Origin of the sequence: Streptomyces mangrovisoli (assembly GCF_000974985.2) — a bacterium.
Taxonomy (GTDB): Bacteria; Actinomycetota; Actinomycetes; order Streptomycetales; family Streptomycetaceae; genus Streptomyces; species Streptomyces mangrovisoli.
Genome location: NZ_LAVA02000116.1, coordinates 1 through 43,868, shown reverse-complemented (window position 1 = coordinate 43,868; position 43,868 = coordinate 1). Strand labels below are relative to the sequence as shown.

General features: G+C 72.6%; 37 protein-coding genes and 1 pseudogene. 16 read left to right on the top strand and 22 right to left on the bottom strand.

The features are described 5' to 3' along the window. Positions 1 to 223 precede the first annotated feature (223 nt). From WN71_RS36050 to WN71_RS36040, 3 genes are all read left to right on the top strand, one after another. Positions 224 to 3,196 carry a lysylphosphatidylglycerol synthase transmembrane domain-containing protein gene (locus WN71_RS36050; RefSeq protein ID WP_046591210.1) on the top strand — a complete coding sequence of 991 codons (2,973 nt, stop codon included), beginning with the start codon at positions 224 to 226 and terminating at the stop codon, positions 3,194 to 3,196. Between the two features lie 212 nt (positions 3,197 to 3,408). Continuing rightward, complete coding sequence (locus WN71_RS36045; RefSeq protein WP_046591211.1) at positions 3,409 to 4,956, top strand: alpha/beta hydrolase; 1,548 nt, start codon at positions 3,409 to 3,411, stop codon at positions 4,954 to 4,956. A 123-nt stretch (positions 4,957 to 5,079) separates the two neighbouring features. Next, a complete protein-coding gene (locus WN71_RS36040) occupies positions 5,080 to 6,639 on the top strand; it encodes an alpha/beta hydrolase (protein ID WP_046591212.1) in 1,560 nt (519 codons plus the stop codon). A gap of 65 nt (positions 6,640 to 6,704) precedes the next feature. Here WN71_RS36040 and moeZ read toward each other — a convergent pair whose 3' ends face one another. The 12 genes from moeZ to WN71_RS35985 form a co-directional block, all read right to left on the bottom strand. Then, positions 6,705 to 7,883, bottom strand: coding sequence for an adenylyltransferase/sulfurtransferase MoeZ (gene moeZ, locus WN71_RS36035; RefSeq protein WP_046591213.1), 1,179 nt, complete (start codon positions 7,881 to 7,883; stop codon positions 6,705 to 6,707). A gap of 63 nt (positions 7,884 to 7,946) precedes the next feature. Further along, positions 7,947 to 8,696, bottom strand: a complete 750-nt coding sequence (locus WN71_RS36030; protein ID WP_046591214.1) for a spherulation-specific family 4 protein — start codon at positions 8,694 to 8,696, stop codon at positions 7,947 to 7,949. After that, positions 8,684 to 9,643 (bottom strand): NAD-dependent epimerase/dehydratase family protein, encoded by a 960-nt coding sequence (locus tag WN71_RS36025; protein WP_046591215.1) that lies wholly within the window; start codon positions 9,641 to 9,643, stop codon positions 8,684 to 8,686. Before WN71_RS36025 ends, WN71_RS36030 begins: the two co-directional genes overlap by 13 nt. A 159-nt stretch (positions 9,644 to 9,802) precedes the next feature. After that, the gene (locus WN71_RS36020; RefSeq protein ID WP_046591233.1) at positions 9,803 to 10,900 is read right to left on the bottom strand and encodes a hypothetical protein; all 1,098 of its coding nucleotides are present in this window, start codon (positions 10,898 to 10,900) and stop codon (positions 9,803 to 9,805) included. A 362-nt stretch (positions 10,901 to 11,262) separates the two neighbouring features. After that, complete coding sequence (locus WN71_RS36015; RefSeq protein ID WP_046591216.1) at positions 11,263 to 13,083, bottom strand: DUF3492 domain-containing protein; 1,821 nt, start codon at positions 13,081 to 13,083, stop codon at positions 11,263 to 11,265. Between the two features lie 214 nt (positions 13,084 to 13,297). Continuing rightward, the gene (locus WN71_RS36010; RefSeq protein ID WP_046591217.1) at positions 13,298 to 14,890 is read right to left on the bottom strand and encodes a dipeptide ABC transporter ATP-binding protein; all 1,593 of its coding nucleotides are present in this window, start codon (positions 14,888 to 14,890) and stop codon (positions 13,298 to 13,300) included. Continuing rightward, the gene (locus tag WN71_RS36005; RefSeq protein WP_046591218.1) at positions 14,887 to 15,885 is read right to left on the bottom strand and encodes an ABC transporter permease; all 999 of its coding nucleotides are present in this window, start codon (positions 15,883 to 15,885) and stop codon (positions 14,887 to 14,889) included. The genes WN71_RS36010 and WN71_RS36005 overlap by 4 nt, the downstream gene beginning before the upstream one ends. Next, on the bottom strand, positions 15,882 to 17,027 hold the full coding sequence (locus WN71_RS36000) for an ABC transporter permease (RefSeq protein ID WP_079178384.1): 1,146 nt from the start codon (positions 17,025 to 17,027) through the stop codon (positions 15,882 to 15,884). The genes WN71_RS36005 and WN71_RS36000 overlap by 4 nt, the downstream gene beginning before the upstream one ends. Before the next feature lie 76 nt (positions 17,028 to 17,103). Then, a complete protein-coding gene (locus WN71_RS35995) occupies positions 17,104 to 18,822 on the bottom strand; it encodes an ABC transporter substrate-binding protein (RefSeq protein WP_046591219.1) in 1,719 nt (572 codons plus the stop codon). 210 nt (positions 18,823 to 19,032) lie between these two features. Further along, positions 19,033 to 19,128: an Ms4533A family Cys-rich leader peptide gene (locus WN71_RS43385; RefSeq protein ID WP_338058722.1), complete on the bottom strand. Its 96-nt coding sequence runs from the start codon at positions 19,126 to 19,128 to the stop codon at positions 19,033 to 19,035. A gap of 67 nt (positions 19,129 to 19,195) precedes the next feature. Continuing rightward, positions 19,196 to 20,758 (bottom strand): DUF3152 domain-containing protein, encoded by a 1,563-nt coding sequence (locus WN71_RS35990; protein ID WP_046591220.1) that lies wholly within the window; start codon positions 20,756 to 20,758, stop codon positions 19,196 to 19,198. Between the two features lie 9 nt (positions 20,759 to 20,767). Then, positions 20,768 to 21,808, bottom strand: coding sequence for an alpha/beta fold hydrolase (locus WN71_RS35985; RefSeq protein ID WP_046591221.1), 1,041 nt, complete (start codon positions 21,806 to 21,808; stop codon positions 20,768 to 20,770). Positions 21,809 to 22,013: 205 nt separating this feature from the next. On the opposite strand from WN71_RS35985, the gene WN71_RS35980 reads away from it, so the two are divergent. The 4 genes from WN71_RS35980 (at position 22,014) to WN71_RS35965 (ending at position 24,091) form a co-directional block, all read left to right on the top strand. Beyond that, positions 22,014 to 22,229 (top strand): hypothetical protein, encoded by a 216-nt coding sequence (locus WN71_RS35980; RefSeq protein WP_046591222.1) that lies wholly within the window; start codon positions 22,014 to 22,016, stop codon positions 22,227 to 22,229. A 268-nt stretch (positions 22,230 to 22,497) separates the two neighbouring features. Then, positions 22,498 to 23,139, top strand: a complete 642-nt coding sequence (locus WN71_RS35975; protein WP_046591223.1) for a TetR/AcrR family transcriptional regulator — start codon at positions 22,498 to 22,500, stop codon at positions 23,137 to 23,139. Positions 23,140 to 23,373: 234 nt separating this feature from the next. Beyond that, positions 23,374 to 23,601: a DUF3107 domain-containing protein gene (locus tag WN71_RS35970; protein ID WP_046591224.1), complete on the top strand. Its 228-nt coding sequence runs from the start codon at positions 23,374 to 23,376 to the stop codon at positions 23,599 to 23,601. A 220-nt stretch (positions 23,602 to 23,821) separates the two neighbouring features. Next, a complete protein-coding gene (locus tag WN71_RS35965) occupies positions 23,822 to 24,091 on the top strand; it encodes a hypothetical protein (RefSeq protein WP_046591225.1) in 270 nt (89 codons plus the stop codon). 195 nt (positions 24,092 to 24,286) lie between these two features. Here WN71_RS35965 and WN71_RS35960 read toward each other — a convergent pair whose 3' ends face one another. Next, positions 24,287 to 25,036 carry a ferritin-like fold-containing protein gene (locus WN71_RS35960; RefSeq protein WP_206300234.1) on the bottom strand — a complete coding sequence of 250 codons (750 nt, stop codon included), beginning with the start codon at positions 25,034 to 25,036 and terminating at the stop codon, positions 24,287 to 24,289. A 513-nt stretch (positions 25,037 to 25,549) separates the two neighbouring features. Between WN71_RS35960 and WN71_RS35955 the strand changes: the two genes are divergently transcribed. After that, positions 25,550 to 27,958, top strand: a complete 2,409-nt coding sequence (locus tag WN71_RS35955) for a DEAD/DEAH box helicase (RefSeq protein WP_046591227.1) — start codon at positions 25,550 to 25,552, stop codon at positions 27,956 to 27,958. A 190-nt stretch (positions 27,959 to 28,148) separates the two neighbouring features. Next, complete coding sequence (locus WN71_RS35950; RefSeq protein ID WP_206300233.1) at positions 28,149 to 29,042, top strand: alpha/beta fold hydrolase; 894 nt, start codon at positions 28,149 to 28,151, stop codon at positions 29,040 to 29,042. A 112-nt stretch (positions 29,043 to 29,154) separates the two neighbouring features. On the opposite strand, the gene WN71_RS35945 is transcribed toward WN71_RS35950, so the two are convergent. After that, complete coding sequence (locus WN71_RS35945) at positions 29,155 to 30,054, bottom strand: NYN domain-containing protein (protein WP_046591229.1); 900 nt, start codon at positions 30,052 to 30,054, stop codon at positions 29,155 to 29,157. Between the two features lie 173 nt (positions 30,055 to 30,227). Between WN71_RS35945 and WN71_RS41290 the strand changes: the two genes are divergently transcribed. Next, positions 30,228 to 30,380 carry a hypothetical protein gene (locus tag WN71_RS41290; RefSeq protein ID WP_093906763.1) on the top strand — a complete coding sequence of 51 codons (153 nt, stop codon included), beginning with the start codon at positions 30,228 to 30,230 and terminating at the stop codon, positions 30,378 to 30,380. A 220-nt stretch (positions 30,381 to 30,600) separates the two neighbouring features. Here WN71_RS41290 and WN71_RS35940 read toward each other — a convergent pair whose 3' ends face one another. The 3 genes from WN71_RS35940 to WN71_RS35930 all read right to left on the bottom strand — a co-directional run bounded on the left by WN71_RS35940 (position 30,601) and on the right by WN71_RS35930 (position 33,336). Then, entirely contained in the window at positions 30,601 to 31,206 is a 606-nt protein-coding gene (locus WN71_RS35940; protein WP_046591230.1) for a MarC family protein, read from the bottom strand. Positions 31,207 to 31,711: 505 nt separating this feature from the next. Then, complete coding sequence (locus tag WN71_RS35935) at positions 31,712 to 32,569, bottom strand: PHP domain-containing protein (RefSeq protein WP_046590423.1); 858 nt, start codon at positions 32,567 to 32,569, stop codon at positions 31,712 to 31,714. Between the two features lie 125 nt (positions 32,570 to 32,694). Continuing rightward, a complete protein-coding gene (locus tag WN71_RS35930) occupies positions 32,695 to 33,336 on the bottom strand; it encodes a DUF6758 family protein (protein WP_046590424.1) in 642 nt (213 codons plus the stop codon). A 150-nt stretch (positions 33,337 to 33,486) separates the two neighbouring features. Between WN71_RS35930 and WN71_RS35925 the strand changes: the two genes are divergently transcribed. After that, the gene (locus tag WN71_RS35925) at positions 33,487 to 34,713 is read left to right on the top strand and encodes an MFS transporter (RefSeq protein ID WP_046590425.1); all 1,227 of its coding nucleotides are present in this window, start codon (positions 33,487 to 33,489) and stop codon (positions 34,711 to 34,713) included. A gap of 93 nt (positions 34,714 to 34,806) precedes the next feature. Here WN71_RS35925 and WN71_RS35920 read toward each other — a convergent pair whose 3' ends face one another. Then, the gene (locus WN71_RS35920; RefSeq protein ID WP_046590426.1) at positions 34,807 to 35,391 is read right to left on the bottom strand and encodes a suppressor of fused domain protein; all 585 of its coding nucleotides are present in this window, start codon (positions 35,389 to 35,391) and stop codon (positions 34,807 to 34,809) included. Positions 35,392 to 35,906: 515 nt separating this feature from the next. On the opposite strand from WN71_RS35920, the gene WN71_RS35915 reads away from it, so the two are divergent. Continuing rightward, the gene (locus WN71_RS35915; protein ID WP_046590427.1) at positions 35,907 to 37,037 is read left to right on the top strand and encodes a magnesium and cobalt transport protein CorA; all 1,131 of its coding nucleotides are present in this window, start codon (positions 35,907 to 35,909) and stop codon (positions 37,035 to 37,037) included. Positions 37,038 to 37,080: 43 nt separating this feature from the next. Then, on the top strand, positions 37,081 to 37,593 hold the full coding sequence (locus WN71_RS35910; RefSeq protein ID WP_046590428.1) for a hypothetical protein: 513 nt from the start codon (positions 37,081 to 37,083) through the stop codon (positions 37,591 to 37,593). Positions 37,594 to 37,738: 145 nt separating this feature from the next. On the opposite strand, the gene WN71_RS35905 is transcribed toward WN71_RS35910, so the two are convergent. Continuing rightward, positions 37,739 to 38,485: a hypothetical protein gene (locus tag WN71_RS35905; protein WP_240529884.1), complete on the bottom strand. Its 747-nt coding sequence runs from the start codon at positions 38,483 to 38,485 to the stop codon at positions 37,739 to 37,741. 251 nt (positions 38,486 to 38,736) lie between these two features. Between WN71_RS35905 and WN71_RS35900 the strand changes: the two genes are divergently transcribed. Genes WN71_RS35900 through WN71_RS35890 form a run of 3 tightly spaced genes read left to right on the top strand, consistent with a single transcriptional unit; the run spans position 38,737 to position 41,867 of the window. Continuing rightward, the gene (locus WN71_RS35900) at positions 38,737 to 40,068 is read left to right on the top strand and encodes a magnesium transporter MgtE N-terminal domain-containing protein (protein ID WP_046590430.1); all 1,332 of its coding nucleotides are present in this window, start codon (positions 38,737 to 38,739) and stop codon (positions 40,066 to 40,068) included. After that, positions 40,058 to 40,690: a DUF1003 domain-containing protein gene (locus WN71_RS35895; protein ID WP_046590431.1), complete on the top strand. Its 633-nt coding sequence runs from the start codon at positions 40,058 to 40,060 to the stop codon at positions 40,688 to 40,690. Before WN71_RS35900 ends, WN71_RS35895 begins: the two co-directional genes overlap by 11 nt. Positions 40,691 to 40,733: 43 nt before the next feature. After that, a complete protein-coding gene (locus tag WN71_RS35890; protein ID WP_046590432.1) occupies positions 40,734 to 41,867 on the top strand; it encodes an Mrp/NBP35 family ATP-binding protein in 1,134 nt (377 codons plus the stop codon). 185 nt (positions 41,868 to 42,052) lie between these two features. Here WN71_RS35890 and WN71_RS35885 read toward each other — a convergent pair whose 3' ends face one another. The 3 genes and pseudogenes from WN71_RS35885 to WN71_RS42380 form a co-directional block, all read right to left on the bottom strand. After that, positions 42,053 to 42,724 (bottom strand): hypothetical protein, encoded by a 672-nt coding sequence (locus tag WN71_RS35885; RefSeq protein ID WP_206300232.1) that lies wholly within the window; start codon positions 42,722 to 42,724, stop codon positions 42,053 to 42,055. Between the two features lie 304 nt (positions 42,725 to 43,028). Then, positions 43,029 to 43,481 carry a sec-independent translocase gene (locus WN71_RS35880; RefSeq protein WP_046590434.1) on the bottom strand — a complete coding sequence of 151 codons (453 nt, stop codon included), beginning with the start codon at positions 43,479 to 43,481 and terminating at the stop codon, positions 43,029 to 43,031. Positions 43,482 to 43,639: 158 nt separating this feature from the next. Then, positions 43,640 to 43,868, bottom strand: a pseudogene (locus tag WN71_RS42380) (hypothetical protein); the annotation flags it as partial.

Sequence of the window (43,868 nt, the reverse complement as noted above, 5' to 3'; positions counted from 1 at the left end):
GCCCCCAAGGCCCCCTCCCGGGGGTTCTCCTCGCTCATTCGACCCATCCTGCCCGAGACCACCGACACGGCGACGCGCTCGCCCCCGCGCGCGTGCTTCGCTCCACGGCGGCGCTTCCGGCAGACTGTGCGCCCCGCAATTGCACCCTGATGCCCCCGTCTGTCGGTGGGACATGCCACCATCATGCGGGCGGTGACTGGTGATACGAGATCAAGAAGAGACCATGAAGCAGCAGGGCGTGCACCCCGACGGCGCGGAGGGCACCTCCGCCGGTTCGGCGCGCCCTGACGCCAGCGGCACCGCCGAACGACAGACCGAGCGGACCACCGGGCGCGGGGGCGCGAAGCCCTCGGAGGCACGGGCCGAGCGGGAGCCCGAACGGCCCGCCGGCCGGCGTCCGGACCGGACGCCCGACAGCACCACGGACCGGCGGTCCGAGCAGCGGCAGGGCGACAGACCCACCGGTCGGCAGTCCGAGCGGAAGCAGTCCGGGCAAAAGCCCGGCAGGCCCGCCGACCAGCAGACCGACCAGGCCGACCAGGTCGCCGAGGAGACCGCCGCCCGGCGCGCCGCGCGCCGCGCCGACGACCCCGACGAGGTCCACGCGGACGAGGTCGAGGGCGACGAACCCCTGCTCCCCGCGCGCGTGCACCGCCCGTCCGACCTGATGCGGCTGCTGGTGGGCGTGCTCGCCATCGCCGTCCTGCTGGCCATCGCGGGCTTCGCGCACGGCACCACCTCGGGCCTCGAACAGGACATCAACAAGGGCACCGGGCAGGCCCCCGACCTGCTGATCAAGATCGCCGGGCTGGCCTCCAGCATCGCGATCCTGCTGGTCCCGGTCGCCTTCGCGATCGAGCGGCTGATCAAGCGGGACGGGCTGCGGATCGCCGACGGCGTGCTCGCCGCGGTCCTCGCCCACGGTGTGACACTCGCCACCGACCTGTGGGTGGCGAAGGCCGCCCCCGGCTCGATCCAGGAGGCGCTCACCCAGCCCTCCCCCGGCGACATCCACGCGCTGACCGACCCGGTCCACGGCTATCTCGCGCCCGTCATCGCGTACATGACGGCCGTCGGCATGTCACGCCGCCCGCGCTGGCGCTCCGTGCTGTGGATCGTGCTGCTCCTCGACGCGTTCTCCATGCTGGTCACCGGCTACACGACGCCGTTCTCGATCATCCTGACCGTGCTCATCGGCTGGACGGTGGCCTACGGCACCCTCTACGCCGTCGGCTCGCCCAACGTCCGGCCGACCGGGCGGACACTGATGGCGGGCCTGCGGAGGGTCGGCTTCCACCCCGTGAGCGCCGCGCGCGAGGAGCACCTCGACACCGCCGACAACACCGACCGGGGGCGGCGCTACTTCGTCACCCTGGAGGACGGCCCGCCGCTCGACGTGACCGTGGTCGACCGCGAGCAGCAGGCGCAGGGCTTCTTCTACCGCGCGTGGCGCAACCTCACCCTGCGCGGCTTCGCCAACCGCAGCAGTCTCCAGTCGCTTCGCCAGGCCCTGGAGCAGGAGGCCCTGCTCGCCTACGCCGCCATCGCGGCCGGGGCCAACGCGCCCAAGCTGATCGCCACCTCCGAGCTCGGCCCGGACGCCGTGATGCTGGTCTACGAGCACACCGGCGGCCGCACGCTGGACTCGCTGGCGGACGAGGAGATCACCGACGAACTGCTGCGGCACACCTGGCACCAGGTGCAGGCGCTCCAGTCGCGGCGCATCGCGCACAACCGGCTCGCCGGCGACGCGGTTCTGGTGGATCGTTCCGGCGCCGTGATCCTCACCGAGCTGCGCGGCGGCGAGATCGCCGCCGGAGACCTGCTGCTGCGCATGGACGTCGCGCAGCTGCTGACCACGCTCGGCCTGCGGGTCGGCGCCGAGCGCGCGGTGTCCTCGGCGGTCGAGGTCCTCGGCCCGGACGCCGTCGCGAACTGCCTGCCGATGCTCCAGCCGATCGCGCTCACCCGCTCCACGCGCGCGACGCTGCGCCGCCTCGGCCGCGAGCGCGCGCAGCGCGAGCGCGACGCGGTCCTGGAGGCGTCCCGGCAGGCCAAGCTGGCCCGCATCGAGGCGGCCTCCGACGACACGCGCACCGCGCTGGAGAATCCGGACAAGAAGACCGTGCGGGCGGAGGCGCGGGCCGAGAAGCGCGCCATCGACGAGGCCATCGACGAGGCCCGCGAGGAGGACCTGCTCACCCAGATCCGCCACCAGGTGCTGCGGATCAGGCCGCAGGCCCCCGTGGAGCCGGCCCGGCTCGAGCGGGTGCGGCCGCGGACCCTGATCAGCTTCATCGCGGGCGCCATCGGCGCGTACTACCTGCTCAGCCAGCTCACGCACCTCGAGATCGGCACGCTCTTCGCCGACGCGCAGTGGGGCTGGGTCGCCGCCGCGGTGCTGTTCTCCGCCGTCAGCTATGTGGCGGCGGCGATGTCGCTGCTCGGTTTCGTGCCGGAGCGCGTGCCCTTCCTGCGGACCGTGACCGCGCAGGTCGCCGGATCGTTCGTGAAGATCGTCGCCCCGGCCGCGGTCGGCGGTGTCGCGCTCAACACCCGCTTCCTCCAGCGCTCCGGCGTTCGGCCGGGCGGGGCCGTGGCGAGCGTGGGCGCCTCGCAGCTGTTCAGCCTCGGCTGCCACATCCTGATGCTGCTGTCGTTCGGCTATCTGACCGGCACCGAGAAGACGCCGTCGCTGTCCCCGTCCCGGACGGTCATCGCCGGTCTGCTGACGGTGGCGGTGTTCGTCCTCGTGGTGACCTCGGTGCCACTGCTGCGGAAGTTCGTCGTCACGCGCGTGAGGTCGCTGTTCGCGGGGGTCGTGCCGCGGATGCTGGACGTGCTCCAGCGGCCCCAGAAGCTCGTCACCGGCATCGGCGGGATGCTGCTGCTGACGGCCTGCTTCGTGATGTGCCTGGACGCCTCGATCCGCGCGTTCGGCGACCAGTCGACGTCACTGAGCATCGCCAGCGTCGCGGTCGTCTTCCTCGCGGGCAACGCGCTCGGCTCCGCCGCACCGACCCCGGGCGGCGTCGGCGCCGTGGAGGCCACCCTGACCGTCGGCCTGATCGCGGTGGGCCTGCCCAAGGAGGTCGCCGCACCGGCCGTGCTGCTGTACCGGCTGCTGACCCTGTGGCTGCCGGTGCTGCCCGGCTGGCTCGCCTTCAACCACCTGACCCGCAAGGGCGCGCTCTAGCCCGACCCCTCGGGGAGCGCTCCAGCTCGACCCTCGGGGAGCACTCCGGCCCGACCCCTCGGGGGAGCGCCGGCCGATCCGCAAGGGGGCGCTCCAGGGGCCGCGGGGCGGCCCACCGCCGGGGAGCGCGGCCGTGCGCCTCTCCGGCGCCGCCGTACCTCGGACGGCCCGTGGCCCGAGCGGCCCGCTCCGTGCGACCGCAGGATGGAGTCATGCCCAAGCCGTCCCGCCCGCGCGCCGTCGCCCTGCTCGCCGCCACCGCCCTGCTGTCCGGTCTGCTGGCGGGCTGCGACTCCGGCTCGGACAACGACGTGGACCTGAACGCGCAGAAGCTCGACTGGAAGGACTGTCCGGCCCCCGACGAGGCGGAGGGCGGCGGCTCCGCGCCCTCGCCGCTGCCGAACGGCACCCGCTGGCAGTGCGCCACGATGAAGGCCCCCCTGGACTGGAACAAGCCCAAGGGCGACACCCTCGGCATCGCGCTGATCCGGGCACGGACCAGCGGCCCCGCGAACCGGCGCATCGGCTCGCTGATCTTCAACTTCGGCGGTCCCGGCGGCTCGGGCGTCTCGACCCTGCCCGCCTTCGGCGACGACTACGCCGCCCTGCGCACCCGCTACGACCTGGTGAGCTTCGACCCGCGCGGGGTCGGCCGCAGCAAGCCCGTGGAGTGCCTCGACGACGCCCAGCTGGACGCCTACTTCCAGCAGGACGCGACGCCCGACGACGCCGCCGAGCGCGACCAGCTCGTCAAGGAGACCAAGAAGTTCAACGCGGCCTGCGAGAAGCACTCCGAGTCGGTGCTGCCGCATGTGCGCACCACCGACGCGGCCCGGGACATGGACCTGATGCGCCGGGTCCTCGGCGACAAGCAGATGCACTACTTCGGCATCTCCTACGGCACCGAACTCGGCGGCGTCTACGCCCATCTGTTCCCGAAGAACGTCGGCCGTGCCGTGTTCGACGCGGTCGTCGACCCGACGCAGAACTCCGAGCAGGCCTCCCTCGGACAGGCCCGCGGCTTCCAGCTCGCGCTCGACAACTACGCCGCCAACTGCACGGCCCAGAGCGACGGCTGCCCGGTCGGCGACACCCCCCAGGACGTGAAGGACCGCATCGCGAAACTCCTCGCCGACCTCGAACGCAAGCCGATCCAGGGCATCTTCCCGCGCCGGCTCACCCAGACCGCGGCGACCGGCGGGATCGCGCAGGCCCTGTACTCCAAGGACTTCTGGGACTACCTGACCCAGGGACTGGAGGAGGCGTACAGCGGGGACGGCAAGACGCTGATGCTGCTGTCCGACTCCCTCAACGGCCGCAGCCAGAACGGCGAGTACAGCAACATCACCGCCGCCAACATCGCCATCAACTGCGCCGACGACAAGCCGCGTTACACCCCCGGCTACGTCGAGCAGAAACTGCCGGAGTTCCGGGCCGCCTCCCCGCTGTTCGGGGACTACCTCGCCTGGTCCATGGTGAGCTGCACGGACTGGGCCGTGCCCGGCGCGGCCGACCACCCCGACGTCTCGGCGACCGGATCGGCGCCGATCCTCGTCGTCGGCAACACCGGCGACCCCGCCACGCCGTACGAGGGGGCGGGGAAGATGGCGAAGGCCCTCGGCCCGGGGGTCGGCGTCGAGATGACGTACAAGGGCCAGGGGCACGGCGCGTACGACAGCAAGAACCGGTGCGTGCAGCAGGCGGTGAACGGCTACCTGCTGACCGGAAAGGTGCCGGCAGCCGGGACGGTCTGCTCATAAAACCGCACAAATCCGCAGGTCAGAGAGTTATCCACAGGTCTGCGCGGGCTCGGTCGGGTCGGCCTACGATGGTCGCACCGCTCACCCGCGGCTCGATGCGGGGAGCTCGTGAGGGGGAAGCACATGCAGCGTTTCGTACGGTGGACGGCCGCGGTCGCCGCGGCCGTCCTGCTCGCCGGATGCAGCGGCGGATCGTCCGGCGGGGGCGGTGACGACAAGGCGAAGGGCACATCGACCGGCCCGTCGGCCTCGGCCGCGTCCACCGGCGCGTCCGCCCTGCCCGCCTCGCTGACTTCGCAGAAGCTGGACTGGGGCCGCTGCAGGGCCACCCGCGGCTCGGCCGCGCCCAGCAGCGACTGGCAGTGCGCGACGATGCGGGCCCCGCTGGACTGGTCGAAGCCCGACGGCTCCACCATCGGCATCGCGCTGATCCGCGAGAAGGCTGACGGCTCCCCGGGCAAGCGCATCGGCTCGCTGCTGTTCAACTTCGGTGGCCCCGGCGGCTCGGGCATCTCCACGATGCCGTCGTACGCAGCGATCGTGCCCCAACTCCGCGAGCGCTACGACCTGGTGAGCTGGGACCCGCGCGGGGTCGGGGCGAGCGAGGGCGTGCGCTGCCGCAGCGACAAGGACATCCAGACCGCCGAGTCCATCGACGTCACCCCCGACACCCCGGCCGAGGAGAAGGCGTACTTCGCGGACGCCACCTCCTTCGGCAAGGGCTGCGAACGGGCCGCGGGCTCGCTGATGGCGCATGTCTCCACCACCGACACCGCGCGCGACATGGACCTGATGCGCCAGGTCCTCGGCGACAAGCAGATGCACTACTTCGGCATCTCCTACGGCACCGAACTCGGCGGCGTCTACGCGCACCTCTTCCCGAAGAACGTCGGCCGGCTGATCCTCGACGCGGTCGTCGACCCGAGCGCGGACGCGGTGGGCCACGCGGAGAACCAGGCCCGGGGCTTCCAACGGGCGCTGAACGACTACCTGAAGTCCACCGGACAGGACCCTGAGCAGGGCTCGCAGAAGATCGTGGACCTGCTGAAGCGGATCGACGCGAAGCCGCTGCCGGCCTCGTCCGGGCGGAAGCTCACCCAGACGCTCGCGCTGACCGGGATCGTCCTCCCGCTGTACAGCAGGACCAGCTGGCCCACCCTCACCAGCGCCCTCGACTCGGCCGAGCACGGCGACGGTTCCGAACTGCTGGCGCTGGCCGACGACTACAACGAGCGCGACGCGTCGGGGCACTACGCCACGACGACCCACTCACAGCGCGTCATATCGTGCCTGGACGACAAGCAGCGGCCGACGCCCGAGCAGACGAAGAAGCTGCTGCCCACGTTCGAGAAGATCTCGCCCGTGTTCGGCGACTTCCTCGGCTGGGACACGGCCGGCTGGTGCCACGACTGGCCGGTGGCCGGGGAGTACGACACCCCGGAGGTCAGCGCCCCCGGTGCGGCGCCGATCCTGCTGGTCGGCAACACCGGCGACCCGGCGACGCCGTACGAGGGCGCCCGGAAGATGGCCGACGAGCTGGGCAAGGGCGTCGGTGTGGAACTCACCTGGAAGGGCGAGGGCCACGGGGCGTACGGCAACGGCAGCGACTGCGTCGACTCCACGGTGGACGCCTACCTGCTGAAGGGCACCGTGCCGAAGGACGGCAAGGTCTGCTCCTCATGACGACGGCGGGGGCTTCCCGCACACTCGGTGCGCGAAGCCCCCGCCGGAGCAGGACGGGCCGGAACTCAGTAGACCGGCTTGCTCGGTTCGATCTGGTTGACCCAGCCGATGACGCCGCCGCCCACGTGCACGGCGTCCGAGAAGCCCGCGGACTTCAGCACGGCGAGCACCTCGGCGCTGCGGACCCCGGTCTTGCAGTGCAGGACGATCTTCTTGTCCTGCGGGAGCGCCTCCAGGGCGGTGCCCATGAGGAACTCGTTCTTCGGGATCAGCCGGGCGCCCGGGATGGAGACGATCTCGTACTCGTTCGGCTCGCGGACATCGATGATGTCGATGTTCTCGCCCTCGTCGATCCACTCCTTGAGCTGCTTGGGAGTGATCGTGGAGTCGGCGGCCGCCGCCTGGGCCTCCTCGGACACGACGCCGCAGAAGGCCTCGTAGTCGATGAGCTCGGTGACGGTCGCGTTCTCGCCGCACACCGCGCAGTTCGGGTCCTTGCGGACCTTCACCTGGCGGTACTGCATCTCCAGGGCGTCGTAGATCATCAGGCGGCCGACCAGGGGCTCACCGACGCCGGTGAGGACCTTGATGGCCTCGGTGACCTGGATGGAGCCGATCGACGCGCACAGCACGCCGAGGACGCCGCCCTCGGCGCAGGAGGGGACCATGCCCGGCGGCGGGGGCTCGGGGTAGAGGCAGCGGTAGCAGGGGCCGTACTCGGACCAGAAGACGGAGGCCTGACCGTCGAAGCGGTAGATGGAGCCCCACACGTACGGCTTGTTCAGCAGCACGCAGGCGTCGTTGACCAGGTAGCGGGTCGCAAAGTTGTCGGTGCCGTCGACGATCAGGTCGTACTGGCTGAAGATGTCCATCACGTTGTCGGCCTCGAGCCGCTCCTCGTGAAGGATCACGTTCACGTACGGGTTGATGCCCTTGACGCTGTCGCGGGCGGACTCGGCCTTGGAGCGGCCGATGTCGGCCTGGCTGTGGATGATCTGCCGCTGGAGGTTCGACTCGTCGACCTCGTCGAACTCCACGATGCCGAGCGTGCCGACGCCCGCGGCGGCCAGGTACATCAGCGCCGGCGAGCCCAGGCCGCCGGCGCCCACACAGAGCACCTTGGCGTTCTTCAGCCGCTTCTGCCCGTCCATCCCGACGTCGGGGATGATCAGGTGGCGGGAGTACCTGCGGACCTCGTCTACGGTGAGCTCAGAAGCGGGCTCCACCAGGGGTGGCAACGACACGGGGACTCCGTTGGTCGGTCTATCACTACAGTTGTTCTCCCTGTAACAGTGCCATGGCCATCTTCATTCCGAGACACCTGTTCCGATCCGCGAGACGATGTCGTCCCAGTAGCCGGGCATGGCCTCCCACGGGTCCGCGTAGCCGCCGTGCGCCGCGCGGTCGGTGAACCAGACGGTGGCGGCGCCCTGCCAGCGGGCGATGCGCAGCGCCTCGTCGAGATGGCCCCGGGGCACGCCGTGCACGAAGTGGCAGAACCGGTCGGGCGGATACTCGGCGGTCCACTCGGCCACCTGCGACCAGCGGTACTCGCTCCACGGCCCGTCGAAGGTGACCAGTTGGTCGGCGACCTCGGTGTAGCCGGGATGGGGGTGGGCGCCGTGGCCGAGGACGACATGGGCGCCGCCGAGCAGGGTGCGCAGGGTGCTCACGACGCGCCGGATCTCGGGGAGCGCGGAGCGTTCGGTGGGGCAGTGGTCCACCAGGAAGCCGTCGACCCGGTACCAGTCGGCGTAGCGCTCGGCCTCGGCGAGCAGTTCGGTGAAGCCGCGCCCGGCACGGTCGGCGTCGAGGTGCCCGAGGACGCGGACGCCCGCGTCGGACAGTCGCGCGCCGGCGTCGAGGCAGTAGGGGTCGGGACGGCATCCGGGTCCGGCGGCGACGTTGAGGACGACCCAGTGCAACGGGGGGCCGGGGCGGGTGAGTTCGGCCCATTCGGCAGGCGCGAGGAGGGGGTGTGCGAAGCCGGGGACGCCGAGGCCGGTGCGGACGTCGGTGTGCGCGGTGCCCACGTGGGCGCCGGTCAGATGCGGCATGCCGCCTCCATCCAGATGTCGGCGAGGGACTCTTCGAGGTTGATCCGCGGCCGCCAGCCGAGCCGGTCGCGTGCGGTGCGCACGTCGGCCTGCTGCCAGCTGCCGCAGCCGTCGGGGTACGGATAGGCGACCGGCGGCACATGGTCGGGGTCGGTGCGGGGATGCCCGATGGACGCCCGCAGGGGTCCGGGCGGTCCGTCGAGTTCGTGCAGCGCGCCGCCGTAGCCGGCGACGCGGGCCAGCACGGAGGCCGCGTCGCGCAGGCGGACGGCCCGGCCCGAACCGATGTTGATCACGCCCTGCGCGGCGGACAGGGAGGCGGCGTGCACGGCGCGGGCGACGTCACGGACGTCGATGAAGTCGCGCTGGGCGCCGAGTCCGCCGAGTTTCAGCTCGCCGTCGCCGGACTGCATCGCGCGGCGCATGGCCTCGGCGAGCCGGCCGAGCGGGGAGCCGGCCGGGGTGCCGGGCCCGGCCGGGGAGAAGACGCGCAGCACGACGGCGTCGAGACCGGAGCCGAGGACCAGTTCGGTGGCGGCGAGCTTGCTGACGCCGTAGGGACCGCCGGGGCGCGGGACGGCGTCCTCCGCGGTGGAGGAACCGGGCTGGCTGGGCCCGTACTCGGCGCTGCACCCGATCTGGACCAGGCGGGCGCCGCAGCCGCTGCGCCGCAGGGCCTCGCAGACGGTGGCGACGGCGACGGTGTTGTGCCGGGTGAGGTCGCGGGCGCCGCCGCGGGTGGCGCCCGCGCAGTTGACGACGACCTGGGGGTGGACGGCGTCGAGGAAGCGGGTGAGGGCGCCGGGGCTGCCGGACGCGAGGTCGAAGCGGACGTCGGCGTCGTCGCCGCGGCCCAGCGCGGTGAGCTGGACGGCCGGGTCGGCGAGCAGGCGGTCGGCGACGAACCGGCCGAGGTATCCGTTGGCTCCGATCAGCAGGACCCTCATCGTGCGGCTCCCGGGGTGTGCGCTCCGGCGGTTCCGGATGCTCCGGAGAGTCCGGATCGGGAGGTGGTCATGGTGATGTGCTCCTTCGGAAGAACGGTTTCTCGGGACCGGTGCGACGGCCTGTCACGGCCGCGCGGGGCCGTGGGCCGGCCGGTGGGGTCACGGCGATTTCACGGGGCGGGCGTGCGCCGACGCGGTGGCCAGCGCGCGGGTCGCGTGGATCAGCAGGGAGAGCGCCGCCGCCCCGCAGGCCAGCACCGGGACGATCCCCGGACCACCGCTGTCCACGAGTGACTCGACGGGCGTGGCGAGGAAGGCGCAGCCGGGCAGCCTGCCGCTGAGGGGCAGGGCGAGCGCGGCGGCCTCCGCGAGGACCGCGGCGCCGAGGGCGGCCCCCGCGGCACGGGCGCGGCCGTGGACGACGAGCAGGCGGGCCGGCAGCAGGAGGGCGCCGAGGGCGAGGGTCTGGGCGTAGGGGGCGGGTTCGCCGAGCACGGCGGCGCACCCCGCGAGCAGGGCCGCCAGCGCGCTCAGGAACAGCGCGAACGTGCCGAGCAGCAGCGGCCGTACGCCCGCCGTGAACTCCGCGAGGCCCCGGCTTGCCTCGAGTCTGCGGGCGGCGCGGCCGGTGAAGAGGTGGGCGCACCAGGTCGCCGGGGCGAGGGCCAGGGTCAGGGCGAGGACGGGGGCCGTGGCCAGGGACCAGACGCCCTGCACGGCACCGGCGTCCGGTGTGCCGGGGCTGTGCCGCAGTACGGCGGCGAGCAGGGCGTCGCCGAGCAGGGCGTAGCCGAGGAGCCAGTACGTCCAGACGGGGGTGGCGAGGCGCGAGGGGTGGGCGGCGGCGCCGGGCGGTGTGCCCAGGGGGCCGCTGCCCAGGGCCGCGTGGGCGGCGGCGGTCACGGCGAGGGCGCCGGCGAGGGCCGCCGCCAGATGGGGCTGGCCGTGGGTGAGGCGCACGGCGCCGACGGTCGCCGCGCAGAGCAGGCCCGGCAGCAGGGTGAGCAGGACCCGTGCGACGTGGGCGCGGAGGGCCGGGGGCGGGGAGTCCGCGGGGTTTCCGGCGGGGCGCAGGGGCGGTTCGGTGTCGCGGGGGACGCGGGCGTAGATCTCCTCGGCGAGGGAGAAGACGTCGCGGTGGCGGAAGCGGGCGGCGGTGCGGTCGGTGAGGCCGTGGGCCTCCAGCCCGGCCGCGATCTCCAGCGGGTCCACGGCGCGCTCGCACAGGTCCCGGTGCCGGTGCATCAGCGTCTTCACGGGGTCGGCGGCGCCTCGGCGCCGGTGCGCTGCGGGCCCCTCGCCGGGGACGGCCGGGCTCGCGACGCCGACGCGAGAGTCGACCCGAGTGCCGGTCCGCGTACCGGTCAGAGTGCCGGTCCGAGTGCCGGTGCGAGAACCGTGACCGGCGGCCGTGAGGCGGTCGGCGCCCGCGGTCACGGGGGTACCGGCGACCGTGGAGGTACCGACAGCCGCGGGGGTCCCGGCCGTGGGGGTCCCCGCCGTGGGGGTCCCGGCCGGGGTGGGACGGCCCGGGGGCGGGGCCGTGGGAGCGCCCCGGTGCCGTAAGCCGTCGCGGCCCGCGCCGGAGGCGTCGGGGCGGTCGAGGTCGCCGAGGTCGGTCATCGTGTCGCCTCCGTCGTGGCGAGGGAGGTGGTCTGCGCCCAGGACGGGGTCACCGCTCCCCCGCGCGGGCCGCCGCGGGCCACGACACGGCCGGCGGGTCCGGCCCAGTGGCCGGGGACATGGCCCTCGGCGGGCGCGGCGAACGGCAGCGGCGCACCGGTGCGGCCGAGTACCACCCGGCGCACCGGGCTGTGCGCGACGATCTCCAGGTAAATGCCGTGAAATGCCGTGATGTTCTGCTCGACGGTGAACAGTTCGAGCGCGCGGGCCCGCGCGGCGGCGCCCAGGCGCGCACGGCGCTCGGGGTCGCGCAGCAGCGCCACGCACGCCTCCGCGAGCGCCCGCGGGTTGCGCGGCGGTACGACCAGACCGGTGCCGCCGATCGCCTCGACCACGGCGCCGACGTCGGTGGACACCGTCGCGCGGCCGCAGAGCATCGCCTCGATCAGCCCGAGCGGGAAGCCCTCGACGACGCTCGACAGGACGGTCACCGCGCCCGCGGCGTACGCCTCCGCGACGGTCGGCAGGTCGGGGCCGCCGACCTCCTCGAAGGAGACGGGGTTGTCGCCGACGCAGTGCGCGCCGTCCGCCTCGTCGGGGAAGAGCTGGGCGGCGAGGGCCCGGCAGTGTCCGAGGTACGCCTCCCCCTCGGGGCCGGCCGGCGCGCCGACGATGCGCAGCCGCGCCTTGGGCTCCTCCTTGCGGACCTCGGCGAAGGCGTGCAGCAGCGAGACGAGGTCCTTGGTGGGCTCCACCCGGCCGACCCAGACGAGCGTGGCCGGGTCGCCGCCGTCCGCGCGGTCGCCGACCTCGGCGAAGCGGGAGGCGTCCAGGCCCGGGTGGACCGTGCGCAGCCTGGCGCGGTCCGCGCCGCCGCGCTCCTGCCAGCCGCGGGCGTGCGCGTTGGCGTGGGTGACGAGGGCGGCGCGCCGGTAGAGCTCGGCGGCGAGCCTGCCCTGGAAGGCGGCGAGCAGGGCGCGGACGGCGGGGGCGGCCCCGGCGTGCGCGAGATGGTGGGTGCGCAGGTGGACGCCGTACTCGGTGATCAGGAGCGGGATGCCGAGGAACCGTTCGGCGAGGAGTCCGGGCAGGGCGGCGGTGCCGCCGGAGGTCGCGTGGCACAGGTCGACCGCACCGAGGCCGTCGTCCTCGTGCCAGTCGAGGGACAGGGGGCGCAGGGCGCGCTCGATGTGCGTGGCGACGGCGAGCAGCTCCGGCACGTGCGCCGTGCGCGCCTCGCGCAGCGCACTGGGCGCGCGACAGGCGCGCTCCAGCGCACGGACGGCGCTGTCGGAGCGGAGTGCGCCGCTCAGTCCGCCCTCGTCCCGGGCGAGTTCGGCGAGCCCGTACAGCGCGTTGGCGAAACGGTCCGCCTCGTGGCTCGTGCTGCCGCCCCGGCCGTGTTCCCCCACGCGCTCCTGCCGACCGCCCGCACGACCCGCCCCGACGTGCCTACCGTCCAACGCGACGCCCGCGCGACCCGCCCCGGCGCCCACACCGTCCGGCCCCGCGTCCGCGCGCTCCGGTGCCGCGCACAACACCGCCGCCAGCTCCGCGTAGTGCTCGGCGAAGCGCCGGCGCGCGCGGCGCCCGTACGCGCGCGACGCGTGCCCCGGGCCCCAGAGCGGCGCCGTACGCACCCGGTTGACCTGGCGCGGCAGCGGGACCCAGCCCTCGTCCTCCTGGCGCTCGCTGCGGCTCAGCGCGTACACGTGGAACTCGTGCTGCCCGAGCCCGCGCACGAGCCGGTCGCACCAGAGCCTGGTGTCACCGCTCACGTACGGATAGCCACCCTCCGTAAGCAGTCCGATGCGCACGAGCGCACCCCCGATCTCCCGTCCGGGGAGCCGCCGTTGACCCGACGACTCACAGCGGGACGAACGTATGCGGACTGGAGGGTGGCGCGACGGACGGTTGTCCGTCGCACCACCAGAAGGGGTGAACGGTCGTAACTTTCCGGTGCGGGTGACGTTTCGTCGCGCTAGCGGTTCATCCGGTCGCGCAACGTGACATCACCCGGGTGGGACGGCGTCACGCCGCCAGTTCCCGGCGGGCCGTCCGGCGCCGGGCTGCGGCCTGCGGATCGAGGGCGGGCACCGCGGCCAACAGCTGCTCGGTGTACGGGTCCTTCGGGGACTCGTACACCTCGTCGGCCGGACCCTCCTCGACGATCCGGCCGCGGCGCATCACCGCGACCCGGTCCGAGACCTGGCGCACCACGGCGAGGTCGTGCGCCACGAAGACGAGCGCGAGCCCGAGTTCGCGCTGGAGCTCGCCGAGCAGGGCGACGACCTGGGCCTGGGTGGTGACGTCCAGCGCGGAGACCGGCTCGTCGCACACGATGACGCGCGGGTCCGCCGCGAGCGCCCGCGCGATGCCCACGCGCTGGCGCTGTCCGCCGCTGAACTCGTGCGGATAGCGGTCGTAGTGCGCCCCTTCGAGCCCCACGCGCTCCAGGAGTTCGCGTACGCGCCCCCGGATGCGCGCCTCGTCGCGCTCCCCGCGCGCGCGGAGCGGGTCGGCGATCGACTCGCCCACGCTGCGGCGGGGGTTGAGGGAGGAGACGGGGTCCTGGAAGACCATCTGCACGGCCGGGTTCACGCCGGTGTGCGGGCGGCCGTCGTGGCGGACCGCGCCCTGCGTCGGCGCGAGCAGGCCGACGAGCATCCGGCCCAGGGTGGTCTTGCCGCTGCCGCTCTCCCCCACGATGCCGAGGGTCTCGCCACGCCGGACGGTCAGGGAGACGTCGTCCACGGCGGCGAACCTGCGCTTGCCGCGCCCGAACTCGCGGCGCAGGCCGGTCGCCTCCAGGACGATCTCGTCGCCGGCCTGTCCGGGGACGGCGCGCGGGGCGTCCACGCGCGGTACGGCGCCGAGCAGTTCACGGGTGTACGCCGCCCGCGGCGCCCCGAGGACCGTGCCGACCGGGCCGTGCTCGACGGCGCGGCCGTGCCGCATGACCAGTACCTCGTCGACGCTCTCGGCGGCGACTCCCACGTCGTGGGTGACGAGCAGCAGCCCCATGCCGGTCTCCTCGCGCAGCGTGTGCAGCAGGTCGAGGATCTGGGCCTGGACGGTGACGTCCAGCGCGGTGGTGGGCTCGTCGGCGATCAGCAGCTGGGGCTCGCAGGCCAGCGCCATCGCGATGAGCGCGCGCTGGCGCATGCCGCCGCTGAACTCGTGCGGGCGGGAGCGGGCGCGGCGGCGGGCGTCGGGGATGCCGACCCGGTCCAGCACCTCGACCGCCCGCGCGCGGGCGGCACGGCGCGACACGCGGTGGTGCACGCGGTGGACCTCGGCGATCTGGTCGCCGATGGCGTAGTACGGGTCGAGGGCGGACAGCGGGTCCTGGAAGACCATGGCCGCCGTGCCGCCGCGCAGCCGCCGCAGTTCCTCGTCGGTGGCCCGCTCCACGTCGGTGCCGGCCACCAGGACCGAGCCGCCGACCCGTGCCCCGGTGCCCCGGTGCAGGCCCAGCAGGGCGGAGGCGACGGTGGACTTGCCGGAGCCGGACTCGCCGACCAGGGCGAGGGCGCCGCCCCGCTCCAGCCGGAACGACAGCCCGTCGACGGCCTTCAGCGACCCGAACCCGACCGTGAGGCCGGTGACTTCCACGAGGCTCATACGAGTACCACCCGTCGGTCGGCCACCGCGTACAGCACGTCCGCGACGGCGTTGGCGATGACCACGCAGAATCCGATGACGAGGACCATGCCGACGACCACCGGCAGGTCGACCACGCTCACCGCGTGGACGAGTTCCTGGCCGATGCCGGGGAGCCCGAAGAGGGTCTCGGTCAGCACGGCGCCGCCGACGGCGGAGCCGACGTCGTTGGCGTTGAGGGCGATGACGGGCGCGAGGGCGCCGCGCAGGGCGTGCCTGCCGACGATCGAGCGCTCGCCGACGCCGTAGGCGCGGAAGGTGCGGATGTGGTCCTCGGCCAGCGTCTCCAGCATCGAGGCGCGGGTCAGCCGGGTGAACACGGCGGCCTCGACGAGCGCCAGCGACAGCCAGGGCAGCAGCAGGTTCCACGCCCACTGCTCGGGGTCGTCGGTGAGGGCGACGTACTGCGGGAACGGCAGCAGTTGCAGCTGGCCGCAGACGACGATCATCAGGACGAGTCCGATGACGAAGACCGGGGTGGACAGGCCGGCGAGGGTGACCGCGGTCAACGCGCGCTCGGTGGGGCGGCCGCGCCGCCAGGCCGAGAGCACACCGGTGCCGACGCCGAGGACCAGCCAGATCACCATCGCGCCTGCCACCAGCGAGAGGCTGACCGGGAGTTTGGTGAGGATGATCTGGGTGACCTGCTGGCCGGTCTGGTACGACAGCCCGAGGCAGGGGGCGGAGCAGTGCGCCACCGAGGTGCCGGTGGAGTAGTCCTGGCCGACGACGATGCCTTCGAGGAAGTGCCAGTACCGGGACCACAGGGGGTCGTCGAGCCGCAGCTGCTGCGCGACCTGGTGGACCTGGGCGGGCGAGCAGCGCGGGCCGCAGGTGATCTGGGCGACGTTGCCGGGGGTGGCGTAGAAGACGACGTAGATGATCACCGAGATGGCGAACAGGGTGACGACGGCGCCGACGAGACGGCGCAGCGCGAAGCTGCCGAAGCCGGTCATGCCGGGCCCTCCTTCCCGGCGGTGGAACCGCCTGCGGCGGGCGTGGATCCGGTCGGGACGGACGGGGCGGGGACGGTGGGGGCGGTGGGAGCGGTGGGAGCGGTGGAGCCGCTCGCGCCGCTCGGCGTGGAACCGCCCTGCGCGTCGGCCGCCTTGGTCTCGTTCCTGCGGCCCGTGCCGACGCGCAGGCGGGAGGCGCTGCGCGGGTCCAGGGCGGTGCGCACGCCGTCGCCGAGGACGGTGAGCGCGACGAGGGTGACGAAGAGGGCGCCCGCGGGGAGCAGCAGGTACTGCGGGGCGGCCTGGTACCAGACGTTCGCGGAGGTGAGCATCTGGCCCCAGGACGGGGTCGGGGGCTTCACGCCGACGCCGAGGAAGGACAGGGCCGCCTCGACGGTGATGTTCGCCGGGACGAGCAGCGCCGCGTAGGTGATGACGGGCGCGGCGATGCCGGGCAGCAGCTCGCGGCGGGCGATCTGCCAGGTGTTCCAGCCGCTGAGCCGGGCTGCGGAGACGTGGTCGAGCTCCTTGAGGGTGAGCGTCTGGGCGCGCACGATCTTCGCGATGGAGCCCCAGGCGATCAGCCCGATGACCAGGGCGACCAGCACCGGACGGGGGAAGCCGTTCGGCACGATCGCGAGCAGGGCGAGCGCCATGATCATCAGCGGCATCGCGACGATGATGTCGCTGAGCCGGCTGAGGATCTGGTCGACCCAGCGGTTGCCGAGCGCGGACGCGACGCCGACGAGCACGCCCAGGGCGACCTGGACGAGGGTCGCCGCGAGGGCGACGCCGAGGGAGACGCGGGCGCCGTAGACGAGCCGCGCGAACAGGTCGCGGCCGGTCTGCGGTTCGACGCCGAGCCAGTGGGCGCCGCTGACGCCGCCGAACGGGCCGATGGGCACGCCGCCGCGCGCGGAGTCGACGAGCGAGGGGTGGTAGGTGGTGGGGTCCTGGCCCTCGATGGCGGTGAGCAGCGGCGCGGCGAGCGCGACCAGGACGAGCAGGGCGACGACGGCCGCCGCGACGAGGGCGGCGCGCTGCGTGCGCAGCCGCCGCCAGAACAGACGGGCCCCCGAGACCGCCGGGACGGAGGGGTCCGTCCCGGCGGCCGTGGCGGCCGACAAGGCTGCTTCACTCATGACAGATTGACCATGTTGACCGCGTTGACCGTATTGAAAGAATTGATCCGATTGATCGGATTGATGACCGTGTCCACTACTTGACCGCGACCTGGGAGATGTCGAGGACACCGGTCCAGTCGCTGATCACGACGTTCTTGATGTCCTTGCCGTACAGGCGCTTGTAGACGGGGTGGAACAGCGGGACGGTCAGGGCCTCGCCGGCGATCTTCTTGTCCAGTGCACCCCAGCGCTGGGCGGCCGCGTCAAGGTCGGTCAACTTGTTGATCGCGTCAATCTCGTCATTGACCGACTTGTCGTTCAGCTGGCCGCTGTTGAAGTTCGCGCCGTCCTTGACGATCTGACGGCCGTCGAAGATCGGGGCCAGGAAGGGACCGCCGGAGGGCCAGTCGGCACCCCAGTGGGCGAGGAAGAAGCCCGGCTCGGTCTTCACGTTCTGGACGGTGTCGGAGTAGTCGTTGGACTCCAGGCCCTGGAGCTTGACCGTGATGCCGGCCTTCTTCAGGGCGTCCTGCACGGCGGTGGCGATCTCCGGGCTGGTCTCGAAGTCCTTGCTGTTGGAGTGGGTCAGGGTGATGGTCAGCCCGTTCGGGTACCCGGCCTCCTTCAGCAGCTCCTTGGCCTTCGCCGCGTTGCCGGTGGCGCCGGCGGGGAAGAGGTCGTAGGCGTTGTAGCCGAAGGACTTCTGGTTCGGCAGGAAGGTCGTGGCGGACTCGGCGAGCGAGGAGCCGCCGGCCGCGTTGATCACCGACGAGCGGTCGATGGCGTAGGAGATCGCCTCGCGCACCTTGGGGTTGTCGAACGGCTTCACCTTCGGGTTGAAGGCGAGGTAGTTCGTGTAGCCGAAGTGGCCGGTGCCGACGCGGGAGGCGAGCTCCTTGTCTCCGGTCACCTTGGCGAGCTCGGCCGGGCCGAGGTTGGTGTCCGTGGTGACGGCGGCGGCGTCCGTGCCCTGGGAGGCGGACAGCCGCTGGTTGATCACCGAGGAGTCGAGGCCGGAGCGGACGTCTATCTTGTCCGGGTACGCCTTGCGCTCGGAGTCGACCGCGGAGGACCAGTACGTGTTGCGCGTGAGGACGAGGTGCTCGCCGTCGTTGTCGTTCTCGACGACCTTGTACGGGCCGGACGAGACCGGGTGCTCCTCGTACTTGGTGCCGGTGTCCTTGCTCTTCGGGACCGGCGTGGTCTGCGTCTGCGTCGCGAGGTAGGGGAACTCGCCCTCGGGCTTGTTGAGGTGGAAGACGATGGTGCGGCTGTCCGGCGTCTCGATGGACGCGAGGCCCTTCGGGTCCTTGTACGGGCCCTGGTAGTCGGCCGCGCCGACCAGCCAGTCCCTCAGGTAGGGGGCGCCGCCGGAGAGTTCGGGCGCGAAGGAACGCTCGATGCCGTACTTGATGTCGGCCGAGGTGATCGCCGTGCCGTCCTCGTACTTCAGGCCCTTCTTCAGGGTGTACGTCCACACGGTGGCGTCCTTGTTGGGGCGCCCGGTGTCGGTGGCGAGGTCGGGGACGACCTTGGCGCCGGCCGCACCGTTCTCGCGGTTGCGGGTGGTGAGCGTACGGAAGACGAGCGAGGGGACGTTGCCGCCGCCGGAGGTGTAGAGCCGGGCGGGGTCGAAGTCCGCCTGCGGGTTGGCGTTCAGGACGGTCAGCGTGCCGCCCTTGTGGGGCGTGGCGTCGGCACCGGAGCCGGCCGCACCGCTGTCCTTCGGACCGCAGGCGGTGGCGCTCGCTGCCACGGCCACGGCGAGCGACACGGTGACCACGCGGGCACGGGTGACGGACGGTTGACGCATCGGAATGACGACCTCTCGGGGTTGACTCGCGCGTCCCGGCCGGACGAACGCATCCCGAGAGATCGTTCGTCTCGGATCACGAGACGGTAGGACGAGGAGTGAGACGAATCAGTGCAGACGTCTGCCCCGGCGTCGGTCGTCGGAAAAGCCGTGACCCAAGTCACGGCGGAAAGGGGGGAATCGCGACGCGAGCGCCTCGGGGGCGAGCGTTCAGCGACAGTGGATGTCGGCCACGCAGAGCGCGGTCACGCCGATGAGCGCCAGCTCGATGGCGGCGCTGCTGTCGACGGCATGACTAGACCACATGGCCATGAATATGTATGAACTTTGGGCACATGTCAACGTGGCCTAAGTCGTTCCTGAGTTGCTGCTGTCAACTCTTCGGATACGGCCAGGGGTTGGGCAAGCAGTGGATTCCGTCGTGGTCCAGGAACTTGGTTTGCTGTTGCATCACCGGAGCCAGCTCGCCGTCCTTCTCGCAGGTGACGTGCTCGTAGCCGAGCCGGTGGCCGACCTCGTGGTTGATCAGCATCTGCCGGTAGGTGTGCATGGCGTCGCCGTAGGTCGTGGACCCCTGGGCCCACCGGTAGGCGTTGATCATGACGCGCTCGGTGGCGGACGAGTTGCAGGAGACGTTGTCCTCGGTGGTGTCCAGGCCGGACTTGGCGCACCACACGGCGGTGGTGCCGGGGCTGGCCAGGGTGATCACGAAGTCGGTCTCGCCGGAGTCGACGCGCTCGAAGGTGCGCTTGCCGTCGTGGGACCAGCTGCGGTCGTCGTTGAGCGTCTTCTGCACGGCCTCGGCGAACAGCATCCCGTCGAGGCCGAGCCCGTTCTCCACGTCGACCCGGTAGGTGAACTTCTCGCCCTTGCCGGGCGCCTTGGCGTGCCCGGGGACCGTCTCGAACGTGCCGGGCCCCTTCAGCTTGGCGCTCAGCGGGTACTTCGCGGCCATCTTCTGGTCGTACGACAGCGTGCTGACCGACGGCGACGGCGAGGCCGTCACGCCGACCGTGCCGGTGGTGGCGCGGCGGGCGTCGTACTGCTGGCCGGCCGCCGCCTTCGCGGTCGTGGTCGTGTCGCGGTCCTGGACCATCTGCACGGCCACCACGATCCCCAGCACCGTGACGACGGCGGCCGCGCCGATGCCGGTGAAGGCGCGGCCCCTGCCGCCCTTGGCCGGGGCCGGCGGGCCGGTCGGGGGCTCGTCGTCCGCGCCGTCGCCGGCCGGGGACAGCGTGCCGGTGCCCGCGCCGCGGCCGCCCGGGGCGTACGGCGCCGCCCCGAACGCGGCGGTCGTCGCGGCGCCCCGGGCGCGGGGCGCGAAGACGTCGACGTCCTCGCGGCCGCCGGAGGCGTCGCGTTCGTCGAAGGCGTCCAGGTAGTCCTGGCGGGGGCCGGGCCGGCCCGCGGCGCGGGGCGGCGCGGCCGACCGTCGCGGATGCGGTATTGAGGCGTCCCCCGCGGCGGGCCGCCCGGGACCGCCCACACCCTTCAACTCGCCCCAGCCGCCACCCTGTTCGTACTGCTCGGGGTGGCCGCCGCGGGCCCCGGGACCGCCGCCGCCGGGGACGCGGGGGGTGCCGTGCGCGGGAGTGCCGTCGAAGGGCACGCGGGGCGTGCCGCGGGCGGGGGTGCCGTCGAAGGGGGGTCGGGGCGTGCCGTGCGCAGGAGTGCCGTCGTAGGACACGCGCGGCGTGCCGTGCGCGGGGGTGCCGTCGTACGGTCCCGGCGAGCCGCCCCGGGGGGCGCCGCGCGTGGCGCCCGGGGGCTGCGCGGGGCGGCCGGCGCCGGTGCCCCCGGCACCCTTGCCTCCGGCGTTCGCGCCCCCGGAATTACTGCCCCCGGCGTTCCGGCCTCCGGTGTTCCTGCCTCCGGCGCCCTTGTCCCCGGCGCCGCCCTTGCCGGCCGACCCACGGCGGCTGTGGCGTCCCACGGTCCCCCCTCAGCTCCTCGAGTCGATGGTGCCGGAGGGGCCCGCGTCGGCTTCGCCGCCGCCCCTGGTGCGGGCGCTCGGCCCGCTCCCGTTCCCGGCGTCCGTGTCCTTCAGCAGTTCGCGGAAGGCCGTGGCCACCGTGTCCGGGTACTCCATCATCGCGACATGTCCCGCGTCGGGCAGGCTGAGCAGCCGCGCGTCACGGAACGAGCGGGCCGCCCGGCGGGCCATGCGGTAGCCGACGAGCTGGTCGCGGCCGCCGTAGACGAGCAGGGTCGGTGCGAGGACCCGCTCGGCCTGACGCCACAGACCATGTTGCCCGCCCAGTGTGTACGCATTGACCAGCCCGCGCGCGGAACGCGTCATCGCGTCCCAGAAATAAGGCAGTTGGAGTCTGCGTTCGAGCTCCTCCACAGCATGGCGGAACGCCTCCGGGGTGACCCGGCCGGGGTCGCCGTAGCAGAGCGCCATCACCCCGCGGACCCGCTGCTCGGCCGTCCACTCCTTGGTGAACCGGGTGAACAGCGCGGCCACTCCGGGCACGCCCAGCAGCCCCGTCGGCACCGCCGAACGCTGCACCCGCAGCTCCGGCAGCGCGGGCGAGACCAGGCTGAGCGTGCGCACGAGGTCGGGGCGGAGCGCGGCGACCCGGGTCGATACCGCGCCGCCCAGCGAGTTGCCGAACAGGTGGACCGGGCCGCGCCCGGAGGCGTCGAGATGGCGGATGACGGCGCGCGCGTGCCCCGTGACGGAGTAGTCGCCGTCGTCCGGGGGCGGCGAGTCGCCGAAGCCCGGCAGGTCCAGCGCCTCGCTGTCGAGGGTGCCCTCCAGCTCCAGCATCAGCGCCGACCAGTTCTGCGAGGAACCGCCGAGGCCGTGGACGTAGAGCGCGGGTGGCAGTCCCTCGCGCGCGGGCGGTCGTGAACGGACCGTCAGGGTGATCCCCGGCAGCCCCACCGACCTCAGCCGTTCCCCTTCGCCGACCCGTACGGCCACCGGCTCGGGGAGCACGTTGGTGGGCGGCACGGACGGCAGCTCGGTCGAAGACATGCGGCAATGTTACGAGACGATCACGCCAGGACTCACGTGTGGGGCGTCACACGAGAGGACTCGGGGAAAGAGCGTGCGGATTCCGTGCCGTACGCGCGCACCGATGGCATAGCGTCCGGATCGGCTGTCTCCTAGGCTCGTACGCAGGGCACCCGTATGTGGCCCCCTGCATTCATCAGGGACGTTCCTAGGAAGGGAGCCCACGATGGCCATCGACCCCACCGACCCCGAGACGTTCGAGGACGACGACGCCACGGAGGTCGGTGTCGAGGCACCCGAGGGCGACGCCGCCGAGCAGCAGACGGTCCTCGCACCCGACCGCGACGACCCGATGACCGGCGCGGACCCGGACCGCGCCAACGAGGCCGACCTCGCGGAGCAGGCCCGCGTGGTCTCGCTCGACGAGGACGACTACCGCTGACGACCGCCCGGCACGCCTGCCCGCCCGACACGCCTGACACGAGGCCCCGGACGGCTTCGCGAGCCGGGCGCGCGACCCCGGGGCGGGCGCGCCGCCGAGCAACGGTGCGCGGCTCGTAGCCCGACGTGCCGCCGTTCGAAACCTTCTGTGCGGATCTGTCCGCTGTCCGGTCCGTGAAATTCTGCGCTCGCACCGCGCACACCACGGTTACCGAAAAGTACGATGGGCCGCGCGGCGCACACCGCAGTGGACGACTTTGGGAGGCGGCGTGACAGCCATCGAGCAGACAGAGGCAGCACGCCCGCGAGGTACGCGCCTGCCGCGCCGTGCCCGCCGGAACCAGCTGCTGGGCGCCGCTCAGGAAGTCTTCGTGGCGCAGGGTTACCACTCGGCGGCGATGGACGACATCGCCGAGCGGGCCGGCGTCAGCAAGCCGGTGCTCTACCAGCACTTCCCGGGCAAGCTCGACCTCTATCTCGCGCTGCTCGACCAGCACTGCGAGTCCCTGATCCAGGCCGTGCGCGGCGCGCTCGCGTCCACCACGGACAACAAGCAGCGCGTGCGGGCGACCATGGACGCCTACTTCGCGTACGTCGAGGACGACGGCGGCGCCTTCCGTCTTGTGTTCGAGTCGGACCTGACGAACGAGCCAGCGGTGCGCGAGCGCGTCGACAAGGTGACGAACGAGTGCGCCGAGGCGATCTGCGAGGTCATCGCCGAGGACACGGGCCTGTCGCGGGCCGAGTCGATGCTGCTCGCCTCCGGCCTCGGCGGACTCGCCCAGGTGGTGGCCCGCTCCTGGCTGCACAGCGACCGCAGCGTGCCGCGCGACCAGGCGGTGCAGCTGCTGGCCTCGCTGGCCTGGCGCGGCATCGCGGGCTTCCCGCTGCACGGCCTCGACCACCACTGAGCGGCGTCCGCCGCACGCCCTGCCGCGCGCGGCGGGGCGCCGTCCGCCGAGCGCCGCGCCACGCACTGCGCCGCGCACTCGCCCGCGCCGGAGCGGCGGCCCGCGGGAATGTTCCCGCGGACTGTTCGCTCGTGGCGTTCTTGCGCGGAGCGTGTACGTCCCCTCACCGGGCTAATGTGTGCTGAGTACGGCGCGGAAGGTCGCGCACTCACTGACCGTCGGAGGGACATAGCCGTGGAGGTCAAGATCGGCGTGCAGCACGCGCCCCGCGAGATCGTTCTGGAGAGCGGTCAGAGCGCGGAAGAGGTCGAGCGCGTGGTGGCCGATGCGCTCGCCGGTAAGTCGCAGCTGCTGAGCCTTACGGACGAGCACGGCCGCAAGGTCCTGGTCCCGGCCGACCGCCTGGCGTACGTCGAGCTCGGTGAGGCCGCGCCGCGCAAGGTGGGCTTCGGCGCGCTGTAGCCGTAGGCGCTGGGACGAAAAGCACCGAAAGGGGCGTGGCGGCCGGGAGGAATCCGGCTGCCGCGCCCCTTTCCGCTGCTCTCGGCGGGTCCGCCCGGCTCCGCGATCATGTCCACAGAAGGACCACAAGTCGCCCACAGGGGAGGATTGCATTCCGCAGGTCACGGGTATGACCGGCTACGACCCTGGTGCAGCGCCGGCGTGTGGGAGGGACCCCGACATGATCCTGGAAGTGCTCGGCTCCGCAGTGCTCGGCGTGGTCCTGTCCCTCGCCGCGCTGCACCGTCTGTCGCACCGCCTGCCCGCCCGGCTCCTGGTGCTCGGCACCGGTGTCGCCGGAGCCCTGTTCGGCGACTTCCTCACCCACAGCACGCTGGGCCCCGGCAACTCCCTCGTCTGCCTGCTCGGCGCGGCGGTCGTGTCCTCGGCGTCGCTGTCACTGCTGCTGCGCCCCGCGGGGCGACTCCGCCGGCGCTCAGCGCCGGCGTGACCCCTCCCACCCCAACCAGTGAACCCCCGCTGGGCAGCGCCCCCGAAGGGGCGCGGGGAACTGCGCGACAAGCCCAGACGCGCCCGCACCCGACAACGAAGGCACCGGCCCCGTCAAGGCACCGGCCCCGTCCAAGGCACCGGCACTGACAAGGCACGGGCGCCACCCGGCACCCAGCGGAACCCGGCGGAGCGCTCAGGCCGCGAGCCCCAGCGCCGCCATCCGCTTCGTGTGAGCCTCCGTGATCCGGGAGAACATCCGGCCGACCTCGGCCAGGTCGAACCCGTCGGCGACCCCGCCCACCAGCATCGTGGACAGCGCGTCCCGGTCCGCGACCACGCGCTGCGACTGCGACAGCGCCTCGCCCATCAGCCGCCGCGCCCACAGCGCGAGCCGCCCGCCCACCCGCGGCTCCGCGTCGATCGCGGCGCGCACCTTCTCGACGGCGAACCCGGCGTGCCCGGTGTCGTCGAGGACGGCGAGCACCAGCTCGCGCGTGTCGGAGTCGAGGCGCGCCGCGACCTCCCGGTAGAAGTCACTGGCGATCGAGTCGCCGACGTACGCCTTGACCAGGCCCTCCAGCCAGTCCGAGGGGGCCGTCTGGCGGTGGAAGCCGTCGAGGGCGGCGACGAACGGGTCCATCGCGAGCGTCGGCTCCTCGCCGATCTCGGTGAGCCGGTCGCGCAGCCGCTCGAAGTGGTGGAACTCCGCCGACGCCATCTTCGCCAGCTCCGCCTTGTCCGCGAGGGTCGGCGCCAGCTTGGCGTCCTCCGCGAGCCGCTCGAACGCCGCCAGCTCGCCGTACGCGAGCGCGCCGAGCAGGTCCACGACCGCGGCGTGGTACTGCGGGTCGGCGGAGGCCGTGGCCCAGTCCTGGGCGGCGACTCCGGTGGCCTCGGGCGAGGCCGTCTCGGGGGCGTTGTCAGGCTTGTCAGAGGTCGTCATGGAGCGCACAATAGCCCGCCCGCCGCGTCGGGGAAGTCCCTGGTCAATCTGTGCGCCCACGTCGGCCGGAATCCATGTGACGACCACTACGTGACCAAATCGGCCATCGCGTGTGCGCGAATCCGGGGTATGGTGGTAATGCGCCTGCTGGTACGTAGCCGTACCTCGACAGGCCGCACGCATGAGGATGCCCGGTCGGTGGCCCGATCGGCTCCGACCTGACAGCCCTTCGCGCCGTACGGCACATTCGCGTACGACACCCCGGAGGGACCCTCAGCGGCTAGAGCGCTAGAGCGACGGCAGTGGTCCCGTGCCGAACGGCTTGGCCCCCCACGGCCGGCCCGTGAGGCGGCCGATGTCCCCAGCACGGTCCGACCCGGCCCCGCGCTCGCCTCGCGCCGCGTACACAGAAGAGGCAGCACCCTGACTACGTTTCGTGATCTCGGAATCCTTCCTGAGACCGCCGAGGCCCTCGAGGCCGTCGGCATCGTCACCCCCTTCCCCATCCAGGAGATGACCCTCCCCGTCGCCCTCTCCGGCACGGACGTCATCGGCCAGGCGAAGACCGGCACCGGCAAGACGCTGGGCTTCGGCCTCCCCCTCCTGGAGCGCGTCACCGTCCCCGCCGACGTCGAGGCCGGCCGCGCCGCGCCCGAGGCGCTCACCGAGGCCCCGCAGGCGCTCGTCGTCGTCCCCACGCGCGAGCTGTGCACCCAGGTCACCAACGACCTGCTGACCGCGGGCAAGGTGCGCAACGTGCGCGTCCTCGCGATCTACGGCGGCCGCGCCTACGAGCCCCAGGTCGAGGCCCTGAAGAAGGGCGTCGACGTGATCGTCGGCACGCCCGGCCGGCTCCTCGACCTCGCGGGCCAGAAGAAGCTGAACCTCGGCCACGTCAAGTGCCTGGTCCTCGACGAGGCCGACGAGATGCTCGACCTGGGCTTCCTGCCCGACGTCGAGAAGATCATCAACATGCTCCCGGCGCGCCGCCAGACGATGCTGTTCTCGGCGACCATGCCGGGCGCGGTCATCGGCCTCGCGCGCCGCTACATGTCGCAGCCCACCCACATCCGCGCCACCGCGCCGGACGACGAGGGCGCGACCGTGGCGAACATCAAGCAGTTCGTCTACCGCGCACACTCCATGGACAAGCCGGAGATGGTCGCCCGCATCCTCCAGGCCGACGGCCGCGGACTGGCGATGATCTTCTGCCGCACCAAGCGCACGGCCGCGGACATCGCCGAGCAGCTCCAGCGGCGCGGCTTCGCCTCGGGCGCCGTCCACGGCGACCTCGGGCAGGGCGCCCGCGAGCAGGCGCTGCGCGCCTTCCGCAACGGCAAGGTGGACGTGCTCGTCTGCACCGACGTCGCCGCCCGCGGCATCGACGTCGAGGGCGTCACCCACGTCATCAACTACCAGTCCCCCGAGGACGAGAAGACGTACCTGCACCGCATCGGCCGTACGGGCCGCGCGGGCGCGAAGGGTACGGCGATCACGCTGGTCGACTGGGACGACATCCCGCGCTGGCAGCTGATCAACAAGGCGCTGGAGCTGAGCTTCGGCGACCCGCAGGAGACCTACTCCACCTCCCCGCACCTCTTCGAGGAGCTCGGCATCCCCGCCGGCACGAAGGGCGTGCTGCCGCGCTCGGAGCGTACGCGCGCCGGGCTCGCGGCGGAGGAGCTGGAGGACCTGGGCGAGACCGGGCGCAGCCCGCGCGGGCGTTCCGGCGGCCGGGGCGGTCGCGACGACGCCCGGCCCGCCGAGCGCGAGCGTGAGCGTCCGTCCCGCGAGCGCCGTCGCCGCCGCACGCGTGGCGGTACGCCTCTGGACGCCACGTCCGCCGAGCCGGCCCAGGTGACCGAGGACGCGACCGCCGCCGAGGAGACCGACGGGCGCCGCACCCCGCGCCGCCGTCGGCGCACCCGCAGCGGTGCGGCCGCCGCGCCGGTGACCGCCGCCCAGGCGACGGAGTCCGCCGCGGTCGAGGCCGTCGTCACCGAGGCCGTCGTCTCCGGGGCCGCCGAGGCCGCCGTGGACACGGTCGAGGCCGTGGAGGCGCGTCCGCGTCGCCGCCGTACCCGCAAGTCGGCGGAGACCGTGGCCACTTCGGCCGCTCCGACCGCGGTCGCGACGGCGCCCGAGGCGCCGGCCGAGACGGTCGTCGCCCCGGTCGAGACGGTCGTGGCTCCGGCCGAAACCGCCGACGAGGTCGTTACGGCGACCAAGCCGCGCCGCACCCGCAAGACCGCGGCTCCGGCCGAGGCCGCCGTGGACACGGCCGAGGGCACGGTGACCGCACCGCGCCGCCGCACCCGCAAGACCGCCGCCACGACCGAGGCCCCCGCCGAGGCCGCGGTGGACACGGCCGAGGCCGCCGAGGTCACCGTCACCAAGCCGCGCCGCACCCGCAAGACCGCGGCCGCCGCCGAAACCGCCGTGGACACCGCGGAGACCGCCGAGGCCAAGCCCCGGCGCACCCGCAAGACCGCTGCTCCGGCCGAGGCCGCCGTGGACACGGCCGAGGGCACGGTGACCGCACCGCGCCGCCGCACCCGCAAGACCGCCGCCACGACCGAGGCCCCCGCCGAGGCCGCGGTGGACACCGCGGAGACCGCCGAGGTCACCGTCACCAAGCCGCGCCGCACCCGCAAGACCGCGGCCGCCGCCGAAACCGCCGTGGACACCGCGGAGACCGCCGAGGCCAAGCCCCGGCGCACCCGCAAGACCGCTGCTCCGGCCGAGGCCGCCGTGGACACCGCCGAGGGCACGGTGACCGCACCGCGCCGCCGCACCCGCAAGACCGCCGCCACGACCGAGGCCCCCGCCGAGATCCCGGCGCAGGCCGCCGCGGAGCCGGAGGCGAAGCCGCGCCGCCGCACCCGCAAGGCCGCGGCGGCGAGCGAGACGCCGGAGGCGTGACGGCCCGCGGGCCGGATCGTCCGATCCGGCCCCGGTAGTACGACCGCTACGACGGCCCGGCCCACCCCGTGTGGGCCGGGCCGTCGGCGTTCCCCGAGCCGTACGCGGATGCCGGGCGGTCCGCCGCCGGTTCACCCCCGTTCCCCCTCCCGTCCGCACCCCCGTCCGACCCGCCCGATAGCCTCCCCTCATGAGCAGGCCGCCCACTTTCGTTCCGCCGCCCGGCGCCCGCGCCTACCGGTTGCCCACCGCGCGCGGGGAGTTCGCCGTGGTCGACGCGCCCGCGGCGCCCGACGCCGAGTTCCGCGGCGTCGCGCTGCTAATGCCCGGATTCACCGCCAGCAAAGAGGACTTCAACCCGCTGCACGGGCCGCTGGCCGCGCGCGGATACCGGACCGTCGCCGTGGACGGCCGCGGCCAGTACGAGTCCGACGGCCCGGCCGACGACGAATCCGCCTACGCGCAGGAGGAGTTGGCGCGCGATGTGCTGGCGCAGGCCGAGGCGGTCGGCGCCCCCGTGCATCTGCTCGGGCACTCGCTGGGCGGGGTCATCGGGCGGGCGGCCGTCCTGCTCGACCACGGGCCGTTCGTCTCGTTCACGCTGATGGCCTCGGGCCCCGGCCCCATCACCCGCGGCCAACAGGACCGGGTCAAGCTGCTCCTGGACGCGCTCGCGGTGATGTCGATGGACGAGGTGTGGGAAGCCATCCAGGCGATGGAGCCGCCCGAGGACACCGAGACCGGGGCCGATCCGGAGGCCGGGCGCGAGGTCCAGGAGGGCCTGCGCCGCAGGTGGCTCGGGACCAGCCCCGCACAACTCCGGGTCACCGGACGGCAGTTGTGCGTGGAGCCGGACCGGATCGCCGAACTGGCCGCCGTACCGCTGCCGTTCCATGTGCTGTCGGGGGCGCGGGACGACGCCTGGCCGGTGTCGCTGCTCGACGACATGGCGCGGCGGCTGGGCGCCCACCGGACGGTCGTCCCGGGCGCCGAGCACTCCCCCAACACCGAGCGGCCCGAGGCCACGGCGCGGGCCCTGGCCGACTTCTGGGACGCGCATCCGGACGGACGCGGGCACCGCTAGGCCGCGCCCTTCGCGGGTCAGCCTGGCACCACTCACGGCACCTCTCGCGGCACCTGGCACGGCAACCCCTCACGGCACCCCGGGGCGCCCAGGTGCTCAGGTGCTCAGGTGCTCAGTACTGCGTCTGAAGGTGGTCCCAGAAACCGTCCCGCAGCGCGCGGCGCAGGTCCGCCTGGCCGCGCAGGGAGTACTGGAGCAGGCCCTCGGCCTCCACCAGCAGGTCCTGGTCGACCGGGCCCGGCAGGTAGGGATGGCCGGGAAGCAGCTCGACCAGCGACTCGCGGCCCCGGGCCGACAGCCACTTCGCGGCGATCTGGGCGCCGACGAACCGCACGTCCTCCCGTGTCGGCCGGGTGGTGGCGGGCGCGGTCTCGTAGGCGGGCGCCGTGCGCCGCGCCACGTACGGCTTGAAGAACTCGAGGTCCAGCGTGCGCTGGCTGTCGACCTCCCAGAGCAGGGGCTCGGCCTGGTTGCGGCCCTCGGGGGCCTCGATGCCCCAGAGGTGCACCCGGGCGCCGTAGCCCTGTGCCGCCTCCACCGCCGAGACCAGGTCCTCGTCGCCGCCTAGCAGGGCCGCGTCGCTGATGGCGCGGTGCCGGGCGAGGGATTCGAGATCGCTGCGGATCAGCGAATCCACGCCCTTCTGCTGGTTGTTGGCGTTGAGATTGCCCAACCGCACCTTCACGTCGGGGAGTTCGGCGATGCACTGCTGTTCGGCCGTGTGGATGCGGCGCCGGGCGCCGTCGTACCAGTAGACGCGCAGCAGTCGGCTGTCGGCGAAGATGGTGCGCGCCTTGTCGATCAGCGCCTCGATCAGGCCCTCGGCGTCGAGGTCGAAGGCCCGGCGGTCCTCGGTCCCGGCGACCAGCCGGCCCGCCGCCGCGTACAGGTACCCGGCGTCCACGAAGATCGCGTGGGTCGAAGGCGTCTTCGCCACCTCGGCGAGCATGCGCTGCAGCAGCTCGTTCGTGCGGTCGATGCGGGCCTGGAGGGTGGCGAGGTCGTCGTTCATCGCCCCCCATTGTCCCGGCGGTCACGCTGCGAACACAACCGGTCCCGGTCGGTCGGGTCGGCTCATCTTACCGGTCAGTAGTTAGACGTTCGAAAAATTTATTTAGCGTAGGGAATGTTTGTAACACGCAGACCGTTGACTGGAGCGGAACCACAAGGACGAAGGGAGAAGCTATGCGCTTCGAAATCATGCGACTCGACGAGGTCGACGGGACGCCCGTGGACAGCACCGTCGTGGACGCCGCCTCCGTCAACCGGATCGTGCAGCAGGCCGCGGCCATCGGGCAGCGGCTGTGGATCCGGCCCGCCGAGACCACGGCCTCGTGACGCGACGGCCTTCGACGACATCTGATCGACAGCACCTGCCTGATCGGCTGGTCAACCACATCTGATCGACCACATCCGGTCGACGACGACGGACGCGGAGCACCGCGAAAGCTTCGGAGCCCCCGTACGGCATGACGCCGTGCGGGGGCTCTGTGCGTGGACCGCGCCGCCGCGCCCCGACCGCGCCGCCGCGCCCCGTCCGCCCTGCGGGGCGGCCGGCTCACGCCGAGTGGATCACCTGGAGAACGCCGTTGATGATCTGCTGCACGGCGATCGCGGAGAGCATCATGCCCGCGAGCCGGGTCACCAGGACCACGCCGCCGTCCTTGATGACCTTGATGATCAGCAGCGAGTAGCGCATGGTCAGCCACAGCACGACGTGGATCGCGAGGATCGCCGACCACACCGAGACCTGCGTGGCCACGCTGTCGGCCCTCTGCACGGCCAGGATGACGGACACGATCGCGCCGGGGCCCGCGAGCAGCGGCATCCCCAGCGGCACCAGCGCCACGTTGACGTCCTTGGTCTGCTGCGGCTCGTCGGTCTTGCCGGTCAGCAGGTCGAGGGCGATCAGCAGGAGCAGCAGCCCGCCCGCGATCATCAGCGCGGGCACGGAGACGTGCAGGTAGTCGAGGATCTGGTGGCCCAGCAGGCCGAAGACGGCGATGACTCCGCCGGCCACGCAGACGGCCTGGAAGGCCATCCGCTTCTGCACCTTGGCGGGGCGGCCCGCGGTCAGCGCGAGGAAGATCGGGGTGATCCCCGGGGGATCCATGATGACGAAGAGGGTCAGGAACAGGGAGCCGAAAACGGCGACGTCGAACATCGGTGTGAGGGGCCTTGCGGAGGTAGGAGGGTGAGCGGGGTGACCTGGGCGGTCCGGCCCGACGGGGTGACCTGGGCGGTCCGGCCCGACGGGGTGACCTGGGCGGTCCGGCCGGACGGGGTGACCTGGGCGGTCCGGCCGGACGGGGTGACCTGGGCGGTCGGATCGTTCGTCGAGGAGGGGTGTCGATCGGGTGCTGGTGTCGTGGTCGGGTGCGGGACGCGTCGTGGCCGGGCGCGCAGTTCCCCGCGCCCCTTTGCGGGGCTTCGGCGAACGGCGGCGGTCACGCGAGCGGGTGCCGGTCTCGGCGCTGCTGTCGTAGTCGGGTGCGGGACGCGTCGTGGCCGGGCGCGCAGTTCCCCGCGCCCCTTTGCGGGGCTTCGGTGAAGCGCGACGGGACGCAGCCCACCCGCCGACAACCGAGCCGGGCGCAGCCCAAGCCGCCAAAAACCGAGCCGGGCGCAGCCCAAGCCGTCGGCAACCGAGCCGGGCGCAGCCCGAGGCGTCAGTTTCCGCCCGCCCCCGGGACCGGGAACGCGCCGGTCGCGCGGCGGGTGATCTCGCCGTAGACCTCGGGGTCCGTGGCGTACGCGCCGAGGGCCACCGTCTTGCGGGTGCCGTGGTAGTCGCTGGACCCGGTGACCAGCAGGTCCAGGTCCTTGGCGAGCCCGCGCAGGCGGTCCCGCGTCGCCGGGTCGTGGTCCATGTGGTCGACCTCGATGCCGTCGAGGCCGGCCGCGGCCAGTTCGGCGATCGCCGACTCGGGGACCGTGCGGCCACGCTTGGCGGCGGCCGGGTGGGCGAAGACGCAGACCCCGCCCGCGCCCTTGACCAGCCGGATCGCCTCGAAGGGGTCGGTCTCGTGCTTCTCCACGTAGCCGCGCCCGCCGTCGGCGAGCCACTCCCCGGTGAAGGCGTCGTTCACGGTCGGTACGACGCCCAGCTCGACCAGCGCGGTGGCCACGTGCGGGCGTCCGACGGAGCCGCCCGCGGCGATCCGCTCGACCTGCTCCCAGGTGATCGGCACGCCGAGCGCGGCGAGCTTGGCAACCATGCCCTGGGCGCGCGGCACCCGGTCGTCGCGGACCAGCTCGCGCTCGGCGAGCAGGGCGGGCTCCTCGGGGTCGAAGAGGTAGGCCAGCATGTGCATGCTGACGCCGTCGAGGCGGCACGACAGCTCGGCGCCGGTCACGAGGGTGAGCCCGGCGGGCAGCGCGGCGATCGCCTCGGCGTGGCCCCGGGTGGTGTCGTGGTCGGTCAGCGCCATGACGTCCAGGCCGGCCGCGGCGCCGGCCCGCACCAGTTCGGCGGGGGTGTCCGTGCCGTCGGAGGCCGTGGAGTGGCAGTGCAGATCGATGCGCACGGCGGCTGCTCCAAGGGGGACGGTGGGAAGGCGGACACCCAAGGATAGCGGGGCCACGGAGGTGCCCTGTCACACCCGAAGCGGCCGTACGCCCCCTACCGGCACACGGCGTCCACAGCGCGCCCTCAGGGTTCGAGCAGCCGCGGCGACAGCGCCCCGCAGGGCACCAGGTCCAGCTCGGCGCCGGCGTCCCGGAGGTCGGTCAGCACCAGCTCGTCGTACATCAGCAGTCCGGACTGCTCGGGCCAGACGACGGCCCAGAGCCACAGGCCGAGCGCCTCGCCGGCGAAGACGGCGCGGTCGGTCGGGGAGCCGGAGACATGCCAGAGCGGGGTGGGCCGCCCCGCGGCGAGCACCTTGGCCTGCGGTGGTTTCTCGACGTTCATGGACGGGCCGGGGTCCGGGCCGTCCACCCCCGCGTAGCGCGCGCCGAGACCGACGCCCAGTTCCTCGGCGACCAGGATCAGCTCGCCCATGCCGCCGAGCGGGCCGGGTCCCGAGCAGGCAACGGCCGTGGCCCGGCCGCCGCTGCGGTCGTCGCCGGCGCAGGCCACGCCCGTGAACAGCCAGCCGACGGGCAGCGGCCACGGCATCCACACCGGCACCTGGGTGCGGTGCACGACGACGCCGAGGGCCTCCACGCTGGGCGGGATCACGGGCTGCACCGGATGCACGGTCCCGTGCACGTCGCACTGCCAGGTGTCGGCGAAGAGTCCGGGAGCCCTGACCCGGCCACCACACTTCGGGCAACTGGGTTCGCCCCTCATAGGGCCCCACGGTCCTACCCCTGCTCCCCCACGTCAAGGACGATCACCCGTCCGGCGGGAGCGACGCGCCGCCCAGTTTTAGATGTAGCTTGCATTAATTAGCTGAGCTAACTTACTGTGTGCATATACCAACTAGTTCCGGAGGGAATCATGGCCGACCCGTTCGACGCGGGAGCAGGCGGCATCCTGCGGCAGCCGAAGGCCGTGTGGGCGACGGCCGGCGCGTCCGTCGTGGCCTTCATGGGCATCGGGCTCGTGGACCCGATCCTGCCGTCCATCGCCACCGGCCTGCACGCCACCGCCAGCCAGGTCTCGCTGCTGTTCACCTCGTACTTCCTGATCACCGCCGTCGCGATGCTGCTCACCGGCTTCGTCTCCAGCCGCATCGGCGGCCGCAAGACGCTGCTGCTCGGCCTCGCGCTCGTGGTGGTCTTCGCGGGCCTGGCCGGCACCTCCGGCACGGTCGGCCAGCTGGTCGGCTTCCGGGCGGGCTGGGGCCTCGGCAACGCGCTGTTCGTCTCGACCGCCCTCGCGGTGATCGTCGGCGCGGCGGCCGGCGGCAGCGCGGCGGCGATCCTGCTCTACGAGTCCGCGCTCGGCCTGGGCATGGCCTGCGGACCGCTGGTCGGCGCGCTGCTCGGCAACATGAGCTGGCGCTACCCCTTCTTCGGCACCGCGTCCCTGATGGCGATCGGCTTCCTGTGCATCACGGCGTTCCTGAAGGAGCAGCCGAAGCCCGCGCGCAAGACGTCGCTGCTGGACCCGCTGAAGGCGCTCGGCCACGGCGGACTCGCCTCGGCGGCGGTCTCGGCGTTCTTCTACAACTACACGTTCTTCACCGTGCTGGCCTTCACGCCGTTCGTGCTGAACATGACGCCGTACCGGTCGGGCGCCGTCTTCTTCGCCTGGGGTCTGCTGCTCGCCGTGTTCTCGGTGGTCGTGGCGCCGCGGATGCAGAAGCGGTTCGGCTCGCTGACGGTGCTCGGCGGCTCGCTCGTGCTGCTCGCGGCCGACGTCCTGGTCCTCGGGTACGGCAGCCACACCACCGCGGTGGTCTGCACGATCCTCTCCGGCGCGTTCATCGGCGTGAACAACACGGTCTACACCGAGCTGGCCCTCGGCGTGTCCGACGCGCCGCGCCCGGTGGCGAGCGCGGGCTACAACTTCGTCCGCTGGTTCGCGGCCGCCGCGGCCCCGTACTTCGCGCCGAAGATCGAGGAATGGGCCGACATCCACGTGCCGTTCGTGGTCGCGGCGGTCACCGCGCTGCTCGGCGCGGTCGTGGTCGTCGTACGGCGCAAGGCACTCACCCACGAGGCGGAGGAGCTGACCCCGGCGCACGCCACCGAGGACGGTGTGGGCGTCTTCGCCGGCTGACGCCTCCCCAACTGACGCCTCATGGCGGCGTCTTTACCTACTGACGTGTCCCGGCCAGGATTCGGTGAGCTTGCTCACCCTCGGCCGGGCCGGTCAGTCCAGCGGGACGGACCTGCGGGAGGGATCCCTCAGGTCCGTCCCGTTCGTCAGCCAGCGCTCCTGGAGCGCCTGGGCGCCGTGCACCCGCTTCCAGGCCGCCTCGTTCGGCGTCATCGGCAGCAGCGGCAGGAACCGCACGGGGTCGAGCGGCGCGTCGAGTTCCAGGTCCTCGACCAGGCCGCCCGCCTCGGCCACCAGGACCGAGCTGAAGGGCGCGCCCGGCCACAGCGCCTCACCCACGTCCAGAGAACTGCCCGGCGCCACGACCACGCCCTCGACCTGCGGAGACGCGGCGAGCACGGCCAGCGGGCGCAGCACCTTGTCGGTGTCCGCGACACCCCGCCGCACGGACAGGACCAGCTCGGCGCGCGGACCCTGGACGGGGTCGGCGACCAGCGCCGTGGGGTCCGTCATGGGGTGTGCCGACATGCCGAGGGTGGCGTAGCGGACGACGTCCTCCCCCGGGAAGCGCAGCACCTCGATGCGATCGGTGCCGAGGAAGGTGACCGCCGCGCGCGCGTCCGGTTCGCCCAGCGCCGTGGTCAACCGGGCCTCGACCAGAGCAAGAACATCAACCATGCGGTGAGCATAGAACTCGTCAGTACCGGGCAAAGCCGCGCCTTGACACATCGGCCGACTGGTACTGTGAGTCGGCGGTTCGGGCAGCATGCAGAAGCATCGCGGTCAAGTCCCGACGTCGCCGAGAATCCCCTCACGGGGAGCGGACCGTCCCTCACGGGGGACCGGCTGGAGGAGGTGGGGCTGTCATGGATCGAAGTCACCCGTGCAGTACCACTCGCTCTTCCCACCGCTGACGTAGCTGCTGCTCTCGTTCCGGCCGGCTGCCACCTCTCACATTCGCGTCGTCATGCGCGTCTCTCGGAAGAGCACTTCGTTTCGTTCTGCCTGATCTGTCTGATCTGAATCAAGCAGCGAAGTACGCCACCGCAACGGTGCGGTGCTCCCCGCTTTGTGGACGTACCAAACATCCTTGCCCTGCCCCGTGGGGCGGGACCCCCCGCAGGACGTCCTCATTCCGGGCAGTTCCACCCGTCGCCGGCGCTTGCGCGCTGCTCGTTGCGAAGGAGCCTGCCATGTCGATGATCCGAGACCTGCGTGCCGCGGTCCGCCCGACCCGTCCGTCGGTGCGCAAGGACATCCGCAAGGACACCGGCGCGTACGACACCACCCGCGACCCCGCGACGCCGTCGGCCGTGGTCGACTGCGCCGTCTACCGCGACGGCATCCGGCTGGCCACGCCCCAGCCGCTCACCCCGCACGAGGCGATGCGCCGGGTGCGCCGCGACGGCGGCTTCGTCTGGATCGGGCTGCACGAGCCGACCGAGGGCGAATTCGCCGGGATCGCGCGGGAGTTCGGGCTGCACCCGCTGGCCGTGGAGGACGCCGTGCAGGCGCACCAGCGGCCCAAGCTGGAGCGCTACGACGACTCGCTGTTCACCGTCTTCAAGACGATCCACTACGTCGAGCACGACCAGCTCACCGCGACCAGCGAGGTCGTCGAGACCGGCGAGGTCATGTGCTTCACCGGGCGGGACTTCTTCATCACCGTCCGGCACGGCGGCCAGGGCTCGCTGCGTGCGCTGCGGCACCGCCTGGAGGACGACCCCGAGCTGCTGTCCAACGGCCCGTCAGCGGTGCTGCACGCCATCGCGGACCACGTGGTCGACGGCTATCTTGCGGTGGCCGACGCGCTCCAGGACGACATCGACGAGGTGGAGACCGAGGTCTTCTCGCCCGGCCCGCGCGGCGGCGTGTCGCGCGGTGTCGACTCGGCCCGGATCTACCAGCTCAAGCGCGAGGTGCTGGAGTTCAAGCGGGCCGTCTCCCCGCTGCTGCGGCCCATGCAGCTGCTGAGCGAGCGGCCGATGCGGCTGATCGACCCGGACATCCAGAAGTACTTCCGGGACGTCGCCGACCATCTCACCCGGGTGCAGGAGCAGGTCATCGGCTTCGACGAACTGCTCAACTCCATCCTCCAGGCCAACCTCGCGCAGGCGTCCGTCGCGCAGAACGAGGACATGCGCAAGATCACCTCGTGGGCTGCGATCTTCGCCGTGCCGACGATGGTCGCCGGGGTGTACGGCATGAACTTCCAGTACATGCCGGAACTGCACTGGAGGTACGGCTACCCGCTGATCCTCAGTGTCACGGCGGCCGTCTGCCTCGGTATCCACCGCACCCTGAAGCGCAACGGCTGGCTCTGAACGGCCCGCCCGGGGCCTGCCCCGCCCTCGGTAGGCTGCGCCCATGACAAAGCAGCTGCTCGACCAGGCCCTCGTCGAGGAGGCCACCAAGAAGTCCGGCCTCGTCTGGGTCCAGGGGCCCGGCAGCCCGGTGCGCGCGCTGTGGCACGTCTGGCACGACGGCGCGCTGTGCCTGGTCGGCGACGGGCCCGGTGAGCAGCCGCTGCCGTCTCTCGTCGACGGCGGCACCGCGGAGGTCACCGTCCGCAGCAAGGACAAGGGCGGCCGGCTGGTCACCTGGTCGGCGACGGTGGCCGAACTCGCGGCGGACTCCCCCGCGTGGGCGGAGACGGTCGCCGAGCTGAAGGGCAAGCGGCTCAACGCGCCGGACGGCGAGGCCATGCCGGAGCGGTGGGCGCGCGAGTGCCGGGTGCTGCGGCTGACCCCGACGGGGGCGACGGCCGCGCTGCCGGACGGGCCGCTGTCCGAGGCCCCGCTGCCCAGCCCGGCGACGACCCGGCGCGCGATGCCTGCGGCGCTTCCGCGGCTGCTGGCCCGACGGGGCCGCAAGAAGTAACGGCCCCGGGCCCCTGTCAAGGCCGTATGGACTCCGCGGGTCCGTGCGTGGTTGCTCGCGCAGTTCCCCGCGCCCCCAAAAGAACAGGGGCGCCGGGAACTGCGCGGGCACCACGCACGGACCCGCACAGGACCGAACCCGTCCGTCAGGACGTAGGGAGCTGCGCTCCGTAGTCCACTGTGTCGCCCGCCGCCGGCACCCGCACCGTGAACGACTTTCCCCAGTCCGAGAACCGGAGGGCCCCCGCCCCGCCCCCGCGCTCCAGCCGGAGCGGATACGGCTTGCCCTCCAGGGAGACGTCCAGCGTGCCGCCGGTGCCCCCGTCGCCGGTGATACGGATCGTGCGGGTGCCGGACTGCTCGTGATGGCCGTCCGCGGCAAGCGTGCCGTGCAGCGTCAGCAGCGACTCCAGCAGCACGTCCTTGTCGGTGAACCCGCTGAACTTCTTGTACGTCGGATCGTCCTTCGGCACCTTCACGTACTTGCCGTCGAGCGAGTCCGCCGCCCCCGAGCCGCCGCTGTCCTTGCCGTCGTCGGCGTGGTTCCAGAAGTCGGCGTTCGCCTTCAGGTACAGCGCGTCGCCCGTCCGCAGCAACCGGAAGGTGGCCCCCTCGGAGGTCACCGACCCCGTGCCGCCGTCGGCCTTCAGCCGCATGTCCAGGGTGTAGCTGCGCCCGCTCGTGACGACGGTCCCCGACAGCCGTACCGTCGACGCGGCCTCCGCGGCCGTGCGCGTTCTCGACTGGATGGTGGCGGGCGCCAGTTTGCCGACCCCGTTGGTTCCCGCGTCGGGATCCCCCTCACCACAGCCCGCGAGCACGGTCACGGCCAGTGCGCACACCGAGCTCACCAGCACGGCCCTGCGGGTGCGTCCCTGGGGCATCACAGTCACAGGTGGGGCTGCCTTTCTCTCGGGTGACCTGAGCGGCGTACGGCAGCGTACCGGGGCCGTGGGACCCTGGCGGAGCCAGTCCGTCCGGACCGCTCACCAGGGCGTATCCGAACGGGACGGGCTAGCCTGAAGCCCACCCGAGCGGGCAATCGACCCAGAACGGCAAAGAGCCACCGAGCACCACACACGCCACCACCGAACCGAGCCAACAGCCCACCGAGCAGAGGCAACAGGCAAAGGAAACCGAGTCCATGGCAGCCGGCGTCCCGCGGATCTTCGTGTCGCACCTCTCCGGAGTCGCCGTCTTCGATCCGAACGGCGACCAGGTGGGCCGGGTGCGCGACGTGGTCGTCGTGCTGCGCGTAGGCCGCCGACCGCCGCGCGTGCTCGGCCTGGTCGTCGAACTCTCCACCCGGCGCCGCATCTTCCTGCCCATGACCCGGGTGACCGGCATCGAGTCCGGCCAGGTCATCACCACCGGCGTGCTCAACGTCCGCCGCTTCGAACAGCGGCCCACCGAGCGGCTGGTCTTCGGCGAACTGCTCGACCGCACGGTCACCCTCACCGGCAGTGGAGGCGGGAACGGAAGCGGCAGCGGGAGCGGCGAGGAGGTCACCGTCCTCGACCTGTCCGTGCAGCAGCTGCCCGCCCGCCGGGACTGGGAGATCGACCGCGTCTTCGTGCGCCGCGGCCGCAGGACCGGCGCCTTCCGGCGGGCCAAGGGCGAGACGCTGACCGTCGACTGGTCGGCCGTCACCGGCTTCTCCCTGGAGGAGTACGGGCAGGGCGCCGAGAACCTGCTGGCCACCTTCGAGCAGCTGCGCCCCGCCGACCTGGCCAACGTGATGCACCACCTCTCCCCCAAGCGGCGCGCCGAGGTGGCCAACGCCCTCGACGACGACCGGCTCGCCGACGTACTGGAGGAGCTGCCGGAGGACGACCAGATCGAGATCCTCGGCAAGCTCAAGGAGGAGCGCGCCGCGGACGTGCTGGAGGCGATGGACCCCGACGACGCCGCCGACCTGCTCTCCGAACTGCCCACGGAGGAACAGGAACGGCTGCTGTCCCTGATGGAGCCGGACGACGCGGCCGACATGCGCCGTCTGATGCAGTACGAGGAGCACACGGCGGGCGGTCTGATGACCACCGAACCGATCGTGCTGCGGCCCGACGCGACCGTCGCCGACGCGCTCGCCCGGGTCCGCAACCCCGACCTGTCGCCGGCGCTCGCCGCCCAGGTCTACGTCTGCCGCCCGCCCGACGACACCCCCACCGGCAAGTACCTCGGCACGGTGCACTTCCAGCGGCTGCTGCGCGACCCGCCGTACACCCTGGTCAGCGCGCTGCTCGACGACGACCTCCAGGCGCTCGCGCCGGACGCCGCGCTGCCGGTCGTCGCCGGGTTCTTCGCGACGTACGACATGGTCGCGGCGCCCGTCGTCGACGAGGCGGGCTCGCTGCTCGGCGCCGTCACCGTCGACGACGTGCTCGACCACATGCTGCCCGAGGACTGGCGGGAGACGGAGTTCCATCTCGACGACGGGCTCGACGAGGGGCAGGGGGCGGCCATCCATGGCGCCTGAGCGCGAGACGCCCGCCCGCGACCGGGCCTCCTCCGGCGCCGCCGCCCGCGACCGCGCGCCCTCCGGCGCCACCGCCGCGCCCCGCCCGCGCGCGCGGCTGGACCAGCCGCGGCCGCCGCGCCGCCGGCTGCTGCCCGAGTGGGACCCGGAGGCGTTCGGGCGCCTGTCGGAGCGCATCGCGCGCTTCCTGGGCACCGGACGGTTCATCGTCTGGATGACGATCGTCATCGTGGTGTGGGTCCTGTGGAACATCTTCGCTCCCACGGCCCTCAGGTTCGACAGCTACCCGTTCATCTTCCTGACGCTGATGCTGTCCCTCCAGGCGTCCTACGCCGCCCCGCTGATCCTGCTCGCGCAGAACCGGCAGGACGACCGCGACCGGGTCAACCTGGAGCAGGACCGCAAGCAGAACGAGCGCTCGATCGCCGACACCGAGTACCTGACCCGGGAGATCGCCGCACTGCGCATGGGCCTCGGCGAGGTCGCCACCCGCGACTGGATCCGCTCCGAACTCCAGGACCTGATGAAGGAGCTGGAGGACCGCGGACACCTCGACGGGGAGCGCGGACATGCCGTATTCCCGGCGGAACGGTCACGCAGGCGTGACGCAGACGACCGCTGAGGGGCTGGCCGAAGGCCCCCACCGGCGCCGTACCATCGTCACTATGGCTACGGAAGACGCGGTGCGCGAGGCACTGGCGACGGTGAACGACCCCGAGATCAACCGGCCCATCACCGAGCTCGGGATGGTCAAATCGGTGGAGATCGGCGCGGACGGAGCGGTCGCGGTCGCCGTGTACCTCACGGTCTCGGGCTGCCCGATGCGCGAGACGATCACGCAGCGCGTGACCGAGGCGGTCGCGCGGGTCGAGGGCGTCAGCCGCGTCGACGTCGAGCTGGACGTGATGAGCGACGAGCAGCGCAAGGAGCTGGCGACCGCGCTGCGCGGCGGCCAGACCGAGCGCGAGGTCCCCTTCGCCAAGCCGGGCAGCCTGACCCGCGTCTACGCGGTCGCCTCCGGCAAGGGCGGCGTCGGCAAGTCCTCGGTGACGGTGAACCTGGCGGCGGCGATGGCCGCCGACGGCCTGAAGGTGGGCGTGGTCGACGCCGACATCTACGGCCACAGCGTGCCGCGGATGCTGGGCGCGGACGGCCGTCCCACCCAGGTCGAGAACATGATCATGCCGCCGTCGGCGAACGGCGTGAAGGTCATCTCCATCGGCATGTTCACCCCGGGCAACGCGCCGGTCGTGTGGCGCGGCCCGATGCTGCACCGCGCGCTCCAGCAGTTCCTCGCGGACGTGTACTGGGGCGACCTGGACGTGCTGCTGCTCGACCTGCCGCCGGGCACCGGCGACATCGCGATCTCGGTGGCGCAGCTGGTCCCGAACGCGGAGATCCTGGTCGTGACGACGCCTCAGCAGGCGGCGGCCGAGGTGGCCGAGCGCGCGGGCTCGATCGCGGTGCAGACCCACCAGAAGATCGTCGGCGTGGTCGAGAACATGTCCGGCCTGCCCTGCCCGCACTGCGGCGAGATGGTCGACGTCTTCGGCACGGGCGGCGGCCAGACGGTCGCCGACGGCCTGACCCGCACGACCGGCGCCACGGTCCCGGTCCTCGGCTCCATCCCGATCGACGTCCGCCTGCGCGAGGGCGGCGACGAGGGCAGGCCGGTGGTACTGACCGACCCGTCGAGCCCCGCGGGCTCCGCGCTGCGCGCGATCGCGGGCAAGCTCGGCGGCCGCCAGCGGGGGCTCTCCGGCCTGTCGCTGGGAATCACGCCCAAGAACAAGTTCTGACGGGGCCGCCTGCAGCGGGCTCGGCGGCAGCCCCCTCAGGGGCGCGGGGAACTGCGCGACCAGCCACGACGCGCCCGCACGGGGGCAGAGCGTCGATTCGCGACCGCGGCCCGGTGGGGGCTGAGCGCGCAGTTCCCCGCGCCCCTGAGGGGCCCAGGCTCGGCCCCCTCACCCCCCGGACGGGGTCACGCGTAGCTCGCCACATCCTTGATCACGGCGAAGCCGAGCCCGTACGCGCTCATGCCCCTGCCGTACGCCCCCACATGGACCCCCGCCTGCGTGGAGCCCGCGAGCACCCAGCCGAACTCGGACTCGCGGTAGTGGAAGGGCGTGGGCACGCCGTCGACCGGGAGGGACAGCGTCGACCAGTCGGGCCCGTCGAGGTCGTCCGCGAGCACCCAGGCGGTCTCGGTCTGCTGCTCCAGCCAGTCGTCCCGCAGCGTGTGGTCCATCTGGCCGGGCCAGGTGAACGACAGCAGGCCGACCCCCGCCAGCCAGGCCGCCGACGACACCGACGTGGCCTCCAGCAGCCCGGTGCCGTCGGCGCTGCGCCGGTCCGGGTTGGCGGCGACGGTCACGACCACCGCGAACCGCTCCTTCGGCTCGTCCGCCGAGCCGACCGCGTACTCGTTCTTCACCGAGGGCTCGTCGCCGTGCCCGATCGAACCGTGCTCGACGGCCCCGTCGGCCGCCGTCCCCACCTGCATCAGCCAGCGCGGCCCCGTGAACGCCTCGTCGAGGCCGTACCAAGGAAAGGGCGCCAGCAGGTAGCCGTCGACCGTGCGCCGGGCGGAGGGAAACTGTTGTTCACCCTCCGCGGCCGGCGCCTGCGCGACCGCCCCACGTGTCGTCTCCATGTGCCCGGACGCCTCCTCGCTCTCGTCGGACCGGGGCGGCCCGCCCCCCTTCGGGCGTACTCGTCCGGTCCGCGCAACAACTTGGCAGCATAGCCACACCGGTTCGAGCAGCGGCGAAAGCGCCCGGCGCGTACGACGCGCGGGCGGCCGGTTCGCGCCCTGCGCGGCGCGGGCGGAGTATGAAACGCGTCACGCGCGGGCGTGGCGCCCGCGCGTGAGGTGCAGTTCAGAGACGTACGACCGACAACGACCGCCTCGGTGTACGGCGATCAGCGTGCCGTACGGCGATCAGGCGGGCGTCGGCTCAGGTGGCGTCCGCGTCGAACGGCGGGCGCTCGTCGGGCTCGGGGCCCTCGGGCTTCTTCGTCATGTCGATACGGCCGCCGGCGGAGCCGTTGACGGCCGGGGTCGCGGCCGCGGCCGACGCCTCGACGTCGTGGCCGTTGACCGCGTCGGTCACCTCGGCCATCTCCTTGCGGAGGTCGAAGCCGTTGCGGATCTCCTTGAGGCCCAGCTCGTCGCTGTCGAGGTGCTTGCGCACGAACGTCTTCGGGTTCAGGTCCTCGAACTCGAAGTCCTTGAACTCGGGGCCGAGCTCGGCGCGGATGTCCTGCTTGGCGCTCTCCGAGAACTCCCGGATCTTCCGGATCGTCCGCGTGACGTCCTGGATGACCTTCGGGAGCTTGTCCGGACCGAAGACGAGCACGGCAAGGACGACGATCGTCACGAGCTCGAGAGGCCCTATGTCATTGAACACCTGAAAGCTCCTTGCGATGTCCTCGGTCGGTCAACCGTACCCGGCGTACCTGTCCGACCGGTACCGTCCCGAGGTGTCCGGGTGCAGGCATGGGGCTGGTTTTTCGCGTTGTTTGCCTTGCGGTACCGGGTGAGGCCATCTGCCCTGTGACGTATCAGTCAGTTCTCGCCGGAGCCGAACACCCGCGGTCGTGCCCACGCCGGGCCGCAGGTGAGGACTCGTCGGTCAGGGTTGCTGGTGGGGGGTGGGGACAGGGACGTCAGGTCGAGGGACGACTCGTTCAGCGGACGCACCAGGGGGGACACCACCGCCGCACCCGCGACCACGGGAGCCGTCAGCGCATGGATGCTCTGCCCGGAGGCCGGTGTCGGCACCCCCGGCAGCAGC

What these genes read in the sequence shown, in the direction of transcription:
- WN71_RS36050 (WP_046591210.1), top strand. Translation starts at nt 224, where the DNA reads ATGAAGCAGCAGGGCGTGCACCCCGACGGCGCGGAGGGCACCTCCGCC.
- WN71_RS36045 (WP_046591211.1), top strand. Translation starts at nt 3,409, where the DNA reads ATGCCCAAGCCGTCCCGCCCGCGCGCCGTCGCCCTGCTCGCCGCCACC.
- WN71_RS36040 (WP_046591212.1), top strand. Translation starts at nt 5,080, where the DNA reads ATGCAGCGTTTCGTACGGTGGACGGCCGCGGTCGCCGCGGCCGTCCTG.
- WN71_RS36030 (WP_046591214.1), bottom strand. Translation starts at nt 8,696, where the DNA reads ATGCCGCATCTGACCGGCGCCCACGTGGGCACCGCGCACACCGACGTC.
- WN71_RS36025 (WP_046591215.1), bottom strand. Translation starts at nt 9,643, where the DNA reads ATGAGGGTCCTGCTGATCGGAGCCAACGGATACCTCGGCCGGTTCGTC.
- WN71_RS36010 (WP_046591217.1), bottom strand. Translation starts at nt 14,890, where the DNA reads ATGAGCCTCGTGGAAGTCACCGGCCTCACGGTCGGGTTCGGGTCGCTG.
- WN71_RS36005 (WP_046591218.1), bottom strand. Translation starts at nt 15,885, where the DNA reads ATGACCGGCTTCGGCAGCTTCGCGCTGCGCCGTCTCGTCGGCGCCGTC.
- WN71_RS36000 (WP_079178384.1), bottom strand. Translation starts at nt 17,027, where the DNA reads ATGAGTGAAGCAGCCTTGTCGGCCGCCACGGCCGCCGGGACGGACCCC.
- WN71_RS35995 (WP_046591219.1), bottom strand. Translation starts at nt 18,822, where the DNA reads ATGCGTCAACCGTCCGTCACCCGTGCCCGCGTGGTCACCGTGTCGCTC.
- WN71_RS43385 (WP_338058722.1), bottom strand. Translation starts at nt 19,128, where the DNA reads ATGTGGTCTAGTCATGCCGTCGACAGCAGCGCCGCCATCGAGCTGGCG.
- WN71_RS35985 (WP_046591221.1), bottom strand. Translation starts at nt 21,808, where the DNA reads ATGTCTTCGACCGAGCTGCCGTCCGTGCCGCCCACCAACGTGCTCCCC.
- WN71_RS35980 (WP_046591222.1), top strand. Translation starts at nt 22,014, where the DNA reads ATGGCCATCGACCCCACCGACCCCGAGACGTTCGAGGACGACGACGCC.
- WN71_RS35965 (WP_046591225.1), top strand. Translation starts at nt 23,822, where the DNA reads ATGATCCTGGAAGTGCTCGGCTCCGCAGTGCTCGGCGTGGTCCTGTCC.
- WN71_RS35960 (WP_206300234.1), bottom strand. Translation starts at nt 25,036, where the DNA reads ATGACGACCTCTGACAAGCCTGACAACGCCCCCGAGACGGCCTCGCCC.
- WN71_RS35955 (WP_046591227.1), top strand. Translation starts at nt 25,550, where the DNA reads ATGACCCTCCCCGTCGCCCTCTCCGGCACGGACGTCATCGGCCAGGCG.
- WN71_RS35950 (WP_206300233.1), top strand. Translation starts at nt 28,149, where the DNA reads ATGAGCAGGCCGCCCACTTTCGTTCCGCCGCCCGGCGCCCGCGCCTAC.
- WN71_RS35945 (WP_046591229.1), bottom strand. Translation starts at nt 30,054, where the DNA reads ATGAACGACGACCTCGCCACCCTCCAGGCCCGCATCGACCGCACGAAC.
- WN71_RS41290 (WP_093906763.1), top strand. Translation starts at nt 30,228, where the DNA reads ATGCGCTTCGAAATCATGCGACTCGACGAGGTCGACGGGACGCCCGTG.
- WN71_RS35940 (WP_046591230.1), bottom strand. Translation starts at nt 31,206, where the DNA reads ATGTTCGACGTCGCCGTTTTCGGCTCCCTGTTCCTGACCCTCTTCGTC.
- WN71_RS35930 (WP_046590424.1), bottom strand. Translation starts at nt 33,336, where the DNA reads ATGAGGGGCGAACCCAGTTGCCCGAAGTGTGGTGGCCGGGTCAGGGCT.
- WN71_RS35925 (WP_046590425.1), top strand. Translation starts at nt 33,487, where the DNA reads ATGGCCGACCCGTTCGACGCGGGAGCAGGCGGCATCCTGCGGCAGCCG.
- WN71_RS35920 (WP_046590426.1), bottom strand. Translation starts at nt 35,391, where the DNA reads ATGGTTGATGTTCTTGCTCTGGTCGAGGCCCGGTTGACCACGGCGCTG.
- WN71_RS35915 (WP_046590427.1), top strand. Translation starts at nt 35,907, where the DNA reads ATGTCGATGATCCGAGACCTGCGTGCCGCGGTCCGCCCGACCCGTCCG.
- WN71_RS35910 (WP_046590428.1), top strand. Translation starts at nt 37,081, where the DNA reads ATGACAAAGCAGCTGCTCGACCAGGCCCTCGTCGAGGAGGCCACCAAG.
- WN71_RS35900 (WP_046590430.1), top strand. Translation starts at nt 38,737, where the DNA reads ATGGCAGCCGGCGTCCCGCGGATCTTCGTGTCGCACCTCTCCGGAGTC.
- WN71_RS35895 (WP_046590431.1), top strand. Translation starts at nt 40,058, where the DNA reads ATGGCGCCTGAGCGCGAGACGCCCGCCCGCGACCGGGCCTCCTCCGGC.
- WN71_RS35890 (WP_046590432.1), top strand. Translation starts at nt 40,734, where the DNA reads ATGGCTACGGAAGACGCGGTGCGCGAGGCACTGGCGACGGTGAACGAC.
- WN71_RS35885 (WP_206300232.1), bottom strand. Translation starts at nt 42,724, where the DNA reads ATGGAGACGACACGTGGGGCGGTCGCGCAGGCGCCGGCCGCGGAGGGT.